This is a genomic window from Chitinophaga sp. (assembly GCF_017745275.1).
Taxonomy (GTDB): domain Bacteria; phylum Bacteroidota; class Bacteroidia; order Chitinophagales; family Chitinophagaceae; genus Chitinophaga.
This window is the reverse complement of sequence record NZ_JAGHZS010000008.1, coordinates 115343-173013: the sequence shown is the minus strand read 5'-3', so window position 1 is coordinate 173013 and position 57671 is coordinate 115343. Positions and strand designations below refer to the sequence as shown.

Sequence of the window (57671 nt, the reverse complement as noted above, 5' to 3'; positions counted from 1 at the left end):
TATCCCCAAAGTAACTACTATAATATTGGTCTGTTGAGGAGAATTCTACAGCGATTTTATAAAAGAGATGACTACACCAGTTTATTGAACCTTATTAATACTACATTTGGCAGTTGCCCTGGCCTCGATAATCAGTATTTAAATAACCTTATTAATGGCTTTAAATTTGATTATGGTTTTTATAAGCGGATTATAAAGAGAAAGCAGGTAAAAGCCATATTTATAACACAGAATGGTATACAGAAAGGGCTATTTGCAGCGGGAAGAGATCTTGGAGTTCCAGTAATAGAATATCAGCACGGGCTAATAGAAAGAGCACATATTGCTTACAGTTATAACGAGCGCATTAGTTATCCGGCATTGTCCATTTGCCTGCCGGCTTATTTTTTTAGTTTTTCAGAATATTGGACAAAGCTATTATTTTACCCGGTTGGAACAATAATGCCGATCGGTAACACCAGCTTCTATAAAAGCTTGTTGATGCAAGCAGTAGAGGGGAAGCAACCTGAAGGCTTAACAGTGGTAAGTGCCAACATTTATGGTGAACAGCTAAAAGAATTTATTTTGGCGTTTCTGAAGTTAGACAATCATACCATGGTTTATTTCAAATTACATCCCAATCAATGGAATGAAGCAGCTTTCTATGCAGCGGCTTTTGAGTCGTTTGATACCGTCAGCGTTATTACCAATGAAATGAGTATGGGGCAGCTGGTTCAGCAAACGAAAGCAACCCTGGTGATTAAATCTACGGCAATCTACGAGGCATTGCAGGCACAAAGAACAGGTATTGTTTACAACGTAGAAGGGGCAATGACCCCGGATGACGCAGAAGGTCTGGTGAATTTACATTTTGTATCAGATGCCATGCAACTGAAACAGATACTCGATGATAATGTGGTAACAGAAAAGTATGAGGAAGGATTCTTTTTTAAGAATTTTGATGCCGCCATGTTTTCTGATTTTATGGAAAAAAATAATATTTAAGCCAGTGAACTTACAGGGTAGAAAAGTATTAGGTGCGACTGTATTTTACTCTTTGGGAGAAATTATACCGCGTGTACTTGCCTTTTTTCTTTTGCCAATATTAACCAGGTATCTGTCAACCAGTGAATATGGGATAAACAGTTATATCAATGCGGTAATGGCCTTTGTGTATGTAATTGCTTCTCTTTCACTGAACAGTTATGTACTCAGGCACTACTATCTGGAACCGGACGAGAAGGAGAAAAAGCGGTTGGTGGGAGACATCTTTCTAATTATCTGTGCCTTTAATGTAGTCCTGCTGGGGTTACAGATTTTGATTGTACCATATCTCCTGTCTGCATTTAATATTAAGATACCGTTCTATCCTTACTTTTTTCTGGGTATAATCAATAACTTCTTTGACGTAATATCTATTATCCCCTTGGTTCTTTATAGGGTGAAAGGTAATACCAAAGCCTTTTTTAATTTAAGCGTTTCAAGAATTATCTTTCAATATGCAGCCACCTACGTATTGGTAGTAATATTGCATTTGGGGTTGTTAGGAACATTTTATGCGAGATTGCTGATCAATATCCCTTTCGGGATTATCTATTATCTGATAATATCACAATACGCTCCCATCCGATTTAATTTTAAGCGACTTAAAGAGGCGTTGACATTTTCCCTTCCGCTGATTCCCGGAGGGCTCTCGTACCTTATTATTACAATCAGTGACAGGATCATACTGGAGCGGTTTGTAGGCCTCAACGAAATAGGCATTTACTCCGTTGCTGTTACTATTTCTATTGCATTAAATGTAGTTATCCAGGCCTTGTATAAAACAATAGAACCTATTTTATTCAAGGCGTATGCTACTGATGACTTTGCAAGTTTGAGTGCCCGCTTATATAAATACTATTTATTGTTTGTTTATATCGGTGGGTTTGGTATTGCTATTATTGCAAAGGAAGTTTTCAGATTTATGGGATCCAAAGCATTTCAGGCCGGTTATGTGATTGTACCCGGGATGATATTAGCAGTTATCTTATCAGGAGTAAACCTCTATTTGAATACCATTCTCATCGCAGAGAAAAAACAAAAGATCATTTCTCTTTCTATTATTCTCTCAGCTGTTGTATCAATTACGTTGAACTTTATACTCATACCACATTATGGCTATTACGGCGCTATTGTGGCGGCTTTCAGTGCCAGCCTTGTTGGCAACATCATTAGCCAGTGTTACGCCAGGGTAAATGGTAAAATGTTAATTCAACAACTAGTATTGCTGGTGCTTGTTTTAAGTGTACCATTATTATTTGATCTTTTTTCTAATTTTAGTAATCTTTTAGTTATTTTATTGATAAAAGCGTTAATGGTACTCATTTTTTCAGGGTTAACCTTTGTTTTATTAGGATGTAACCTCAAAAAAGATTGGAATTTTCTGTTGTTTTCCAGGAAAACAGCGTAACCGCTTAAAACGAATGTAATGGCATTGTACAACTTTTTTTTTAAGCAATCTTTATTCAATCAGGTAGTCATACTTCGCACTTTTTTTTATCGTACAAAAACTGCCTGGTGGTATGGACTTTTCACAAGAAAATTGGGAAAAGGATGTATTATCATAAAACCCATAAAACTAACACCAGAATTTATGACACTTGGTGATAGTGTACATATAGGACATCATGGTAGAGTAGAAGGAGTAGCCGCTTATATGGGAATAAAGTATTCACCTGCTATTTTGCTGGAAGATCGGGTTACCATTCAGCAGAACCTGCATCTTACCTGTGCAGGAAGCATCGAAGTAGGGAAAGATACAGCCATTGCCGCAAATGTTAGTATTACAGATATTGATCATCCATATAAAGACATTCAGGTTGCTCCGGAATACCAGACATTAGTGGTAACGCCAGTAGTAATAGGAGCTGCCTGTAAAATTTATAATAACGTTGTCATATTACCGGGAGTTAAATTAGGCAAGCATTGTGTAGTTGGTGCCAATGCCGTAGTCAGAAAAGGCGATTACCCGGATTATTCTATCATCACCGGAAGCCCGGCCATCATCGTAAAAAGATTTGATTTCAACAGCAATAGCTGGAAAGCAACTAATCCTGATGGAACTTTTACTGTATTCAATTAATTATTAACTATGAAAAATAAAAACATCTTAATAACTGGCGGAGCCGGATTTATAGGGTCTAATTTATCGTTAAAACTTATTGAGAAAGGGTATACTATCACGGTATTGGATAAACTTTCTGCCCAGATTCACGGAGATGATCCTGAACAGAGTTCTCCGTTATATAAGTCTATCAAAAACAAGGTTAACTTCATCAGAGGATCTGTTGTTTCCCGCCAGGATTGGCTACAGGCACTTCATGGACAGGATGTGATCGTGCATCTGGCTGCCGAAACCGGTACGGGCCAGTCTATGTATGAAATTGAGCGGTATACAAATGAAAATATTGGCGCAACCGCCTTGATGCTGGATATTCTGACTAATACCAGGCATACCATAAAGAAGGTGGTTATCGCTTCCTCTCGTGCAATTTACGGGGAGGGTAAGTATTTTGGGGAAAATAATGAACTGGTGTATCCTGAGGCTCGCAAAGAAGAGGATATGTTGAAAGGGGATTTCGAAGTCAAACACCCTGTTACCAGAGCCGCACTTACATTAACAGGAACAGACGAAACATCAAAGATACACCCCACTTCTGTTTATGGAATTACCAAGCAGGTACAGGAGCAATTAGTGATGACAGTCTGTAAAGCGATTGGTATTGATGCTGTGGCCTTCCGCTATCAGAATGTATATGGCCCTGGGCAATCTCTCACGAATCCATACACCGGTATTTTATCTATATTTTCTTCGCTGATAAAGAATGGTAAGTCTATTAACATTTTTGAAGATGGTAAAGAAAGCAGGGATTTTGTTTTCATTGATGATGTGGTAGACGCTACCATTTTGGGTATTGAGAAAGAAGAAGCGGGTAATGAAGTTTTTAACGTTGGTACCGGAGTGCCGATTGACGTTATTACAGTAGTAGAAAATCTGATGGCTTGTTATAACACAACTGTTGATTTCAATGTGTCAGGAAACTTTCGATTGGGAGACATACGGCATAATTACGCTTCCCTGGAAAAAATAAAAGATATGCTCGGATTTGTACCGAAAGTTAGATTTGAAGAAGGGTTAAAGCGATTTACAGATTGGGTGAATACACAACAGGTAAATACAGCTAGCAGCTATGATCAGTCAATAGCTGAAATGAAAGCTAAAGGATTATATAAATGATCGGTGAAGGAAATATACTGGCAGGAAAGAAAATCCTGTTCATGGGCCAGGTCTTCTATGATTACCATCTGAAGATTATACACGAATTGGAGCGTCAGGGTGCTGAGGTTACTTTTTTTGAAAACAAATTTTTCCCGGAAGACAATGGAACTTCCAGGCCGGGATTGGTTCGTTCGCTCCGTAGGCTATTCCTGGGAGATAGGAAGAAAAAGTACACGCAACAAATCATGGTAGCCATCGGCAGTAAGAAGTTCGATTATTTTTTTAGTATAGGAGGTTTTTCTATTACTCAGACATTGCTTGATTTTCTAAAGTTGAATAATGAGAAGCTGATTAGCATTGTGTATTTTTGGGATTCTTTTTCCGTTTGGAATTATGCTGATTTGATTCCCCTGTTTAACCGTGTCTACTCCTTTGATCCGGTGGACTGTGAAGCCAATACAGGAGTACAATATTTACCATTATTTTATACGAAGGAATATGAAGGCGCAGCCGGTGCTGCAAACCAGGATATAGACTTTTTATATGTGGGATCCGTAGGTATTCCGTCTCAAAATCGATGTGATCTTTTACTCGACCTGGACCGCTTTTCCAGGAAAAACGGCTACAATGCTTTTCTCTGGCTGTATTATGCAGCTGATGATCAATCAGCCATGAAGAGAATAAAGAACAAAATGAAGCTGCTGTTCCTTCCATCTTATCGGAAATTCATGGAGAAGATAAATGAAAGCAAATTGAAAGCGGATTTTATAAAAGATAAGGTAATTGACCGCGCAGAAGTTGCTGATCTGATGAGTCGTGCAAAATGTATCATAGATATACCGGTACCCGGACAGGCAGGATTAACAATCAGAACCATTGAAACACTTGCTGCAGGAAAAAAGATAATAACAACAAATAAATATGTAAAGCGAGGCGATTTTTATGATCCGTCATACATAAAAGTAGTAGATCATTCTGTAGATGAGATAAATGAAGATTTTGTAAGAACAACGCCATTGCATAGAATCGATCTGAGTCCCCTTCGGCTATCTGAATGGATAAGTACATTTTTTAAATAGTTATAATATATATGCAACCTGATGTTGATCGAAGGACTTTAAAAAATACTATCCTCTTATGGTTAGTTGGCAGCTTCTTTCTATTTATGACAAGACAGGTGCCGTTTAATGTGTTGTCATCACTCATGAATGTTAGTTTGTTTGGTATATATATCATCGCCTTTCGTACAATAGCCACACAGGTAAGCATTGCACCTGTACCATTGAAATTGCTTACAATATTATTAACAGGCCTGCTGTTCTTCGATATTTTTTATAGTCTTATGCAGCAAAATGAGTTGGGGGCTATTCTGCGCTTCTTTGTTATTCTTATTTTGCTCGTATATTCTTTCTATCTGGTACTACCCAGTAAAGCCATTAATATATTCCTGGTAATAATGTGCCTGCAGGCAGTAATAATTACCCTATTTTCTATATACCTCACCCTTTTCTTTACTGAAACCTCCTATTTACCAGTGAGATTTTATTTTCAGGAAATGGAATGGGGAGATGTATATACCTATAATAGCTTCTTCTATGTAGTTCAGATACGAGGCAATGCCCTGTTGCCATTTGCGTTATTTGTTGCACATTTTTATACAACGAAAAGAAACCTGCTTTACAGGATTATTCTGTTTATAGGAAGCGTGGTGGCTGGTAACTTTGCCTACATTATTGCTATGGCAGTATTTTATTTTATTTATTTTTTAAGGTCGAACACTGCCTCCAGGTTATTCCATAAAATCATTATACTCAGTATAATGATTATTTTATTGTGTGTGCCGGTGTATATATATTATGTACAACCGATATTGGAACGAAAACAGCAGGGATCATTAGATACACGTTCAGATCAGGCTAAAGTATTGATGACTGATTTGACCACATCACCTGCCAACATGATTTTTGGAAGTGGCCTGGGACATACTATTGAAAAGGTAACTTATTCAAGAGATTATAGAGGTAGGTTATATTACGAATTACAACCGTTGTATATCTTAAATCAGTTAGGCATTTTAGGATTTGCACTGATGTCTTTGTTTTTATTTGTATTAATGCCATTATACAGATTTAGAAATAAGTGGATTTTATTCATTTATTTTTGTTACATACTTTATTCAAGTACGAATCCCTATATTTTTGATTCGAATCATATAGGTGTAATACTGATTTTAATTGCACTACAGCAGGCTATTCAAAAGAAGGATGCCATGCTTCAAATTGCCGAAACCCATAAAATATAATAAAAAGACAGTAGCAGATGAGTGTTGGTATAATGATAACATATTACAATCCGGATGCCGGAGCTGTAAAGCAACTGGAAGCTATCTTTGACAAGGTAGATAAGATATGCATTGTTGATAATTCTTCTCCAGCTGTATCAGAGAAGAATAGGAAAATGATAGCCCCTTTTGAGAATATTGAGTATATACCATTGCATGAAAACAGGGGGATTGGAGCTGCCCAGAATATTGGTGCTGCATATTTGTTTCAGACAGTAGATCATCTGATTTTTCTGGATCAGGATAGCTTGCCTGCGCCGGATATGATCAGTCAGTTAATATCTTCTTTAAACGTTTTGCAAAAAGCAGGGGTGAAGGTTGGGGGAATTGGCCCACAGGCAATTAACAAGTGGACCAAGGAGCCATATAAAGCAAAAATTAAGAAGGGGAATTATGTATTGCCAGATGAGAAGATACTGGAGGTTTCGGAGATCATAAGCTCGGGAACACTTGTATCAAAGCCGATATGGGAAGAAGTAGGCGGAATTGATGAGTGGTTGTTTATTGATGGCGTTGACCATGAATGGTGCTGGCGTGCAACGGCCAAAGGTGGTTATCGTTTCTTTATTAATGAAAATGCGCACCTGGAGCATTCCCTGGGAGAAGGCGACAAAAAGATCATGGGTGTTTTTTCTCTGAAAGTTCCCAGCCCTATCAGATGTTATTACCAATATCGTAACTACTTCATTTTATGCAGAAGAAAGTATGTTCCACTTTATTGGAAATGCATGAATGGAATTAAGTATAGTTTTAAAATGATTTGTTACCCACTTCTCCTTTCGGAAAAAAAGGCATATTTAAAGTACATAGTAAAAGGGATAAAAGAAGGAATTAAGGGTCGATAGCTCTTAATTTTTCTTAAGCATGGATTTGGATTGCAGGTCCGTCATTTTGTTTTTCCACTGCATATAGAACTGAGACATTGGGATGTTATTTTGACTATGGATCAGCCGTTTAATATTATTATCTTTTACAGAAGAAAGGAATTCCTGCATGTAACCATTGAATTTTGCTGATTTCTGAGGATTGGAAAAAAACTGGTTACCATCCTTCTCAGCATCTTTCAGGTAGAATTGGATGGCTGAATAATCAAGTGATATCTTTTCTTTTTTTACTCTTTTCAGCAAAGCCGGTTGATTCTGGACACTTTGCATGGCCTGGTTAAATAATCCCGTGTAAGTGGTAATCATATCATCCGTTAATTTATCCGGACCACCTGTCAACTGCTGAGAAGTAAGTTGAATATATTTTTTAAGTGCCGGGGCTGCTGCTCCGTAGTAGCCCTGCAGAAAATCACTAATAATGGCATCATCGTTGGCATCAGGATTCCACGTTAATTTTGATAACAGGTAGGCCCTGAGTTCAGCGAACTCACCATCGGGAAAAATATTTCCTTCTGCAAAATAGCCGGTAGCACCTTTCCGGATGAAGTATTGCAGGTTAGGTTTTAAGTTATATAAGTTCGGATAGATAGATTGCAAGGCCTTAAAGTCAATAACATAATCCCATACAAAAATATTATTGGTAAGATTAAACCAGCCATCTACCTGCTTTCTCATATCTGCATAATCAGGGCTATTATAACCCGCTACATACTCCTTAAAATAAGGACAATACATAATATTCAGGTTAGGTGCTAGTTTAATGTTTGATGGCGGATTACGCGTGAACGAGTATGCGAGCGCTGAAATGGTTTCTTTAGGGAAAGCTTGGGCCATTTTGTTAGCAAAAACAATCGCGGGGCCACCTGGGCTATTGGTAGCGGCAATTACTTTTTGGCAGTTGTCGCATTGACAATATGTACCATTATCTTCAATAGAAACCGACCAGTAATCATACTGTGGCTGATTTTTCATTTTAGCATTTAGCCAGCCCTGCATGATCGTGAATACATCTTTATTGGTGGGATCCAGTTGGGAGGGCTGACGGGTGCCATTGATCAGCGAATAATATTCCGGATGGCTTTTAAAATATTGACTGGGAGGCATTACCTGAAAGCCGGAGTGTGCAAAAAGACCAAATAGCGAATAGGTGCTACGGGCATGTACCAGTTTATGCCAATCGGCGTATACCGAGTCCATTGCTCCAAGATAAAATACATCTCTCAGGATAAGCCGGGGAACCTCAGTGAGGTTAATGCTTTTCAGGGTAAGGGTTTTGAGCTGAGGTAGTTTTACAACATCTGTTGAGTACATCCGGCAGCCGAAATAATTCTCCAGTAATGTATAAACTCCAAATAATGCACCTCGGCCACTTCCGCCTGCAATAATTAAGTCATTTCCTTTAGAAAGAATCGTATAGCCATCGGCATTTAGTTTTGCAGTGTTTATGCCGGACGCATACTGGTTGATAAATTTGTCCTGACCTATTATTATCTGACTTCCCGAATTTCTGGATGTTACAATGGGGATATCAATATTGATAGTTTTTTTTATATAATTTTGCAACTCGTTTGCTGCTTTTTGACATGCCTGGGAGGCATCCGGAGCAATCAAAATTGAAGTGTTTTTGACAGTTTGTTTACTCAACACCATTGATTGGGAAAAACCTATCAGCGCTGAGGTAAGTAAAAAACAAAACCAGACAAACATTTTAATCGGCTTCATAGCAGTGGTTTTAGACGTAAATGTAATTAACAATATTTAGACCGAAATATTTATATAATTTCGCTATTCCTTAATTACATCTAGCCATGTAAATGGATTTTTAAGCAGAAATTAATCTTTTATGGAAAGCATAAGTAGGATAATTTTTAAATGTGTTTTCCAACTATCTAATTTAAAAAATATCCTAACTAACTTGTTTTCAATTGAATTGATTCTATTTTTATATATAAATAAGACCTAATATAATATGTTGGATTTTTCTGTTTTAATGCCTGTCTACATAAAAGAAAATCCTGAATACTTAAAACTAGCTATTCAAAGCTTACTTGAACAAACGGTATTACCTTCTGAAATTGTAATTGTAGAGGATGGTCCATTAACACCAGCATTACATGAAGTAATTAACACTTTTGCTTTGGCTCATCCGGGAAAGTTCAATATCATACAGCTTTCTGATAATCATGGAATGGGTTATGCAATGGATACAGGCCTACAACAATGTAAATGTGATTATGTTGCAAGAATGGATTCTGATGATATTGCCAGGAAAGACAGATTTGAAATACAAACTGCATTTCTGAAGAAGCACCCTGAAATTGATTTATTAGGCAGTTATATAGAAGAGTTTTCGACTAATCCAGGAGATTTGAACAGGTTCAGAAAAGTACCTGTTACCCATGATGATATTCTCGCCTTTGCCAGATATAGGAATCCTATAAACCATATGACGGTAATGTTTAAGAAGAAGAAAGCACTTGAAGTGGGAAGTTATTGGCATAAAAGAGTGTTGGAAGATTATAACCTCTGGTATAAAATGCTGAAGAATGGCTGTAAGATGCATAACCTTCCTGATATATTGATGTATGCACGTGTTGGAAATAATATGGTGGGCCGGAGAAGGGGTATAAAATACATAAAAGAGGAATTACATTTTTTTGGTACAATGGCAGATGACAAGTTTATAACCAGAAGAGAATACTATACGCATTCTGCTGCAAGAATTGCCATGAAAATGTTGCCGACTTCTGTACTGAATTTCCTTTATTCTAAATTACTAAGAAGATAAACTTTTACAGACCTTGCGTCTTATTTATTAAATAAAGCTTTATGAAGATTACTATTATTGGAGGATCAGGGTTTATTGGCTCTAATTTAATGAAGAAATTAAAAGAAGGAAACTATTCTTTTGATAATCTGGATAAAGTAACTTCTGCTTTATTCCCCTCTGAAACAAAAATCGCAGATGTTCGTGATGAAGCATCCCTAAGCGCTGTATTACAACCAGGCGATTGGACGGTATTGCTGGCTGCAGAACATAAGGATGATGTGAGCCCGGTTTCACTTTATTATGATGTCAATGTTGAGGGTACCCGGAAAGTATTGGCTGAAATGGATCGGAAAGGTATTAATAAAATAATTTTTACCAGTTCTGTAGCTATCTATGGATTGAATAAAGAAAACCCGGATGAAACTCATCCGGCAGATCCTTTCAACCACTATGGAAAAAGTAAATGGGGCGCTGAAGAGGTTTTAAGAGAATGGTTTAATAAAGATGCCCCAAACAGGACCGTAGTTATTATCAGACCTACTGTAGTTTTTGGCCCAGGTAATCGTGGTAATGTTTACAATCTGCTAAAGCAAATCGCATTTGGTAATTTTATGATGATTGGCAACGGACAGAACAAAAAGTCCATGGCATATGTTGAGAATATTTCTTCGTTTATAAAATATTGCATGGACCAGCAGCTTTCGGGATATCATGTATTCAATTATGCGGATAAGCCAGATCTCAGTGTAACTGAATTGGTAACGCAGGCTGGGATAACGCTCAATAAGAAAATTGCTCCTTTGAAAATACCTTATGCCATTGGATATTCTGGTGGTTTATTTTTGGACGTGGTGGCGAAGGTGCTGAACAGGAAATTTCCTATTAGTGCAGTGAGAGTAAAAAAATTCTGTGCTACCACTCAATTCTCGGCAGATAAGATAAGAACTATTGGTTTTCATGCTCCTTATACACTTGCAGAAGGGCTTGACACTACCATTAAGAATATCATGAAGGAAAACTAATTTAGATAGTATAATGTAAGCTCCTAAATACAAAGGTTAAATGAAAATTGCTCTTATTACAGGTGTAACCGGTCAGGATGGTGCTTATTTAGCGCAATTGCTGTTAAAAAAAGGCTACAAAGTTCATGGTATTAAAAGAAGAAGTTCTCTTTTTAATACAGACAGAATTGATCATTTATACCAGGATCCACATGAGACAAATGTTCAATTCAAGCTTCATTATGGAGATTTAACGGATAGCACGAACCTGATTCGTATTATCCAGGAGGTACAACCAGATGAAATATACAATTTGGGAGCCATGAGCCACGTACAAGTGAGCTTTGAAGCACCTGAATACACTGCAGATGTAGATGGTATTGGTACATTGCGTATACTTGAAGCTGTTAGATTGCTCGGACTTACAAAGAAAACAAAAATTTATCAGGCATCTACTTCTGAGTTGTACGGTTTAGTGCAGGAAGTACCACAATCAGAAAGGACTCCTTTCTATCCAAGATCTCCTTATGCAGTGGCTAAAATGTATGCTTACTGGATCACGGTAAATTATAGAGAAGCATATAATATGTTTGCCTGTAATGGTATCCTCTTTAATCATGAAAGCCCGTTGCGTGGTGAAACTTTTGTAACAAGAAAGATCACCCGGGCAGTGGCAAAACTCTCTCTGGGTATGCAGGATAAACTGTTCATGGGGAATCTGGATGCTAAAAGAGACTGGGGACACGCCAAAGATTATGTGGAAGCAATGTGGTTAATTCTGCAACAGGACAAGCCAGAGGATTATGTAATTGCCACTGGTATTACCACCACTGTGAGAGATTTTATTACAATGGCTTTTGCGGAAGTAGGTGTAGAAGTAGAGTTCAAGGGAACCGGCGCAGAAGAAAAAGGATATGTGAAGGCATTAAAGGATAGTAGCTCACCACTTCAAATTGGACAGGAAATTGTAGCAATTGATCCGAGATACTTCCGGCCTACTGAAGTTGACTTGCTGATAGGAGACCCAACCAAGTCAAAGAAACAATTAGGATGGGAGCCGCAGTATGATTTACCTGCACTTGTAAAAGAGATGGTAGCAGCTGACGTGGAGCTTTTTCAGCGCGAAAAACTGTTGAAAGATGCAGGTTACAAAGTATTAAATCAATTCGAATAAATATGAATGTCCAGGATAAGATATACGTTGCAGGTCACAGAGGAATGGTTGGTTCAGCTATTGTAAGGCGTCTGCAGAAGGAAGGGCTTAATAACATTATAACGAGAACGTCTGCAGAACTTGATTTGCGCGATCAGGCGGCTGTTGCAACATTCTTTGAACAAATACAACCTGACTACGTTTTCCTGGCAGCAGCGAAGGTTGGAGGTATTATGGCTAATAATACTTATCGGGGACAATTTATTTATGAAAATCTGATGATTCAGAACAATGTTATTCATCATGCGCATGTGCAAAAAGTGAAGAAACTGATGTTTCTGGGGTCATCGTGTATCTATCCTAAATTAGCTCCACAGCCCCTGAAGGAGGAATATTTATTGACCGGACCATTGGAGCCAACGAATGAGCCCTACGCAATTGCCAAGATTGCAGGAATAGAAATGTGTGATGCTTACAGAGCGCAATATGGAAGTAATTTCATTTCCGTAATGCCTACTAATTTATATGGTCCTAACGATAATTATGACCTGAATAATTCTCATGTATTGCCCGCAATGCTCCGTAAAATGCACGAAGCAAAATTAAATAAAGCACCAGAGGTTGTAATTTGGGGAACGGGTACGCCCAAACGGGAATTCCTCCACGCTGATGATATGGCAGATGCCTGTTTCTATCTCATGCAAAATTATAATGAGAAAGGACTCGTAAATATCGGCGTTGGTGAAGATATCAGTATCGGGGATCTTGCTGTATTAATAAAGAAGATTGTTGGTTTTGAAGGTACACTGGTTTTTGATACCAGTAAACCTGATGGCACCCCAAGAAAGCTAATGGATGTAAGTAAATTACACAGTTATGGTTGGAAGGCCAAACGCACTCTGGAAGAAGGTATTACCAGTGTTTATGAAGAAGTGAAACAGAAGAACTGGAAATAAAAATGCTACGACCTCCTGTGGCCGTAACGTTTATTTTCGCATTAATCCCCCACTGTCACCTCGATTTACGGAAAGTATTATCTTTATGCCTTGGCAGGCTTATTGTTATATATTAAAGAATGCAAGAGTCTGTTGACGTGTTTGTGATGCCTGATCCTGTGTAATTTTTAAGCACTCAAAAAAGAATTAATGAAACATCTCATTTGGATGGTAGCAATGGTATTGCTATTAGGTACAGTAAATGCACAGGAGAAATTACCTGTTATCATGCCTTACAATTCCCAGGATATCAGGGAACTATACATTGATAGTAGTAATCATCATACGGCATTTAAACCCATGTTGCATGAAGATACCAGTGCTATGTATACCCGGCCGGATACAACGAAACGTAGTTTGTTCCACAGAAAACTTTTTAATGAGCATTTGCTGGAGTTCAGAAATAGTGATTACAATGTATTCATTGATTTTTTACCCGACTTCCAGATAGGTAAAAGCAGAGATGGTAGCAGAACTACCTGGTTGAATACACGGGGAGCAAGTGTCCAGGCCAATATTGGGAAGAAGTTTTATTTCGAATCTTATTTTTTTGAGAACCAGGGAAAATTTCCGGGGTATCTGGACCAGTACATCCGGAAAAATCAAATCGTCCCCGGACAAGGTAGTATAAAAGACTATAGCGAAGGTAAAGCATTTGATTATAACTATGCCAGCGCTTTGTTGTCTTATACGCCTAATAAGTATCTGAATATTACAGCCGGATATGGTACAAACTTTATCGGAGACGGCTATCGCTCTCTTATCTTATCAGATATCCAGTTTAGTTATCCATATCTTAAGTTAACCGGAAACCTTGGAAATGTACAGTATACCGCTATGTGGGCTCAGTTTATGGATAAACACAGTAAGGACTTTGCAGCGGCTTATGATGATTTGGGCTACTATAAGAAATGGGGCGTTTTCCATTTTCTGGATTGGAATGTTAGCAAACGATTGACAATTGGGCTCTTTGATGCTGTAATATGGCCCGACGCAGATTCTTCGGGCCGTAAAAGAGGTTTTGATTGGAGTTATATGAATCCTATTATATTTCTCCGCTCTGCAGAGTTTTCCGAAGGTTCTTCAGATAATGCCCTGGTAGGAATGAACGCCAAGTTTAAGTTATTTCCCAAAACAACTATATATGGACAGCTGGTGCTGGATGAATTCAAGCTCAAAGAAGTATTTAAAGGGAGAGGCTGGTGGGCCAATAAACAGTCGGCACAATTAGGTTTCCGTTCCTTTGATCTGTTTAAAGTCAATAAGCTGGATTTGCAGGGAGAGCTTAATGTAGTGCGTCCATATACTTATTCGTACAAGAGTACCCTGATTAATTATGAGCATTATAATCAGTCTTTGGCGCACCCGTTAGGGGCAAATTTCTGGGAGGTGTTGGGAATAGCCACCTACCGTATTAAACGCTGGTATGGGAGAGGACAAATCATGTACTCTAAGTACGGTGATGACCCGGATACTAAAACCAACTACGGACATGATATATCTAAGCCATATACAACGCATCCGAACGAATATGGTAACTGGATCGGACAGGGAATTAAAACTAACCTCCTCTACGCCCAGGGAACTATTGCCTATGTGGTGAATCCAAAGTACAATCTTCGTCTTGAAGCATCCCTTGCTGCAAGAAAAGTAAGCAACGATTTATCGAAAAGTACAGACCTTATTTTCAGTTTCGGATTGCGTAGTACTTTCCGTCAATTCTATTATGATTTTTAACCAAGAAACAATATATACACAAGCCCTTCCGCTTTTCAGCGCAAGGGCTTTTTTATTTCTTAAACGCAAAGAGGGGGAGGATAATAATGGACAAAGGGCCGAAATGCTGTATATAAACAAAAAGTTGTGAGGTACAGGAAAATCCCAGTTATCCTATATGAATATACGGAAAAAGTCATAATATAAAATACATAATCTTTGGTTTCCTTCCAGTATTGCCGATAATTTATACCTTCGCAGTATGCATTACGTTACAGTAGAAGGACTTACCAAATCATTTGGGACCAAGCCATTGTTCAGAGATATTTCTTTTCATATTGAAGAAGGAGATAAAATAGCACTCGTTGCACTTAATGGTACAGGAAAATCCACATTATTGAGGATTTTATGCGGAAAGGATGTGCCCGACAGTGGTAAGGTGTGGATTCATAAGGATGTTACTGTAGTGATGCTGGCCCAGCAATCAGATTTTGATTTCTCCAAAACAGTGATTGAGAATATTTTTAATCACGACAATCCGGTATTAAATGCTATCAAAGAGTATGAACTGCTGACAGAAGAAGGGCATGGAGACCCCGATCTTGATAAATTAACGGATGCCATTGCTAAAATGGATGAGCTTAATGCCTGGCATTTTGATGCCAAAGTAAAGCAAATATTAGGAAAATTAAATATACATAATTTAGACCAACCCGTTGGGTCATTATCCGGCGGCCAGCAAAAAAGGGTTGCCCTGGCGAAAGTATTGATAGAAATCGGCTTTGAACATAAACACGTTTTGTTAATCATGGACGAGCCTACCAACCACCTGGATGTTTCCATGATTGAGTGGTTGGAAAATTATTTGGATCAGGAAAAGGTGACATTGTTGTTAGTAACGCATGATCGCTATTTTCTTGATAGTGTTTGTAACGAAATAATGGAACTGGACCAGGAACAGTTATTCATTTATAAAGGCAATTATGAAAATTACCTGGAGAAGAAAGCAGCCCGGGAGGAAATGGATAAGTCCAGTGTAGACAAAGCCCGTAATCTTTACCGCAAAGAATTGGAATGGATGCGTAAACAGCCAAAAGCTCGTACCACCAAATCGAAATCCCGACAAGATGCTTTTTATGAAGTGAAGGAGAAAGCCAGTACCCGGGTGGCCGACCAACAGCTGGAGTTGAATGTGAAAATGACCAGATTGGGTGGAAAAGTTCTTGAACTGAAGAAGGTATATAAGTCGTTTGGGGATCTAAAAATCCTGAAAGGAATGGATTACACCTTTAAAAGAGGTGAGCGTGTCGGTATTGTTGGCAAAAATGGAGTGGGTAAATCCACTTTTCTCAATATGTTGCTGGGTAGTGAGCAGCCCGACTCAGGTAAAATCAATGTCGGAGAAACTATTGTATTTGGTAACTACTCCCAAACAGGGTTAGTGGTGAAAGAAGACATGCGTGTAATTGAGTTTGTTAAAAATATTGCTGAGAATTTCCCGTTGGCAGATGGCACCAAAGTAAGTGCTGCGCAATTTTTGGAGTTGTTCCTCTTTCCTGCAGAAAAACAATATACTTATATATCTAAGCTGAGTGGTGGAGAAAAAAGAAGATTACACTTGTTGTCTATTTTATTCCGTAATCCCAATTTCTTGGTATTAGATGAACCAACTAATGATCTGGATTTACCAACACTGAGTATTTTAGAATCTTTTTTACAGGAGTTTCAGGGCTGTGTTATGATTGTTAGCCATGACCGTTATTTCATGGATAAATTGGTAGAACACCTCTTCGTTTTTGAAGGGGATGGGGAAATACGCGATTACCCAGGTAACTATACACAATACCGTGAATGGCAAAAGGAGGAGGACAGGAAAAAAACACTGCCACCAAAAAAAGAAGCTATCCCGGAACCATCAATAAAAACTCCCACTATCGTGGAAAATAAAACACGAAAGATGTCTTTTAAAGAGAAACGGGAGCTGGAAATATTGGAGAAGGAAATTGAACAACTGGAAACAGAAAAGAAAACGATTGAAGCGGCACTGTCAGGAGGAGAACTAGCCTTTGATAAAATGGAGCCCCTGAGTCACAGAATCGGTGAAATAATTCAGTTGTTGGATGAAAAGGGAATGCGCTGGTTGGAACTTAGCGAAATGACTGCCTAGCATATCCGGTGATCTTAAATGTTTATCTCTCTTAAGATCACCGGAATTTTTTTAGTTATATATCCATCCAAGACTTAAGCGGGTAACATTTAATATCGATAGTCCGGTTCCTTTGGACATACGACCTGCCGAGTGAGCCAGTAACACGTGATCTCCAATAAAGTGTATAGATGTATAACAATATACACCATCCTCATTCGTTTCAATTGCTTTGAAGGTACTCCAGGTTTGTCCTTCATCCTTTGATACAGCAAGGGTATATGGTGTACGATATTCTTTGGTGCGCTCATTTTGTCCATTATTATTGTTCCATACAACTAACAGATCATTGGTTGACGGAATTCTGGCAATGGAGGCCGGAGACACAGGTGACATTAAGGTACTGCTCTTAATAGTGCTCCAGGTTTGCCCCTGATCCCTGGAATAGGAAAGATATTGATAACGTTGATTGGTTCGGATAATCATTAAAACCTCCCCATTCTTTAATTCAATGACGCCTGGTTCCTGTGTAAGTATTTTCTTGGGATTAGGTACTACTTCACTCCTTTGCCACGTAACACCATTATCATCTGAATAATAGCTGTACAGCCGCCCAACATAACTCCAAGTTGTTTCTCCCTCAAGTTTATGTAATGAAACGGGAAGGATAATTCGCCCGGTTCTCAATTGTATTACGCGGTTGTTGTTCATAGCATAATAGCCAACCCTGTCTGTAATACACAATCTTGGGGCACTCCACGTTTCTCCTTCATCATTAGAGATTCTCAGGTAAGGACGGGAATCTTCCAGGGAGTTTTTTATAAGGTAAAATAAGGCAATGGAGCCATTTTGTAAACGAAGTAAGGATACTGACATAATATTCAGTTTACCTTCGTTAGGCACAATTATTCTTTCCTCATTTAACCAGGTTTTGCCGCTATCTAAAGACGTACGACCGGCAAGATAGGCAGGAGAGTTATCGTGGTCCACATTGCCTGTAAAGTGAGAATAGACAAATAGCAGCTTACCGTTTTTTAACGAAATGAAATCTCCTTCACTGTTCCTGGGATTATTTCTACCCGGGTTAAGTACTAAAACAACATCTTTCTCCTCATTAATAATTCTGGGTCCATCGTTCGATTTCCTACAACTAAGGCTAATCAATACTAAAGGCAGAAAAAAAAGAAAATTTTTCGATTTCATAAATTTGTCTAATTGCAAATATGCTTAATCTGGCATGGCATACACAACAAATACCACGGCCTATATTTAATAAGCGTCAAGGGAAATAATACTGATTGTGCCGGGAAAGAAATACTAGCATAAAATGTATGCATCTACGGTATAGAATATTTATTACGGCAAGATAATTTTATCTAAAGTAATTAACTTTTAAAATCAGTGGCATAAGCAAAAGTTAATAGTTAGTTATTTTTGATCCCATTACCCTATTGGTTTAATTCTCTAATATTCAATTCCTATCGCTATTGCGCTTATTTACCTAGTAACGTATATTTCCTGCTTCCCCCCTATCAATTCGACTCCCAGGTGGATTAAAAGTTTAAAATCCCATCATTCCAGGAAGAGTGCTAAAACAGAGGAATGAATTACGCATGGTGAAAAATTTGTATTTAATTATTCTGGTCGCAGAAAGATAAACCAGAATCCTTAGATGAGATATGTTTTATGTTCCCTCTATAGCTCAGGAAAGAGCTAGGATTGGAGTAGCCATCTGCCATTAGTTACTACGCCATGAACAATTGAATAGTTATTTTCCTTTTTTCTCCTGCCGCATTTTCCATTCTTCCAGCGCAGCTATCTTTTTATTCTGCTCAATCAGGTACAGCGTTAACTCTTCTATTTTTGCCAGCAGTTTTTTATTCATTTCTCCTACATCAACACCATCTTTTTCAACTTCTGCTGCAGAAGGGATACCCTCCAGATGCTGGTGAGTATTCACATATTTTTCAACTTCGGCTAAAGTAGGTAGCTGATAGTCTTTATGGAATATGTAGTCAGCCCAGCCGGTTTGTGTTACTTTAACCTGCCTGGCGGTAATCAGGCCATTCACTGACAGTGCCGTCTGCGGATTCACGGCGGTGTTGCCTGGCGCAATAGTGGCCCCTTTCTCATTAAGGAGAAGTACTGTCTGGTTGGTACTGGTAGTGCCTCCAGCAAGTTGTAATGGAATATACTTTGTTGCGCCGGTTGTTCTGTCGAAGCCAATCAATGAGGCGATGTTGGCTGCTGTTACTCCAAGTTCCGCCGCCATGCCGGTTCCATTCGCAGTGTACCATCCTTTAAAGCGGCCTTGTCCTCCAAGATCCAATGCACCAAAGCCATCTAATCTGCCTACCTGCGAAATGCCCGCATAAAATTTAAAACCCTGGGTATTGAGTGGGGCAGGAACACCAAACCAAATATGGCTGTCTTCCATACCAATGTCCCAGCCAGCAGTGGTGGCGTTAACAGGAGCATTCCATAAAGTAATCTTGCTTCCGGCGCTTCTGGTCGTAAAGGTAGGAGCCGCTAACCCCACCGGGTTAAAATTTAGCCAGGTCGATGTCAGGTTTCCAACCGTTACATTACCGGTGGCTCTTTCAATGGCAAGCCCAAATCCAAGAAAGGTACCAGTATTAGAGTACCTAAATAATCTAAAGTCGGATCCAGCATTGTTTGCTCCTTCCTCGCTGATAAAGGCTTGCGTCCATCTTAGATTAGCAGCTACGTTTCCGTCACCATTATACAGATGGAAGTGGGCGGTTCCTGTAGCGCTGGTACCGGCAAAAGTTTTCAATGTGTTTGACTGTGCGGTTCCGGCAATGTTGAAATTTGCGCCCGCCTGTAAGGTGGTCGAATTATTAATGTAACTCTGCGCCAGGCTCTGTTGGGCTATGCCAACTAGAGCGAACATACATATTGGTGTCCATTTCATGAAGAATATTTTTAGGGATATTAAATAAGCAGATTTTATGTGCATGGCGGGGGTTAGCTAATTGCCATTTTTTGTCGTTTTATTGCGGCGATTACTATTTGTTTAATTATTTTCCTTTTTTCTCCTGCTGCATTTTCCACTCTTCCAATGCCGCTATTTTCTTTTGTTGTTCTGTTATTTCCTTATTTTGCTCAATCAGGTACAGTGTTAACTCTTCTATTTTTGCCAGCAGTTTTTTATTCATTTCTCCTACATCAACACCATCTTTTTCAACTTCTGCTGCAGAAGGGATACCCTCCAGATGCTGGTGAGTATTCACATATTTTTCAACTTCGGCTAAAGTAGGTAGCTGATAGTCTTTATGGAATATGTAGTCAGCCCAGCCGGTTTGTGTTACTTTAACCCTTTGAGCTGTAATAGTACCTTTTACAGAAAATTCGGATTGCGGAGCTGTTGTTCCAATACCTACGTTCCCTGCATTGGTGATGTTGAGAATACCAGCGGCTGGAGGAGTACTCCCCCCTGTGCCGCCTATTTTGAGTACATTATTTCCTTCATTAATCCAGAATCGGCTATCTCCACCGGATTGAAATGTCATCGATGCATTTCCAACAATCGGATCATAGATACTAAGTTTACCATAATATACAGAAGCCCCGATACCAACATTTCCTGCTGCATTAATGCGCATTCTTTCCGGTTGAACGGCCCCACTTCCTCCTATTCCTGTATGAAATGACATTTCTCCGGGAGTTTGATTGTAAGTACCTCCTCTCATCGCTATTTCTGCCCCACGATAGCTGTCTACAGCCGTGGCACCTCCATAAATGTTTAGTATTCCCTGGGAGTTATTGCTGTTAATAGACGTAGTGGACAGGCTGTTAACAGTTACATTACCGGTGGCTCTTTCAATGGCAAGCCCAAATCCAAGGAAGGTACCGGTATTAGAGTACCTAAATAATCTAAAGTCGGAACCAGCATTGTTTGCTCCTTCCTCGCTGATAAAAGACTGTGTCCATCTTAGGTTAGCCTGCAGATTTCCGTCACCATTATACAGATAAAAGTGATGACTTCCGTTAGCGCTGGTGCCTGCCGTAGTTTTCAATGCGGCGGATTGCGCAACTCCGGCGATGTTAAAATTTGCATTTGGCTGCAAGGTAGTCTGATTGTTAATGTAGGATTGTGCTTTGCCTTGTTGGGTTAAACAAAGTAGGGTAAACACACATACGAATGTCCATTTCATCGAAAAGGTTTTTAGGGACGTTAAATAAATATAGGTTACAATATGGGTTAAAAAAACCTTCAATCACATATAATATGCGCATTGAAGGTTTTAGTTAGTAGCCTCGTCAAGAATCGAACTTGAATCTGGAGCTTCGGAAACTCTTATACTATCCATTGTACTACGAGGCCGGAAAGAACGCAAAACTACATTTTCTAAAGTATAATCCCAAATCAGGTTAAAGATTAATATTACTCTTAAATATTTTAACTGCTATTGCCAGCAGGATAACCCCGAAAAATTTACGCAAAACCATCAACCCGGCCTTGCCCAGCATACGTTCTATGTAATTTAACGAACGCAATACGATATATACAATGACCAGGTTCAGGCAGATGCCTGCCAATATATTATACTGATCAAAGTTCGCTTTTAACGACATAATAGTAGTCAGCGTACCGGAGCCGGCTACCAGTGGAAAGGCAATAGGAACCACACTGCCGGCTTTGGCATCCTGGTCAGTTTTGAAGAATTCCAGTCCTAGTATCATTTCCAGCCCAATAACAAAAATTACAATGGAACCCGCTACCGCAAAGGAATGCACGTCTACACTCAATAATTTAAGGAAGGGCTCCCCCACAAACAGGAACAGGATCATCAGAAAACCGGATGCCAGCGTGGCTTTGCCGGCGTCTATATGTCCCAGTTTTTCTTTCAGGGAAACAAGTATCGGGATAGAACCTACAATATCAATGACCGCAAATAACGTAAAGGTAATAGCCAGAATTTGGTCGATACTGAACATGAATGCTAATTTGCGTAAATATAGGTAGAATGCAGAACGTTTTATACTAGTAGCTTTCTGCTTATATTTGTTTCAATACTACTTATATATGACCGAGGATATTATCATTCAGATCAGTAATAAGATCAAGGAGAAGAGAAAGGGGAAAGGCATTACTATCCAGGAATTGGCAGACCGGGCACAGGTGAGCAAAGGGCTGATATCCCAGATTGAAAACAACAGAACGGTTCCTTCTTTGCTGGTATTGATCAATATTATCAAGGCCCTGCAGCTGGATATGAATGAGTTTTTCAATGAAATTGATCAGCAAACGCAGAGCGCTAAGGTGATTATTAAACAAAAAGCCAACTACCAGGAGTTTGAGAAAGAGCCGGCTAAAGGATTTCTATATAAAAGGGTACTCACTAAAAATGTAAAAAATTTCCCGGTAGATATTGTACTGCTGGAACTTAAGAAGGGCGCCAGCCGCACCCAAACCGTGAAAACTGATGCCTATGAATATAAATATATTATCAAAGGCACAGTAGAATACCTGATAGATAACGAAAAATATGTACTCGAAGAAGGCGACTCCTTGTTCTTCGACGGCCGCTTAGGTCATAAACCCAGTAACATCGGCGCAGAAAATGCCCTCATCCTCGTCGTATATTTCTTCCTGGAGAACGAAAAATAAGCATTTACAAATACTTAACAATAAATTTAGTATAGGTTAACATTCCGATCACATTGGACCCCAAACTTTGCATGTAAATAAACAATACCCAAACCTACATTTACATGCAATCAAATCTACGTCGGGCGCTCAAAAGGCAGCTATGCGCCTTCTTTTTGCTGCTATTTGCCACCACCTCTCTTTTTGCACAACAGGCCATTACGGGAAAAGTCATCTCAGGTGACGACCACCAGCCTGTTATCGGAGCCACCATCAAGGTGAAAGGCGCTTCCCGCGGTGCTATAACAGATGCCGCCGGAAACTTTGCTATCTCCGCAGCCAACACAGACGTACTTCAAATCAGTTTCATCGGCTTTTTGCCACAGTTATATCCCCTGAAAGGTGCTACAGATGTCACCATCACCTTACAGCCAGATAAAAAAGCACTGGATGAGGTAGTAGTAACGGCACTGGGTATACGTAAAGAAGTAAAACGTGTAGGCTACTCCGTACAGGAAGTAAAAGGAGCCGACCTGGTGAAAGCTCGTGAACCTAACCCGATCAACGGCCTGGTAGGTAAAGTGGCTGGTCTCACCGTAGGCGCCTCCGCTGAACTGCTGGCTGCTCCACTGGTATTACTGCGCGGTAATAATATAGGTCTTTATGTGGTAGATGGCGTGCCCATCAACTCTGATACCTGGAATATTGCCCCCGATGATATTGAAAGCTACACCGTACTGAAAGGTGTAACCGCTTCTGCCCTGTATGGTTCCCGTGGCCTGAATGGTGCTATCATGATCACCACCAAAAAAGGAACAAAAGATAAACGCGGCCTGGCAATTGATTTTAACTCCAGCACCATGTTCGAAAAAGGATTCAATGCCATCCCTAAAGTACAGGATGAATACGGCCCTGGCGACCACGGTAAATATGCTTTCGTAGATGGTAAAGGTGGTGGTACAAATGATGGCGACTATGACGTATGGGGCCCTAAATTTGAAGGCCAGCTGATTCCTCAATACGATAGCCCCGTTGATCCTGCAACAGGTAAACGTAGCGGCACTCCCTGGATTGCCCGTGGTAAAAACAACCTGCAGCGTTTTCTGCAAACCGGTATGCTGAGTACCAATAACATCGCAGTAGCATCACATACAGATAAAGCCGATCTGCGCTTCTCCCTGTCGCATTCCTATCAGAAAGGTATTGTGCCAAATACTTCCCTGAATATTACCAACTTCAATATCTCTGCAGGATACAATTTCTCTTCCCGCCTGCGCCTGGATGCCTATATGAATTACAACCGCCAGTATTCCAATAACTTCCCGGATGTAACCTATGGCCCCAACAGTTTGATTTATAACACCCTGATCTGGGCTGGCGCCGACTGGAGTATGGACGATATGCGCAATTACTGGCAGCCTGGTAAAGAAGGCATTCAGTCTATTTATGCAGAATACCAACGTTATCATAACCCGTGGTTCATGACCTATGAATGGTTACGTGGCCACTATAAAACAGATATCAACGGCTACGCTAAGCTGAACTATAAAATCAACGATAAACTGGAGCTGCTGGCACGTACCCAAATTACCAGCTACGATATGATGCGGAATGAAAAAGTACCTTACTCTGCACACCCTTATGGCCGCGAAGAAGGTAAAGGTGACTACCGGGAAGACAAACGCTCTATGTTTGAAAACAACACGGATGTGCTGTTGTCCTACACCAATGTATTCCCGCACAAAATAGGCGTACACGCGTCTATCGGTGGAAATGCACGTTCTTATAAGTATAACTCCAGCTACGTTTCTACTAACTATTTGAACGCACCGGGATGGTATGGATTTGCCAATACCCGTGATCCTTTGTTCGCTACCAATTATTCGGCGCCTATGCTGGTGTTGAGTACTTATGGTTATGTAGATATTGATCTGGGAAAATATGCTACAATATCCCTTACAGATCGTATAGACAAGGCCTCCAACCTGCCTATCCGCACCAACGTATATTCTTATCCGTCAGTAGCGGTAAGTACAGTAATATCAGATTATGTAGACCTGCCAACAGCTATCTCCTTCCTGAAGCTCAGAGGTTCGTATGCTAACGTGAAAGGTGGATTTACTGCCAAAACAATTGGTGCTACACCGCTGGCCACCTATCCGCTGGGATATGGCGCAGAGTATCAGTCGGCTTATGATGGTCCTATTTATAATACTCCATTTTATAACGTAACGCCGGTATACCAGAACCAGGCAGGTGCTTATATTTCACAAACCATTGCCAACCCGGATCTGAAACCTTTCGCCACCAAAGTATTTGAGGTAGGTGCGGATGTTCGTTTCCTTAAAAATCGTATAGGCATCGACGGTACTTACTTTACCAGCCAGAATGGTCCGCAGATTTATGATGTGATTATTTCCAGTGCTACTGGTTATGCTAAGAACCGTATCAATGGGGTAAATACAAAGAAAACAGGTTATGAGTTTACACTGACCGGTACGCCGCTCAGAAACCCTAATGGCCTTAACTGGAATATTACTGCCAACTGGTCTACATTCACTGAGAAATACGTAAGCATCTACGGTGATGAAACCAAGCTGAATGCGTTTGTAGGAGTAGGAGACAGGGTAGATAAATTCTATGGTACTACTTTCGCCAAAACAAGCGATGGAAAAATTATTAATGGCCCGGATGGTCGTCCTATTGTAACGCCTACACAACAATTCCTTGGATATGCCAGCCCTGATTGGGTTTGGGGCGTGAATAACAGCTTCAACTACAAAGGAATCAGCCTGAGCTTCCAGTTCGATGGCCGTGTAGGTGGCAGCATGATCGATTATATTCAACAACAAACTTTCCGCGGTGGACGTAACATCCTCACTACGCAGGGAGCAATGGGAGAAGCCCGCTACCAGGATTATAAAGGCGTGAAATCTTACCAGGGAGAAGGCGTACAGGTGAGCAACGGTGTGCCTATTCAGTATGATAACAACGGTAACATCACCAACTACGATAAACTGCAGTTCTCACCTAATAACACCAAGTCGTTCCTGCAGGACTATATCAGCGTTTACTATAAAAACAACGAAGCGAACCTGATCAGCAAAACCTTTGCGAAGCTCAGGGAAGTAACGATTGGTTATGCATTGCCGGCCAACCTGCTGAAAGGTACTTTCATCAGAAGCGCCAATGTTTCTTTTGTAGGCAGGAACCTGCTTTATTTCGCGAAGAATAAAGATGTGGACCTGGATCAGTATCCGGGCGCAGACCAGGGATCATCTACCCTGCAAACACCTACTACCAAAAGATATGGCTTTAACCTGAACATTTCCTTCTGATCCGTTTCACTTATTAAACATGCTTTGTATGAAATCATTTAAAATATTTACCATCATCGCTTTAGCAGGTGCTGTACTCAGCAGTTGCAACAAGAAGTATGAGGAGTATGCTATCAATACCAACAAACCTGAAAAGGTGCCACCAAGCCTGGTTTTAGGCGGTGTGCTGGCCGATATGAACTCCGATAAACCCTGGAGCAATGTAATGCGTTGGAACCAGTTCGACTGCTGCAACTATAACTATTATGGCGACCAACGCTACGACTGGGGCGGCGCTGACTTCGGCAGCTATTATTCCCTGATGAACGTAGTGCAGATGGAAGGCGAGGCTACTCGTCTCGGTGGACAAGCCGTGAATCCGTATAATGCACTTGGTAAGTTTTTCCGTGCCTGGTTCTTTTATCGCATGACTAACCTGGTGGGGGACCTGCCAATGAAAGAAGCACTGAAAGGTAAGCTGGGCCTGACTCCTAAATATGATGATCAGAAAGCAGTTTTTATCCAAATCCTGCAGTGGCTGGAAGATGCCAATACCCAGCTGGGACAGCAGATTGCTAACCCGGATAAAAGTGCTACTGCGGAAGGGCAGGTGCTAAAAGGCGATTTTTACTACGGCAATGACCTGTTGAAATGGCAACGTGCAGTGAACACCTTCCATTTACGTGTACTCATTACGTTGAGTCAGAAAACTTCTGATAACGAATTAAACGTAGCGCAGCAGTTTAAAGCTATTGTAAGTGATCCGGTAAAATATCCGCTGATTGAATCTATGGATGGTAACCTGCAATTCATCTACAATAACATCAACAAGTATCCATCTAACCCGGATAACCTGGGCTTTGATGCTACCCGTTACAACATGTCGGCTACTTACCTGAATACATTGGTAAGCCTGAATGACCCACGCGCGTTTGTGACGGCTGAACCAGCCACACAGCAGCTGAATACATTTCACAAAACACCGGCACAGATCTCCGCTTATGTAGGTGCGGAACCAGGTATCAGCCAGAGCGATATGTCTTCTAATATGTCAAACGTGGATACGGCGGTATACTCTGTTCGCAGCCGTAGCCGCTATTACAGCAACTATGCTGCAGAACCGGGTGTAATGCTGGGTTATCCTGAGCTGTGCTTTAACATGGCAGAAGCTATTAACCGTAATTGGATTCCTGGTGATGCAGAAGCCTGGTACAAAAAAGGCATTATGGCTTCGCTGACTTTCTACGGTGTACCGGTAGACAAAGCAGGAACATTTGTAAAAACGTATGGTGGTAAACGTTATGATATACCTTTTGATTTTGAAGGGGTGTATTACCAGCAGGCGAACGTGAAATACAAAGGAAACAATGCCCAGGGCCTTGCGCAGATCCTGACTCAAAAGTACCTGGCCTTCTTTGAAAACTCCGGTTGGGAAGCTTATATCAACTGGAGAAGAACAGGCGTACCTACTTTCAGTGTAGGTGCTGGTACAGGCAACAGCGGTATTATTCCTAAACGTTTCAAATATCCGGATTCAGAACGTTCTTCCAATGCTATTAACTGGACAGCTTCATTGAAAAGCCAGTTTAATGGTACTACAGATGATATTAATGGCGCTATGTGGTTGCTGAAATAAGCATCAGCCATTAGCTTTTAGATTTTAGAAAATGCAGCGGAGATCTTCTTCGCTGCATTTTTGCTAAAAGCTAATGGCTAAAAGTTAATAGCTGTTAAGTTATACTTAACAATTAGTTCAGTTATTGTTAACAATGCGTTTGCATTGGACCCGCACCTTTGTCCCAAACCATTTGTTACAATATGCTAAATATTCCCTGGTTACAGCAGCGGTTGCAGCGGGCGCATCATTTTACCTTTTCTTTGTATGCCGCCCTGGTGGCCTTTGGTACTTATTCCTGCATGTATGCTTTTCGTAAGCCTTTTACGGCCGGCATTTTCGAAGGGGTTACTTTCCTGGGAATCGATTATAAAATATGGTTGGTGATTACGCAAACAATCGGGTATGCGTGCAGCAAGTTTTACGGTATCCGCTTTATTGCTGAAATGAAGGGGAATAAACGGGCGCAAAGCATCATCCTGCTCATTGCTATTGCCTGGGTATCGTTGTTGTGTTTCGCCATTGTACCGGCGCCTTACAATATTCCTTTTCTTTTTTTGAATGGGTTTCCGCTGGGCATGATATGGGGATTGGTATTTAGTTACCTGGAAGGCAGACGTAGTACGGAGTTCATGGGAGCTGTATTGTCTGTAAGCTTTATCTTTTCTTCGGGGTTTGTGAAGTCGGTAGGAAAAATGACGGTAGTAGACTGGCACGTCACAGAATACTGGATGCCTTTTGTAACGGGGTTGGTATTTGCTGTACCCATGCTGATTTGTGTGTTATTACTGGAACAGATACCGCCGCCTTCGGCAGAAGATGAACGGCTTCGCACGAGGAGAGCTCCGATGAATAAGCAGGAGCGTAAGGATTTTCTGCAGGCTTTTTTGCCAGGGTTGGTATTATTGATTGCCAGCTATGTGCTGCTCACGGTATTAAGAGATATGCGGGATAATTTCGCGGCAGATATTTGGAAGGACCTGGGCTTTGGCGCACAGGCGGGTATTTTTACACAAACAGAAATACCGGTGTCACTGGCCATCATTTTGATTATGGGGTTGCTGGTATTTGTAAAGAATAACTTTCATGCTTTTATGCTCAACCATGCAATGGTGATCATGGGCTTTGGTATCGCTTTTACCAGCACGGTATTATTTAAGCAACATCGCCTGGATCCGGTATGGTGGATGACTTTAACAGGATTAGGGCTGTACATGGGATACATCCCTTTTAACTGTATTTTTTTCGAACGATTGATCGCGGTATTCAAATATGTAAGCAACGTAGGCTTTATCATTTATGTGGCAGATTCTTTCGGTTACCTGGGAAGTGTACTGGTGATGTTGGTGAAGAATTTTGGCGGGATGTCCTTATCATGGAGCCAGTTTTTTATGGATGCTGTTTTGGGAGCGTCTCTGACCGGCATTGTGATGATGGTACTATCTGCGTGGTATTTTAAAAAAAGAGTGACTTCCCTGAACGGTAATAACATGGCAACAGACATGCGATTGGCAGCCTGATAGAGGGGGTTAACGGGCATTAAAAAAGGCAAATCATCCATTTGGAGTGATTTGCCTTTTAAGTTTTATAAAGCGGAATTCAATTAGCTTTTTGCGTCAGCATCAGCAGCGTTGCTTCCTTTCTTTGATGGCTCATCTTTGGCATCTTTAAATTCACGTATGCCGCTACCCAAACCACGCATCAGTTCAGGTATCTTCTTACCACCAAACAATAACAATACTACTAATGCAATCAGCAGTAATTCTTTGATACCTATTTCCTGCAAAAATAACAGCGGGATATTCAGAAAAGATGTTGTCATTATATCAGATTTAATTGTGTTCTTTTTATAAGGTATATGCAAACATAAAGTTAGCACGATTTACCAGTTTTTTTGTTTTTTAGCCAGATATTTAAAAATTTTAACATAATTGTTTTAATGGCAATTAGTTACAAATTAGAAAATATCACTTTAAACTCCTCATTTTCCACCTGTAGATGTGAAATCCGGCCATAATCCACCTGGATATCGAATGCATCCACCAGCGCGGTATCAGTCACATGCGCTAAAATACACCGGATCACGCCGCCATGAGTTACCAGTACGGCATCGTTTCCTTTGGCCATTACTTCCTCCAGTAAGGTGATGCTGCGGGTATATAGCTCCTCATAGCTTTCCCCGCCTGGAATGTGCTCAAAAACGACGTTATCGGCCCATTTGCGGAGCGCATTACGGCTGATATTATCCCAGGGCAGCATTTCCCAGGAACCGAAATTCATTTCCTTCAGCCGGTCGTCGGTGGTGTATTGGCTACCAAACAAAGCGGCAGCCAGTTTTTCACAACGTTGCAACGGGCTGGTATATACATCCATTGTTTTGGCCGGAAGCAGGGGTTTTATCCGTGCTACTTCTGTTTCAAAGCTGGCAGCAACATCCACATCAGATGCACCATAACAAACACCACTTTCTATCGCCGGTGTGGTATGCCGGATCAGGTATATTTCCATGTGAGAATACAAAAGCATAAATAAATAACTGTTTCAGATACCTGTTGTACTGCTCCGAGGCAGTCGCCGGTATAGCCGCCAATCCATTTCTGCATGAGCCGCACCAGGTACCAACGGGCCAGCAATAAAGCGGGGATCGTTAGTAGCAGGGTATAGTTATGCAGGTAAAGGATAACGGCTACAAACGGGAGGCATCCAAATGCTGCGGCCATCCCCAGGTCGGATAAGCTAATCCCCTGCGCAATAGGTTTGGCTTTGGCGTCGTCGTTTTCACGTACGTAACGGTGCGTATAGATCACGGTAACCGCTAAAAAACGGCTCAGTGGCTGCGCAACAGCAATGGTCAGCATTACCATGAACAGCGGAAGTTCCCGCAGTGCCAGGAACTTCATGGCCATAATCAGTAACAGTCCTAACATACCATAAGTGCCAATGCGGCTGTCTTTCATAATATCCAGGATTTTTTCTTTGGACCAGCCACCGCCGAAGCCGTCGCACATGTCGGCAAATCCATCTTCATGAAAAGCACCGGTTACCCAGATACCCATGATAATAGCTAACAGGATGCTGATCATAGGAGGCGCTATGGTACCCAGTATGTACAGGATAGCAATCATAAAACCACCCGTTATCCATCCAATCAGGGGAAGATAGCGGGTGGCTTTACCCAGCATTTCCGGTGTATAGGGAATGCTAACGGGAACGTGTATACGAGTATAGAACAGTATAGCGGTTAGCAATAACTGCCATTGTTTTTTCATATAGTACGATTTGATACCTGGGCACTGTTAAAGCTGGCCATTTCCTGCAGAAATGCTACGGCACTCTGTATCAGGGGGATGGCAAGTGCTGCGCCGGTACCTTCTCCCAGGCGCATATCCATTTGTAACAAAGGCGCCGCGTTGAGGTGTTGCAGCATCGCTTTATGTCCTTGTTCCTCGGAGCAATGCGCAAAAACGCAGTAGTCTTTTACGGCAGGCTGCATGGCTACGGCAGCCAGTAGCGCGGCGGTCACAATAAATCCATCTATTACCACCAGCATTTGAAGCGCAGCTGCCTGTTGGATGGCGCCACAGATCATGGCAATTTCAAAACCACCGAAGGTTGCCAATGCCTGCTCCGCTGATGCCGGCGACGCGTGTTTCGCCATCACTTGCTGCAGGATAGCCCGCTTTTGTGCCAGTTGCTGCACATTACTGCCAGTGCCGGTTCCCGTGCAGGAAGCTACTGGTATTTTGGTAAAGTGGCTCATCAATAAAGCCGCGGCAGAGGTATTGCCAATACCCATTTCTCCAAAGCCAATGGTATTACAGCCCTGGGCATGTAATAGCTTCACTTCTTCTGCACCTGCCTGCATGGCCAGTCTGCATTGATCGAGCGACATGGCCGGCATATGCAGGAAATTCTGTGTACCCATTCCCATCTTCCGGTCTTTCAACAACGGATGGGGAGGAAATTCATGATTCACACCGGCATCTACTACGGTAAGTGATAGCTGATGCTGCCGGCAAAATACGTTGATGGCGGCACCGCCCTGTAGAAAGTTATATACCATCTGCGCGGTGACTGCCTGGGGGAATGGATTCACCTGCCCATCTGCGGCGATGCCATGATCCCCTGCAAATACAATAATGGAAGGATGACTGATAACCGGAGTCAGTGTATTTTGTACCAGGCCTGCCTGTAAGGCAATAGCCTCCAGCTTCCCCAGTGAGCCGGGAGGCTTGGTTTTCTGATCTATTTTATCCTGTAATGCTGCTTTTAATGCAGTGGATACAGGTGTTATGCGGAGGTTGTTTATCATGCGGGTGAATTTATTGCGCTTCCTTTTTTATGATAACCGGTATGCCAGATACCATCAGTACTACGGTGTCGGCTACACGTGCAATGTATTGATTTACCCAGCCTTGTAAGTCCGTAAAACGGCGGCCAATGGCTGTTTCAGCGTGTACACCCATTCCTATTTCGTTCGTCACTATAATAAATGTACCTGCCATTGCTTGTAGTGCCTTGATTTCCGTTTTAATGGCTTCCAGGGTAAGATCCATATCATATGCCTGTTGCTCGAAGAAGTTGGTTAGCCACAGTGTTACACAATCAATGACTACCGTATGACCGGCCAGTGGTAAACGGCTTACATACAACTCTTCTTCATAGTTGGTCCACATGGCGCCCCGTTCTGTTTTGTGCCGCTGTATCCGTTGTGCAAAATCATCGTCCCATACTTTGGCGGTTGCCACATATACGGGATGTGTACTTTGTGATAGCGCCATTTCCTGCGCATACCTGCTTTTCCCCGACCTTGCGCCTCCCGTAATCAAATGAAGCATATTGACAGATTTAGCTATTAACAATTAGCCGTTAGCTATTAGCAAAAGCCGATCTTCTCGCATTTGCTAATAGCTAACGGCTAACTGCTAAAAGCTGCTTAGTTAAATACTGGTATGGATGGGAAGAAGAAACCAGTGTAGGATACACTTTTCTTTAATCCACCGCTGCTGGCATCGTAGATGTAAAGCGCGTTGTCTTTTGAATTCTGGCCATAGCCGGATTTCATATCTGTGATCACCAGGGTATTATTACCAGGATTATATCTTACACCGGCACCATAGAAACCGCGGCCGGTAGGGATCGTAATAAATGGTGTTTGCAGGGAAGCAGGATTACCTGCGGTATATTTGTATACTTCTCTGCCGCTGTTGCCCCATTCATTATCTGCTTTACCAATGAATACGGCATTTTCTAAAGTTGAAGCAGTGATCATACCTGCATTCCAGGCTCCCCAGGAACCATAAATGTCGAACGGACTTGCAATGGTATCTGCTTTCAGGGTTTGCGGATGGATCGCGAACAGGTATTTGGCCTGACCAGCCCAGATGGTGCCATCCGGCGTCATTGCAAAGCCTGCATCTGCTGCTACCAGTTTCTTCGCCACGCTGAAATCACTGCTGTTTAAGGCTACTACGCCGTCTGTTTGTGACATCACAAACACATAGGCATCTGCCTTTATCATATTACCAATCTGGCCACTCACACCGGCAATTTTAGGACCTACCGTCAGTGTTTGCAGGTTCACCGGGTAAACACCATCAACAGTACCTATCAAGCCGGTATTGGGATTTACGCCTACAAAGGAGTTTCCACTTGCCGGCAACTGATCAATGCGACCGGTTTCTTTCATGGTACCGGCATCCGCTACTACGAGGCCAGCTCCCTGTTTGGATACGAAATAAAATTTATTGTTGAAGATAGCACCAAAGTCGGTAGTGGTACCTAATGTTTTGCCTGGGTTGTTGCGTTGAAATACGTATTGGTAAACAGAATCTTCTCCATTGCGGTAGAAATTCACATCACCTGGTTCATGACCAAACCAGCCTTCATTTACCAGGAAAAATCCATTTTCAAATTTACCTAGCACTTTCACCTGGTAGTAGTAGTTAGCCAGGGCATTACCGGAAATAATTTTATAGGAGATGGTATAGTCACCTCTTTCTGTTGGCTTAAAAGTAAAGGTAGAATCTGTACCGGCCAGCACACCATTTACCAGCCATTGAAAGGTAGGGTTCTTAATATTTGCCAGTTGAGGGCTTAATACTCTGCTGTCGCCGATATAGATAGTGTCTTTGCCATCTTTTAAACCCGGAGCTACAATCTGCGGAACAATTACTTCTGCCTGGTTGTCCTTGGAACAGGAGGCCAACCCTGCGATAGAAATGGCTGCTACAAGAAAGGAAAGTTGAAATTTGCGTGAAATACTGCGCATGTTAGTTATTTGTTTACGTATGTCTTGTTTTCGTATGGTTTTTACCGTTAGTGAACCCGTACAGAATGCTGATGCAGAAGAGGGATACCCCCTATAATAATTTAGAGATTTGAGGTCAGACAAATGTACTCATCTGCCCAATACCCAAATCTCTAAAAAACAAATGCAGGATATTATTGTGCAAAACGCAGTCTGCGTTTTACTAATTCAAAGCTGCCAAAGAAAATAGTGCAGTAAATCAGGTTACCTATCAGTGTATACCGCATGTAAGGAATGGCTTGTGCATAGCAGCTGGTAAGGCCGGCCAGGTCTTTGGTGAAAGGCTTTCCGGTCAGGAAATCGGTAGAACCGCTGATCCATACGCCAAAGTCAGATACCAGGAAGTGAATCAGCGCAGCACCTATAGCTCCTATTACGATGTTAGCAACCGTAGCTTTTTTGATCAATAGCTGTCCCAGTAATACGATCAGCGCAAAGCTGGCGTAGTTCCAGATCCAACCTTTATACAACAGGCCTGAAGCGTATTCTTTATGGAAGAACTGCATTAAGATAATGTCACTGAGAAACAAGGCCAGTAAAGGGAAAGCGTATGATTTCCATTTTTCAGAGAAGGAAGCCCCGCCAAATAAGGCCATAGCGCCAACAGGCGTAAACATGGCTATAGGCGACATGTTTGAATCAGCTCCCAATACAACGCGTATTATACCTGCTGCTAAGATGAAAAGCAGCAATACACCAAACCGCGGATTAAGATTTTTTAAAGACATTATGTTGGTTTTAATGTTTACAAATTAACAAAAACGCCGGTGGTAAAGTTAAACCTCCGTGAATTAAAGCCCGATATATCAAAATACTTATAATCTGTAATATTCCTAAATCCGGCAAAAATTTTAAGCAAGTTACCAAATTTATACTCACCATATAAATCCAGTGTATAATAATCCCCCATAGGAACATTCTTCTTGCTTAAAAAGTCGTACTCATACCGCTGACCGGTATATTTACCACTGGCCGATACATAAAGGGCAGGTGTAGCCTGGTAGCCTAAAGTGGCATTCACAGCATGTTTAGGGATTCTATAGAGGTTGTAGTAAGAAGTATCTTTTTTATCCTGTAAGATGGTAACACGGCCATCTGCATAAGTATAATTGGCGGTTAATACCAGTCCCTTTGTAATCTGCCAACTACCTTCTACTTCCACGCCATAGGCCTTTTGCTTATTGGCATTACGAAACTGGCTCGCATACGTAGTCATATCAGTATAGAAGATAATCAGATCACGGGTATCTCTCCAGAAACCGGTTACCCGGAAATCTACCTGGTTATGTGCCACATTGGCCTGGTAGCCGGCTTCGTAGCTGGTAGTAGTTTCGGGCTTCAGGCCGGTATTGCCATATCCATTTGTATATAACTGGTACAGGGAAGGAACACTGTAGGCAGAAGATATATTAACAAATACTTTATGATGTTCATTGATCAGGTAAGACGGATTAAGGGAAATGGTTTGGTTGTTCCCATACAGGTTATGGTAGTTAAAACGTCCACCCACTTCCAGGTTAAAGCCGTCCATGTTATGCAGCAAGAGAGAGGCGTACAGGCTGGTTTGGCTGGTATGTGAGCTGTCGGGCGACAGTATAGTCGTTTCCGGTGCAGGGCTGTAGAACGACTGCAGGTAGTCTTTCTGCTGCATATTGGAACGACTGTAAGCCGCACCACCAATCAGCCTGATCTGGTGGGTCACATCCCAGTTTACATAGGTTTCTACCTGGTGGGTATTGGCGGTAAACAGCGTACTGTCAAACTTCGCATAGGCACCGGGTACCTGGAAGGCGGAATCATTAACGATGGTCCGGTTGGTACGTTGGTAGCTGTACAACACATGCCAGGAGCCATTCTTAAAGCGGTATTCGCTTCCGAAGCCATTGAGCAGGTATTTTGATTTACCGGTATAGTCTTTATCGTCCTGGAAAGCGCCTTCGTCAAGGTCGTGGCGATAGTTGTTCCAGTTCAGCAGGTACTGGAAATTCCAGTGTTTGCCCGCGCTGAGACCCAGTTTGGCGAAAACCGCATCCTGACGGAAGCCATCTTTGTCAAAATTCGCTTTGCCAGTCGGGTCATAGGCATCAGAAAAACCATTGGCCTTTTCGTGTTGATAGCTTAACAGGTAAGAGAAGCGCTGCACATTGCCATGAATATTTGCACCACCCTGGAAGTCGCGGTAGCTGCCATAGCTGCCATTGAGCCCTACGCCGAATTTTTTATTGCCGCTTTTACGGGTAATGATATTGATAACACCGGCTACGGCGTTGGAGCCATATAAGGTAGACTGGCTACCACGAAGTATTTCAATTCTTTCTACCTGGTCGGGGGTAATGAAATTAAGGTCGAAGCTATTATTGGATTGGGAGGCATCTGTTACCGGCAGACCGTCTACCAGTACAAGGGCGTTGCCGCTGGCGGCGCCCCGCATAATGATAGAAGGAGTAGTGCCCCGGTTGTTTTCCGCTCCAATCAGCACCAGGCCGGTTTGTTGATTCAGGATGCCGGCAATGCTCTTGCCACTGTTTTGTTGCAGGTATTCACGGGTGAGGATCGTCACTACTTTACCGGTTTCGCTGGCCTTCAGGGGGCCTTTATTGGCGGTGACGGTAATCTCATTTAACTGGCTTATCCGGCTGGAATCCTGTGCTACAACGGTGAAGCAAGGCAAGGCCAGTAGTGCAGTGGTGTAAAATTTTAATTGCATCTCGAAATTTTGGTATCTGTAAAAACTAAAAATGCAGCGAAGATAAAAGTTTGCTACTTCATCCACGCTGCATTTCTAAAAAGCTAAGAGCCGAAACTTATCCCGGCATTCTGGAAATATATTTGTCCATTTCTTTAATCTGGTTCACAATCTGTGCGGTGGTAGGCTTTTGTGCCTTGGCTCTGCGGAAGTATTCCTTGGCAGATTTGAAGTCGCGACGGCTCATGGCAATAGATGCCAGGGTCAACAGGGCAGCAGCCGTGTTTTCCTTGTCAGGCAACCCTTTACGCATAGCGATTTTCAGGTTCTGGTCAGCCGTTTTTAAGTCGTTTTTCTGATAGGCAATGGTGCCCAGCTGAAAGTACTGCATACCTTCATATTCCTTCATCGGGCTACCGGAGTTGATACTCTGACGGATAGTCGATTCTGCTTTATCAAGGTCGTTGGAATACATCGCCATGTTGCTTTGCATAAAATAATATACAGAGCGGATAGGTTTGTATAACAGCTTAGGGAATTTTACCTGGTTCATCAGCGCGCTGGCCCTTTCAATATCACCTGCTTCCACGGCTTCCTGTACCATTCTCATGGGACCAAACATCACGTGTGTAACCAAACATACCAGTGCCAGTACCAGCACAATAGTCGCTTCCCACCAGCCTACAGTAAAGCCGAGTGCAATACCGCCTGCTAATAATACGATACCTATTGGGAGGCGATATAGAATAAAAAAATTAAATGCTTTCATGAAAAAACAGTTCGTAAATCACTAATAGAGGGTGCAAAGATAGATAAAAAAAACACCTTATGGGTTTTCATTTACGACCTTTCAGGTTGGCCATGGCAATAGCACTTAATATAATCACCACACCCACTATCTGTAAGGGAGTTACCGTTTCATGCAGGAAAATGGTAGCTGCCAGCATGGCTACCGGCAATTCCGCCGTACTGAGGATAGCGCCCAGTGATACCCCCGTTTGCGGTATTCCCTTGGCAAAGAGGAAAGGCGTTAATATGGTACCAAAAAGGGAGAGGGGGATCCCCCAGATCCACAGGTTAGTGCCGGTAAAGCGACCGTTTACCAGGTACAGCGGCGGGAAAATCAGGGAAACAATCACAAAGGCGCCCGTAACAATCCAGGCGCTTTTCAGTACCGGCCCCAATGAAGCGCCTATCCGGCCGCTTACCACCATGAATACGGTGTAACACAAGGCCGCCAGTAAACCAAAGCCTATTCCTTTCCAGTTAAGGGAATTGGTGTTGGTATTAAATAAGCCCCCTGCCAGCAAAGTGCCTGTTAATATAAAAAATACCGCGATCCACTGTATCCGGGAAGGCCGTTTTTTATAAATGATCCATTCTGCCAACATACTCATCCAGGTAAACTGCATCAGCAATATAATGGCAATACTGGCCGGAATATAGTGTACACTCTGATAATAAGTAATGCTCACCAGGCCTGTGGAACTACCCAGTACAAAACAGGTTCGTGCATCCTTATTCAGCAGGCCCCGGGTTTTTCGTCCTGATAAAAAATGAATGATCCATAATGCCAGCATCCCAAATCCCGCCTGCACACTCACAAATTCTCCCAATGTATATCCTTCACGGTATCCTGATTTAACAATAGTTGATAATACCCCGAAGCAACAGGCGCCAATGAGTACCAGCAATATGCCTTTCCACATAACAAGTTGATTTAAATGCAAAAGTATTTTGTTTGGAGCATAAAGCAGAAGGCATAAAGCAAAAAGCCATTATAGCGAATGATTCTAGCGCATAAGAAGTTTATTTACCAGCGCTAATCATTCGCTATAATGGCTTTTTGCTTTATGCTTTATGCTTTCCGCTTCTCCAGGTTAGGTAGGAATGCCGTGAGGACTCCTATTAACGGGAGGTACGCACATACCTCATAAACGTACGCAATGCTGGTAGCATCTGCCAGCCGGCCCAGGATGGCGGAACCTACGCCCGCCATGCCGAAAGCCAAACCAAAGAATAAACCGGCAATCATGCCCACTTTTCCAGGCACCAGTTCCTGGGCATACACCAGGATGGCAGAGAAGGCGGAGGAGAGAATAACACCAATGAATACACTTAATACGGCTGTCCACATCAACGACGCATGTGGTAACAGCAACGAAAACGGCGCTACACCCAGGATGGAAATCCAGATCACATACTTACGGCCAATCCGGTCGCCAACAGGGCCGCCAATGAAAGTACCGGCGGCTACGGCAAACAGGAAAATGAACAGGTATACCTGCGCACTCTGTACAGACACGTGGAAGCGATCTATCAGGTAAAAAGTATAGTAGCTGGTCATGCTGGCCATGTAGAAATATTTAGAGAAAATCAGCACCAGCAGGATACCCAATGAAAACACGATTCGTGTATTCGACAACGTAGGCTGATCCAGTTTTTGTACTGCTTTCTTAGGCTTAATACGGTGAGTATTGCTCAGGTACCATTTGCTGATGTTCAGCATTACCACTATGGCTATTAACGCGGCAATGGAAAACCAGATCACATGAAACTGGCCAAAGGGAACAATTACCATAGCAGCCAGCAAAGGTCCCAGGGAACTGCCGGCGTTACCACCAACCTGGAATAAAGACTGTGCCATACCATGTTTGCCGCCGGAGGCCATATAAGCCAGCCGGGAAGCTTCCGGATGAAAAACAGCGGAGCCTATGCCTACGAATCCTACGGATACCAATACCATGGGGAAGTTATGCGCCATAGATAAGCTTACCAACCCTATCAGCGTAAAACCCATGCCTATGGCCAGGGAGTAGGGCTGCGGCTTTTTATCGGTGTACAGGCCTACCAGTGGCTGCAACAGGGAGGCAGACATCTGGAAAGTGAGCGTAATCAGCCCTACCTGTGTAAAGTTTAATTTAAGGGAACCCTTGAGTACCGGGTACATCGCCGGAATGAGCGACTGCATTGTGTCGTTCAGGAAATGGGTAAAGCTGAGGGCCAAAAGGATAGACAGCACCGTTTGCTGGGCCACTTGTTGGGCAGCGGCTTTGGGCTGATCAGTAAGCGTTGTTTCCATTTTTGTTCTTTTGAGATCAGATCATCTGATGTTTAAGGGTAAAAAATTATATCGTTATTATTAATCATTCAGATGTGATACACCGGGATGGTTAAAAAAAAGCAAAACCAATGGCTGTTTGATAAAATGTGCTTCCAGCTATCCCGTGGTAGTTTACCTTGGCGCATTACTGATTTTCGTTGCCCATATCAGCGCTTTCTTCGGGTCTTTATCAACGATACTTTGCAGCAGCGCATCATGGTAATGCTGAGATTCTATAAAGCTATTGGTGTTGCTGTAACGCAGCAGGAATGAATTTTTCAGATGCTCAGCCACCGTCTTGTACAGGTCCCGCAAAATTTCATTCTTACCTGCTTCCGCAATCGCATTATGAAAATTAATATCAGCTTGTATACAAGGTTCCAACTGTTGATTAGTGGCATATTCGAAGCGTTTCTTCAAAAAGCCTTTCATTTTCTCTATGTCCTTGTTATTGCGATGCATGGCCGCTTTCTCGGCGATTTTTACTTCAATTAAAAAACGCACTTCATTCAGATCTTCAAAATCCGCCCGCTGCAACCGCTGCGATAACGCTTCTCCGGGACCCGACTGCGACAATACAAAGGTGCCAAGTCCCTGTTGTACACGAATCAACCCTCTGTGCGCCAGTATCTTTATCGCCTCCCGGATGCTGGAACGCCCAACAGAAAACTGAGCCATTAATTCCGGTTCTGTAGGCAGCTGTTGCCCTACTACATACTTACCGGAGGCAATTAATTCCTGTAGCCGGTTGGCCACTTCCTCAGCTAAGCTGAGCCGCTTTAAGGGAGAAATGTTTAAACTCGTCATATCATCTGATGATTGCAAAGGTAATTGCTTTTTCCAATTTTTTAAGAATTTTTTGGGAGATTGTTTACCGAAACAGATGGATATACTACTCAATATATTACGAGACCTGCCTTCCTGGCTGCTTTGGCTATTATTCGGGATGGAAAATGCGGGTATTCTGCTGGCGGTGCTGGTATGGGGAGATCACCTGCAAAGGAAATACGGTCCGCCACAAATAGCCGCCCGTCGCCATCCACTTGCCTATAATGCCCGGCAGTGGCGGATAGCACTGCTAACTACCCTGCTCAATACGGCTATTACATATGCCGGCTACTGGTTGTGGATACAAGGTGCTATCCGCATTACTACCACCATCAATGCCCGGATAGCAACGGATGCCCTGTTCCTCTTTTTCGCCATGGACCTACTGATGTATCTTTTCCATTACTTCATCCATAAAACCCCGTTATACCGGTGGCTGCATGCCCTGCATCATGAAGCAACAGATCCGGAACCAATAGATCTTTTTATTTTACATCCCGTAGAAACGCTTTGTTTTGGCGCTCTGTGGCTGTTTTTATTGTTGTGGTTTCCACTGAATATATATGGGATACTCCTTTACCTGGTGATCAATGTCATATTCGGTATGACCGGCCACCTGGGCATGGAGCCATTGCCTGAAAAGGTGCGGCAGTGGCCCGTATTGAAATACCTGGGCACTTCCTCTTTTCACCACACGCATCACCGTCATGAGCAGTATAATTTTGGATTTTATACCAGCATATGGGATCGTATCTTCCGCACATTTAATTACTAATAGCCAGGCATTCATCACTTTCTGCTTTGTAACCTGTGGCAATAAGTTTATTTTGCCAGATTGCTTTTAAATACCAAACGCTATATGAGAAAACTGATTTTATCATTATCCTTATTCATTACGTTTCGTGCCTATGCCCAGGATGCACTGAAATATCAAACGCCTCCCGCCGGTATCCTGGAACTGGCCATGGCAGCGCCTCCTGCGGTAACTGATTTTAGCAGCAACGGCAACATGATGTTGATCATGGAACGTACCAGTTTCCCGTCTATCGAAGAATTATCACAGCCAGAATATCGTTTGGCAGGTCTTCGTATTAACCCGGCTAACTTTGGACCCAGCCGCGCCGCTTATGTAAAAGCGATTCGCATTAAAGATATTAAAGGAAGTAAGGAATACCCGGTAACCGGGCTACCCGCCGATGCCCGCATCAGCAATGTAAAATGGTCGCCTTCACAAAAAAGTATTGCCTTCACCGTTAGTGATAACAACAGTATTCGCTTATGGAAAGCAGATGTAGCCACAGGCACAGCTTCCCAGGTAAGCAACCGTCGTCTGAATGATATTCCCGGAACTGTGTTTACCTGGCTGGATGATAACCGCATCCTCGCAATGGCAGTACCTGCCGGCCTTGGTAAAGCACCGGAAAAGCCACTGGCCCCGGAAGGTCCTACTGTTCAGCAAACCAGCGGAAAGGCCGCACCCGCCGCTACTTTCCAGGATATGCTGAAAAACCCGTTCGATGAGCAGTTGTTCGATTATTATTTTCAATCCGAACCAGTCATCATCAGCAATAGCGGAGAACAGGTAATTGGTCAGCCAGCCATTTATGTGACTGCTGCACCATCACCTGATAATCAATACCTGTTGATAGAAACCCTGCATCGTCCGTACTCCTACCTGGTAGGCGCCAGCCGCTTTCCAACGGATATAGCTATTTGGACTATGAATGGCGAACAGGTGAAGCAATTAGCCAGCAATCCCTTGGATGAAGTAAGACCCAAAGGATTTGATGCTACCAGCAATTATCCACGTCAGTACTCCTGGCGTAATGATGCTCCGGCTTCCATCTGGTGGGTACAAGCCCTCGATGGTGGCGATCCTAAAAAGAAGGTACCTTTCCGCGATGAAGTAAGTTTGCTGGCCGCACCATTTACTGGTACACCTACACCACTCGTGAAAACTGTGAATCGTTTTGCCGGTATCAAATGGGCCAATAATCAACTGGCGCTGGTATATGATGGCAACAGCGCACAACAGAAAGTGACAGTAAGCCGCATCGATCCATCTCACCCGGATCAGGCGCCTGTTACCCTGATAGACCGTTCGGAGAATGACCGGTATAATGATCCGGGAGATCCGGTATTGATGAAGAACCAGTATCATCAGCCCGTGTTGTACGTTTCTCCCAAACATGAATTGCTGATGACGGCGCCCGGCGCATCGCCGGAAGGAGATCGTCCTTTCCTCTCCGCTTTCAGCCTGGACAACGGCAAACAACGCATCCTGTGGCGCTCCCAGGCTCCTTATTATGAGCAGGTAGCGGACGTGATAGATCCGGCCAAACTCGTAGTAGTGGTAAGACGTGAGTCTGTGTCATCTCCCGGAAATTATTACCTGCAGGACCTGAAGAAAAAAACAACAGTAGCCCTTACCGCATTTCCTCATCCTCAGCCACTCATGGAAGGCGTGCAAAAACAACTGTTAAAATACAAGCGCAAAGATGGTGTAGACCTGACCGCTATGCTGTACCTGCCTAAAGGCTATGATCCTGCTAAAGACGGTCGTTTGCCGGTACTGATGTGGGCATATCCGCGTGAGTACAAATCTGCCAGCGACGCTGCTCAGGTACGAGGCTCCGCTTATAGATTTACCCGTGTAGGTTACGGCTCCGCTATCTTCTGGGTTACCCGCGGTTTTGCTGTAATGGACGCCACCGAAATGCCAATAGTAGGTGAAGGCGACAAAGAGCCCAATGATACCTTCATCGATCAGCTGGTGATGAATGCAGAAGCTGCGGTTAATAAAATCACGGAAATGGGTATCGGAGATAAAGACCGCATCGCAGTTGGTGGCCACTCTTACGGTGCTTTCATGACCGCTAACCTGCTGGCACATACGAACCTGTTTAAGGCCGGTATTTCCCGTAGTGGTGCTTATAACCGTACTTTAACGCCTTTCGGATTCCAGAACGAAGAACGTACCTACTGGCAGGCGCCAGAAGTTTATTATAAAATGTCTCCCTTCTCTTATGCAGATAAACTCAAAGCACCCATCCTGCTGATCCATGGAGAAGCTGATAATAATTCCGGTACTTTCCCTGTTCAGAGCGAAAGATTATACAACGCCCTGAAAGGTAATGGAGGCAACGCACGCCTCGTATTCCTGCCACAGGAAAGCCATGGCTATGCTGCAAAAGAAAGCATTTTGCATATGCTGTGGGAAATGGATGAATGGCTGATGCGATACGTAAAGTAAGCAGAAAGCAAAAAGCAGAAAGCAAAAAGCTATTGTCGCGAATGACCAGTAAGTATAATTACCCGCTATGGTCATTCGCAACAATAGCTTTTTGCTTTCTGCTTTTTGCTTTCTGCTCTCAAAACATATCAATAAGTAAAAAGTACCATTAAAGCCCCCAATACCACAACCCCCTTCGGAACTTCCTTTGTACCTTTGTTGCATCATGCAGAAGGCACTCATTCCTACATACGATATATGTTCTCTGGCTATGGGAAAGCCGGCATCTGAAGATATCCTCGTAGCCCGTTTTTCGGAATACCTGGCGGCTCATAAGGATATTCATTTTCCGCATCGGCATTCATTTTACCATTTGGCGTTTTTTACTGCCGGTGGTGGAAGTCATACCATCGACTTTGAACGTTTCCCTGTAAAGCCAGGACAGTTGTACTTTATGGTACCCGGACAAGTGCATAGCTGGTTTTTTGAAGGAAAGACAGAAGGGTATGTCATGAATGTATCTGCCGGTTTCTTTAACGCCTTTTTACAGGATTCGGCCTATGTGGAACGGTTTCCTTTTTTTAGCGGTGTCAGCGCAGAAGGCGTGGTACAACTGCCCAAAGCTGCCGTGCCGGTTGTTACCGGACTGTTTGAAGCCATGTTAAAGGAAATGGATGGTACACAGGCCTATAGCCAGGATATGTTGCGCTTACTGGTACTGGAAATGTTTATTGCCGTAAGCAGGGCCAGCAGGCAGGAACAATCCAAACAGGAGCCGCCACACAATTATGTGCTGCTACGCAACTTCCGTAAACTGGTGGAACAGCATTATATGCAGTTGCGGTTACCCAAGGAATACGCCGCCCTGCTGTATGTAACACCTAATTACCTCAATGCTTTTTGCCGGCATATGCTGGGGAAATCAGCCGGAGAAATTATCCGGGACCGGGTATTGCTGGAAGCAAAAAGATTGTTGATTAATGCAGATATGAGTATTGCTACTATTGCGTATCAGCTCAATTTTGCCGATAACTCTTACTTCACCAAGTTTTTTAAAAAATACGCAGGAGTAACACCGGAAGAATTCCGGAAAAATATATCCTGATAAATCTTAAATATATGTGTGCAGATAAAAACCATGAAAAGCCCAACCTGCTGAAAAGCCTGTTGGGGAACAAGTGTGCCCGTTGCAGACGTGGATCTATTTATACCACCTCAAATGCGTACGACTTTAAAAACTTCATGAAAATGCCGGAAAAATGTCCTGTATGCGGACAGCAGGTAGAAGTGGAAGTAGGTTTTTACTACGGTACCGGCTACGTGAGTTATGCTTTATCAATAGCCGTTTGCGTAGCCAGCCTGATTGCATGGTGGCTGTTCATCGGGTTCTCTATCTATGACAACCGTATTTTCTGGTGGCTGGGTGTAAATGCGGCGCTGCTATTGATATTACAACCATTGCTGATGCGCTGGTCCCGTACAATCTGGATGGCCTTCTTTGTGTATTATGATGAAGATTGGCACCAGGGACCACCCGCGGGTACAGGCAGGTCTAACGCCACCTTTAAGAATGCGATATAATTAATGTGGAGATACTTTTAACAAATTGCGGATTTGCCGGTTATATAGGTAGATCCGCAATTTTTTTTAGTAATCCTCCGGGTATGAATCAGCGAAAAGTTGCCTTCCTGTTAGGGTGCCATACAGACAGGCTGTTCGGTTACTATAACTTCGACAGGCGCACGAAAATGAAAGGCGTAGAACTGCCATTGATGTATGAAGACGAATAATTCGTTATATTGTATTACTATTTAGCCCCTTATTCCTTCGGTAGCTTTTACTAACATCAATGCTTAAACGATGATGTTATACAGACAGCCAGGTATCTTTATTTTCTTCCTCTTTTTCCTTTTAACCGGGCCGCTGGTCAGGGCACAGGACAGCAGTTTTGCGAACCTGCCCACTAAATGGACCCTGCAACAATGCTTTGACTATGCAGGAAAGAACAACATCCAGTTAAACAGTTTACGACTGAGTCGTCTGAGTACAGAACAGGATTTGCTGTTGTCCAAAGCGGCAAAGCTGCCTAATCTTACCGGTACTGCCTCGCAGAATCTCAATGGTGGTAAAAGTATCAATGCCGCTACTGGCAACAGCTCCTATGAGGTATATACGTCTGGCAATTATGGGGTAAATTCCAACGTCACCCTTTTCCAGGGAGGATATCTCAACTATGATATCCGGCAGAAGAACCTTTTAACGCAGGTGGCCCAGTTAAATATCGCACAGCAGATCAATGATATCACCGTACTTATTACACAAGCCTACCTGAATATTTTACTGGCAAGAGAAAATATTGTGTATGTAAAAGATGTGGTGGCCACCTCTGAAGCCCAGGTGAAGCAGGGGCAACAACAGTACGATGTGGGCAGCATTGCGCTCATTGGCCTGGTGCAGTTACAGGCGCAGTTGTCGAACGATCGCTACCTGCTCATTACTGCCGAAAATCAACACCGGCAAAATAAACTTGTATTGAAACAATTACTGCAGCTGCCCAGTGGTTATGATTTTGATATAACGGAACCGGATACACTGATTTCAAATAGGCACTTATATGCCTTACAGGAAGCACAGGACTCCGCTCTTGCCAACAGGCCGGAAATTAAAAGCAGCCAGTTAGGGATTGATGTTGCTAACCTTGACCTCGCAAAGGCTAAAACGGGCTATTTGCCTACGTTGTCGGCCGGTGGCGGGTTGGGAACTTCCTATAATGGAGGTGGTAATAATAACGCCTATTTTAAGCAACTGGATAATAATTTTTACCAGCAGATAGGACTCACATTGTCAGTGCCTATCTTCACCCGTCGCGTCGTGAAAACCAATGTGGAGAAAGCAAAGCTGGAAGTAGATCAATCGAAGCTGACCTTGCAGGACACCAAAACCAATCTTTCTCAAACCATAGAACAGGCATACATCAACGTACAGAATGCACAATCACAATATGACGCCGCAGTAGAACAACTCAGGTATTCGCAGGAAGGCTATCGGATTGCGAGCGAACAACTGAAAGTAGGCGCGGCCAACATCGTGGTGTTTTTACAGCAGAAGAATTTATATATACAGGCATTACAATCTTATGTACAGGCTAAATACAATGCTGCCCTGACGATCAGGATCTATGATTTTTACAGGGGCATACCGGTAACTCTATAAATGCTAATGAGGTATGAGAAAATATAAAGGTGTAATCATCACTATTGTGATCATACTGCTGGCGCTGGCCATCTGGTATTTCTTTATCAGGAAGAAACCAGTGCCCATTTCCTTTGAAACCGCCCGGCCTGCCTATGGTCATATAGCCACCACCGTTACTGCCACCGGTACCATCCAGCCGGTAGATACCGTAGCTGTTGGTACACAGGTTTCCGGCACTCTCAAATACCTGTATGTAGATTTTAATAGCCAGGTGAAAAAAGGACAACTCCTCGGGGAGCTGGACAAAGATTTGTTCCAGGCACAGGTAGATCAGCTCAGGGCAAATGTACAGGTAGCACAATCGAATCTGACTTACCAGCAAAATAATTTCCAGCGACAGGAACTGTTGTATAAAACCGGCGCTATCAGCAAAGCAGATTATGATATCGCGAAGAACCAGATTGATCAGGCCAAAGCCAATGTAGCCAGCGTAAGTGCACAACTGTCGTCAGCCTTAAAAAACTTTTCCTTTACAGAAATACATTCACCGATTGATGGCGTGGTATTAAACAGGAATGTAAGCGTAGGGCAAACCGTTGCAGCCAGTTTCAATACACCGACCCTGTTTGTGATTGCGAAAGATATCACCAAAATGCAGGTAGAAGCCAGTGTAGATGAAGCCGATATTGGTAATGTAACCGACTCACAGCGTGTAACCTTTACCGTAGATGCTTACCTGGAAGATGTGTTTATAGGGCGGGTACAGGAAATCAGGCTGCAACCCTCGGTTTCGTCCAATGTGGTAACCTACAACACCATCATCAACGCACCCAACGATAACAAAAAGCTAAAGCCTGGGATGACTGCCAATGTCACCATTTATACGGCTGAAAAAGACTCCGCATTGTTACTGCCGGTAAAGGCACTGAAGTTCAGGCCAGACTCTGTACAACTAAAGAAATATGTGATACAAAGCGCCGTACGCAAAACGCCGGCAGAACGAAAAGATACGACCGGCAAAACATTTAAAAGTACCGCGCGCATTGGATCGTCCAACTATGTATGGCTGCTGCGTGGAGATACACTGCAACAAAAGCATATCAGAACAGGGTTGAATGATAATACGCATATAGAAGTACTGGGTGGACTCACCGAAAATGATATCGTGATAACAGGCGTGAGTGCAGGCGGAGCAGTGCAGGCAGCCGGTGGTACCGGTAGTCCGTTTTTACCAAAAATGGGTGGAGGGCGCAGACGATGAGCAACGGGAAAATATTAGAGCTACAGCAAATCAAGCGTGAATTTGTGATGGGTACAGAAATAGTACGCGCCCTGAAAGGCGTGAGCTTCGACGTATCCGCGGGCGAATTTGTAACAATTATGGGTAGCAGTGGCTCCGGTAAAACCACGCTGTTAAACATCCTGGGATGCCTGGATAAACCTACTTCGGGTAACTACCTGCTGGATGGCATCAATGTTAGCAGCTTGTCGCGCAATGACCTTGCGCGTTTACGTAATCACAAAATAGGGTTTGTATTTCAGGCATATAACCTGCTGCCGCGTACATCAGCCCTGGAGAATGTGGAACTGCCTTTGTTCTACAACCCGGAGCTATCCACGCGGGAGCGCCGCGATCGCGCCCTCGGTGCGCTGGAAGCCGTGAAGCTGGCAGATCGCGAAGGACATACACCCAGTCAGCTATCGGGCGGGCAGCAGCAAAGAGTTGCGATTGCCAGGGCGTTGGTAAATCAGCCGGTGATGATCCTGGCAGATGAGGCCACCGGCAATCTCGATACCCGCACTTCTTACGAAATCATGGCCCTTATGCAGGAGCTGAATCAACAGGAGGGAAAAACAATTGTATTTGTAACACATGAACCGGACATCGCCGCGTTTAGCAGCAGAACAGTGATGCTGCGGGATGGCAAAGTGGTAAAGGATAGCAGGAATGAAAATGTGCGCTCGGCAAAAGAAGCGCTGGCAGCATTGCCGCCGGCAGAAGATTATTAATCTAACCCACAAGGATGAGTGCTATTAATCTCATATTAATTGCTTTGAGGGCCCTGGAGCGGAATAAGCTCCGGGCGTTCCTGACTATGCTCGGTATCATTATCGGCGTGGCGGCGGTGATTGCGATGGTAGCCATAGGAGAGGGCTCCAAGCAAAGTATTCAGTCGCAGCTGGGCAATATGGGCTCCAATATGATTACTATTATGCCTGCCAGCAATGTAACCGGTGGCGTACGGGTAAGTGGCAGCAGCTTTCAATCTTTAACAATTGCAGATGTGCTGGCCATACAAAAGAATGCCACCTATGTAAGCGGCGTATCACCCGTGTCCTCTACCAAAGGGCAGGCTATTTATGGTGCATTGAACTGGAATACTTCCCTGCAAGGGGTAGCGCCTTCTTACCTGGATATTCGCAAGCTCACGGTGAATGATGGTATCAGCTTTTCAGATGCTGATGTTGCTACAGCGGCCAAAGTATGTTTATTAGGGCAAACGGTGATCAACAATCTTTTCCCCAGCGGAGAAAGCCCCGTGGGCAAAGTGATCCGGCTGAATTCCATTCCTTTGCAGGTGATTGGTACCTTGGCGCCTAAAGGTCAGAGCTCTTTTGGACAAGACCAGGACGATATTATTCTCACACCGTATACTACCGTGCAAAAACGCATCCTGGCCACTATTTATTTCCAGAGTATTTATGCATCGGCAGTAAGTGAAGGCGTTTCAGATAAGGCTACGGATGAAATAACAGAGATCCTGAGAACCACACACCGGCTACGTCCCAGCGATGAAAATAACTTCCAGGTGAGGACGATGGAAGAGCTGATTAAAACCCTGAGTTCCACCAGTAGCCTGCTGACTATCCTGTTAACCGCCATTGCAGGTATTTCATTGGTGATTGGTGGTATTGGTATTATGAATATCATGTACGTATCTGTAACGGAGCGTACGCGGGAAATAGGTTTGCGTATGTCTATCGGTGCAAGGGGTATTGACATCTTACTGCAATTCCTTGTAGAGGCAGTGATTATCAGTGTAACGGGTGGGTTAATAGGTGTGGTACTGGGTATTACTTCTGCCAAAGTAATAACGCTGACATTAGGTTGGCCTACGATGGTTTCTGAATCTTCTATTATACTTTCCTTCGTAGTATGTGCTTTTACGGGAGTATTCTTCGGGTATTATCCCGCGCAGGCAGCTTCCCGGCTGGATCCTATAGAGGCATTGCGGTATGAGTAAATATTATTGCGGGCAGTTGCAGGGTGTAGCAATGCCTGCAGCAATCCATTGAAGAAAGGCACTTTCCTTTTCAAATGAACGGAGGTTGAGCGCTTTCCCTGTAATGTCATCTACTTCAGCACCATCGGCATGTGCTTCAACTGCTTGCCTGGTGGCGGCTTCCTGCCCAGCAGTGGTTGCACCCAGTATTTTCCTGAATTCAAATACAACGCTGTCGGAGGTGTCATTGGCGTGAATGAGTAACACAATAAATTCGTAGGGGCCAAAGCGTTGCAATGATGGAATATTGTGTGCATTTATCCGGTAGCAGGTGCCTGGTGTAAGTTGCATAAACGGGGCATTTGATGACGATATGAATATACGTAACAATTGTTATCTTGTAATAATACAGCCCCGGTATAAATGGGTTAGCACACATGGAACTCACTACTTCCCGGATGTTATTCCATCCGGTTACCACCACAGATATTCCTGCTATACACCGGCTGCATAGTATGCCGGAAACAGATGAATACAATACGCTGGGTATTCCGGCGTCTGTTTCTGTAACTGCAGATGTGGTGGAGGGATGGTTAAAAGATCCTGATCATAAAGTATGGCGTATAACGTTGAAGAACACACGTGCATTTATTGGGTTGATAGGCATGGTGTTTAAAACACCCCGTTTTAGTAGTGCGGAGATATGGTATAAGTTGGATGTAGCCTGGTGGGGACAAGGCCTGGCAACGGAGGCGGTGAGTAGCATATTGCAATATGCTTTTGAGGAATTGCAATTGCATCGGATAGAGGCAGGATGTGCGGTGGATAATACAGGATCTGCCAGGGTATTGGAAAAATGCGGCATGCGGCAGGAGGGGCGTAAGCGAAAGGTATTGCCAATACGCGGTAGTTGGTCAGACAACTTTATGTATGCCATCCTGGAGGAAGATTATCAACAGGAAAAGCGAGGTAGATAATTTGGTGAAAAATAAAAAGGCCGTCACGCGTTACGCGTGGCGGCCTTTTCTATGTTCAGATGGAAAAATCAGCTTTTCTTCTTGTTATGTATCTGTGATTTTTTCAGGTATACTTTCTTCCCTTTATCATCTACAATGTATTTCTGGTCTTTCCTGTTGATGTAAACGGTTTCGCCGTTGGGTCCTTCTTTGCCTTTATATATTTTGTCGGCCACGGCAGAGGCGCCTTTTACGGCGATGGAAGCGGTTTTATGACCAATTTTCTTTGCGGTGCTGTCGATGCCTTGTGCGTAGGAAGCGGAGCCTGCGGCTATTGACATTACTACGCCCAGGGTAGCAGCAAACAAGATCTGTTTTGGCGTTTTCATATTTGTTATGTTTAATGTTAAGAAAATAATCTCTACCTGGGATAATTTCAACAATAATGCCATATCAATTGTTATATGAAGGCCAGTCTTTTACAGATATGTTTTTGCTGTATGGAGTAGGTATACCGGGGATTTTCCCCTCTTTGAGTTCGTTTTATTTCGTATATTCATATCCGGTAACCCGTACCTATGAAGTCAACGATTAAAGGTCTGTATCTATCTGTTCCTACACCTTGCAACGAGGATTGGAATCAAATGACCCGCACTGCGGCAGGGATGCACTGTAGTAGCTGTAACAAAACGGTAGTTGATTTCTCCTTATTATCTGATGCTGAAATTTTTACCGTTGTCGCTAACGGTAGGGGAAGTATTTGCGGTCGCTTCATGGACACGCAGTTACACCGGGCACTGATGCCGCCGGTGCCTCCACGGCATCAGCGCATGCCTGCCATGGTGATCGCGGCGGGATTAGCCATTGGCACGGTGACCGCTACGAAATTCCTGTTTTTCTAAATAAATACTGTTAAAAATAAAACGCCTTCCGGACGGCCCGTTGTCCGGAAGGCGTTTCCCGTATTAAGTTTCATTAGTTTCCCCAGAAAGTGTTTTCCTGTTGGATATCTGCGGCATATATTTTAGCAGCGATTATCTGACCGTCTTTCACCGTATACACGTCTACGTTATCCGTGTGTAATTCGGCGCCTGGTCTGCTGGCTTTCCAGGTGAGCACTACAGAAGCCTGATCACCATTTACGGCAATGGTTTTAATGTCAGACAGCGACATCGTATTTTGTGATACTTCAAACATACCGCCTACCATCTGGAATACTTCGCCACTGGAGTTCTTAGTACCGGAGAAACGATTGGTGCCCGGCTGCTCCCAACTGATATCAGGGTGTAATAATGCACCAATTTTTTCGAGATTTACCTGCTGTACGGCATTTACGAATTCGGTGACTACTTGTAAGGTTTGCTGTTCCATATGTTTATCTTTTTAGGTTTGTTGATGAATTGATAATGCAAAGCTACTTTCCATGGCAGTTTAATCATTTACCTTTACGCGACAATTACTTACCATTTGACGCCAGGTTGTTTTTTGTGAACAGGGAGATGAATACCTTTATAGTATGAATAAGTTAGTATTAAGTATGATCGCTTATGCTGTGCAGCGTGATGTGGATGCGGCACAGTTGTGTAAGCTGGCGGGTATTGATCTGGCATTGCTAAAAAAGGAAAATTCACCATCGGTGACGGCGCAGCAATTGCAGGATTTGTGGTTAAATGCCAGCCGGTTAACGAATGATCCGCTCTTTGGCCTTCATTTCGGAGAGTCACTGCAGCCGGCTGCATTAGGAACGGTAGGACAAATTATACAAAGCAGTGCTACAGTAGGAGAAGCATTGACACATGCTGCGGCGCTTACCCACCATGTTACAGATCAGTGCCGGATAGAAATACATCGTAGTACTAAAACCTTTCATGTAGCGCTGATACCCACCATTGATCAGGGGCCTACGCCTCCTTATGCTTTCCGGCAATTAATAGATGTACTGATGGTAGTAATTATTCACGAACTGGATGGACTACTGTTGGAAAAAATAGTGCCCCAGGCAGTATACCTGGCTTACCGGGTTCCGGATCCTGTAGCGTATGAGCGTGTTTTTCGTTGTAAGCCGGCAAAACGCGCAGGAGAGTATGAGCTGGTGTTTGATATCAAATATTGGGATGAACCGCTACTAACGGCCAATTATGAGCTACAGAGCCTATTACTGCAAAAGGTCAGCAGTATGCCTCAGCCGGAGGCACAGCCACATACGTTAAAGAACAGGATTTATAACTACCTGCTGGCAAATTCATACCTGGGAGTTTCGTCTCTGAATGATATGGCTGCCAACTTCAATATCAGCCCGCGCAGTTTGCAACGGAAACTAAAAGAGGAAGGTGTAAAGTACCAGGATATTGCAGATGAGGTAAGACGTTCACTGGCGGTGTATTACATTTCTTCAGGTAATTATCCTTTGAAAGATATTTCATGGATGTTAGGCTATAATGAGTTGAGTGCTTTCACGAGAGCCTTTAAACGGTGGACAGGTAGTACGCCGGTCAATTATCAATCGTTGTAGTTCAGGAAAGTATCTTTATGTACAATGCCCCATTTCTTCACAAAAATGTATTCTCCTTTTTCGAGGTCACTGATATACTGCTGCAGCCAGGCTTCGAAGGAGGGGGCTTCAATGGCGCGGTGACCATCATCGTGCCATAAGCTGATCACTTGTCCGCGTGTGCCATGGGGTGCAGGATCCAGGTCTATACAGAGGTGGTTGCCAAAGCCATCACTGGTAAAAGGGATCCAGAGCGGATTCCACCAGTCGTTTTTAATGCCCGTATCAGGTGTAGCGAGGATGGGTGTATCATGCCAGGTGAAATTGCCGGCATCCAACTGATCTTTCCAGTGCTGCCACTGCGAAATAATATCTTCCATGCTCAGTAACTGATCTGCATCTACCAGGCCTGCCCTGGCTTTTTGTTGCCCGTTATGAATAGCATAAAATGCTTTGAAAGAGGCCGGCAACGCGGTTCCTATTAGTTTTTCAAGTGACTCCACCACTTCAAAGGTGACGCCGGGATGAAGGATGTTAAGCAGTCGTGGGGCCTGCTGCTGCATCCAATATTCCCATCTGATCCAATATTCTTGCATATGGTATGGGTTTTAACGACTATAAAGATGTGAAATTTTCTCTATAAATTTATTCATTCTTCGTGTATGTTTTTTGTAAGGTAATTTATCAATAGCTTTGTAATTCTTAAACGCGAACAACATCATAAAAAGTAAATAACTCCTTATGGCACAGTTACCTAAATTTCTGATTGCAGATGATCCTGTAACAGATCCGGAAAATGAATATATTTTTCATACGGAAAAACCCCGCTTCTTTGCTAAACGTGTAGAAGAAGATGAAGAAACTGCCTACATCGATATCGTTCATGAAATTGATAATGTAGAAGAATTCTACAAAAATGCACCAGAAAAGAAACAGGAACTGCTGGAGCAGCTGGAAGACTGGTACTACTCTTACATGGAGTGGCTGGAAGATGATGGAGAAGACGAAGAAGATGAAGAATAGTATTTATGATCTCTTTTAAAAAGCGCCCCACTGTGAAGCGGGGCGCTTTTTTTATTTATGCTTTAATTAGCGGTTGCCTGTAATTCTTTTCTATAGGCAGATGGATTTACTCCTTTATACTTTTTAAACATCCTGTTAAGATGGCTTTCGTCTGTAAAGCCCAGTTCATCAGCAATTTCTCCTACCCGCATACTGCTGTACTGCAATCGCGCTTCCACCAGCTTTAATTTATATTGGGTAATATATTGCTGTAAGCTATCGCCATTATTTCGCTTAAAATATTCACTTAGATAAGTAGGTGAAATATTAAAATTCGCTGCAATCTGCTCTGCGCGCAGCTTCTCCGGAGAATAAATATTTTCATGTATATAATGTAGTATATTCAGGGAAGCATCCTGCTTTGCAGGATGTTTGGGTTGCTCCGGCATCTGCAGTATAATGTTCCTCGCAATAATCATGATCATGGTATTCACGATTTGTTGCGCCATCTCCCGGTGATAGGGCTGCTGGTTCACCAGCTCCCGGATCAGCGCCTCCACCAACGCTTTTACCAGGGGTTTGTCGTTTTTGTTTTTTAAAATACAGCCTGGCATATGATTGGTGTGCTGGAAAATGAATTCCAGTTGCTGTATCCATTCTTTATGATGTTGAAGGTAAATGTTGTTGAAACGGATGAAGAAGAACTTGGTACTCTCCTTTACATCAAATGAATGACAGTCCTGCGGCATTACCAGGAACAGTTTACCCGGACTGTAAGGCAATTGGTTTTTGTTAACACACTGTATGCCGCTGCCTTCTACAATGTATACCAGTTCAAAGAAATTGTGCTTATGAGGATCTATCGGGCATTCACTGCATTCCCGGTATTCGATCTCAAAAGGCTGATATAAGTTTTCTTGTATCATACCTGCAAAAATACAGAATGATCCTAAAAATGTACAGTTTTATTTGTACAATTCACCTCGATCTTTGTAATGCAAAAAACAGACAAAATGGAAAATAACGCAATTGTATTCTTATTGCTCCGGCTATCAGTAGCTGCCAGCATGTTCGGCCACGGTTTGGTAAGGCTCCCTAAATTAAATGGCTTCAGTGCCTGGATGGTAAAGAGCTTTGAAAAATCCATGTTGCCCGCACCTTTGGTTGTTCCCTTCAGTTATGCCTTACCGGTAGCGGAATTTATTATCGGCGCGTTACTGCTGCTCGGACTATTTACCCGTGTTTCCCTGATCGGTGGAGGTATCGTTATGCTGCTATTGATTTTCGGTACCACCCTGATAGAAAATTGGGAGGCACTCCCTTCACAGCTCATTCATGCCGTTTTTTTTGCCGGGCTACTGGCTTTTATTCAATACAACACCCTTGCAGTTGATCATCTCATAAAAAAATAATGGCTACAAGAAAAGAATTCCTGAAAACAGCCGGCCTGGTTGGATTGGCCGGTATGGTAAGCCCGGCTAAGGTAATGGCTCAATCGGCGCCACAGCCCTCTCCGGCATCGGGCCGGCACTGGGCCGATGGTTCCCGCCTCATCGTATCTGTATCCATGCAGTTTGAAGCCGGCGGCCAGCCAGATGATAATCCCGAAAGTCCTTTTCCGCGAAATATGCCCCGGGGATATAGAGACCTGCCTGCCGCCACCTGGTACGAGTACGGCTACAAAGAGGGCATTCCCCGCATGCTGGATAACTGGGATAAACACGGCATTAAAGTTACTTCCCATATGGTGGGCAGCGCGGTAGAAAAACACCCGGCGCTGGCAAGGGAGATTGTACAACGCGGCCATGAAGCCGCTGCCCATGGCCGCGACTGGGCTTCACAATACATGCTGCCCTATGAAGATGAAAAACGATTTATACTGGATGGAATGGAAGCAGTAAGAAAGGCTACCGGCGTAACGCCCGTAGGCTACAACGCCAACTGGATGCGCCGTGGAGAAAACACACTGAACATATTGCAGGAGTTGGGATTCCTCTATCACATCGATGATTTGAGCCGCGATGAACCGTTTATAACCAAAGTGAATAACGTTGATTTTGTGGTAGTACCATATACGCTGCGCTGTAATGATATCCAGCTGGTAGCGGGGCAATGGTTTTCGTCCGACCAGTTCCTGCAACAGGTAAAGATGGAGTTTGATCAACTGTATGAAGAAGCTGCTCACCGGCGCCGTATGATGTCGATTAGTTTCCATGATCGTATAGGCGGTACTCCGCAACTGGTGAAAGCGACGAGCGAACTGCTAACCTATATGAAACAGCATCCGGGTGTGGTGTTTAAGCGAAAAGATGATATCGCAAAGATGGCGCTGGCGGATAAAAGCACGATCAGAGAATAAATAAAAAGGCAGGCCTGTCCTGTCTTTTTTGCTTCCTTTGCAAGGAATATTATATTATTTTGTTGCTACTATGGAGGTATTTAAAACACAACAGGAAGGCTTTGCCGTTATCAGGAAACAAACACTTACCCGGTTTGTACCAGCGATGTTGTTCGGCCTGATCGTGGTACTGGTAGTAAATTACGGCGATGGATCTGATGTTAGGACCGCTTTATTCGTTTTGCCGGTGATGTTGGCCGCAGTGGGTATCAGCATTTATCGTGGGTTGAGAAACCGGAAAAGATTATACGACAGTTTTACAATTGAAATAGATGAAGATACTGTTGTCAGAAAACAGGATGATACACCGGATCTATCGTTGAACCGCCTTGAAATTTCTGCTATCAGTAAAGATGCCACGGGTGTTATTACTATTCGTGGTATGTCGGCAGAGGATATCATTCAAATACCTGCCGGAATGGAACGGATGGCAGAACTGGAGGCAAAACTTTTA

General features: G+C 43.1%; 55 protein-coding genes, 1 tRNA gene and 1 pseudogene (2 of these 57 running past the window's edge). 33 read left to right on the top strand and 24 right to left on the bottom strand.

The genetic code is table 11. The annotated features are described in order from the left end of the window. From J7623_RS24000 to J7623_RS23970, 7 genes are all read left to right on the top strand, one after another. A protein-coding gene (locus J7623_RS24000; RefSeq protein ID WP_291925179.1) for a hypothetical protein crosses the window boundary here: on the top strand, window positions 1–984 show its 3' portion. The gene continues 132 nt to the left of window position 1, outside the view; 984 of the gene's 1116 nt are visible here — the last part of the coding sequence; its start codon lies beyond the left edge, outside the window; its stop codon occupies window positions 982–984. Beyond that, the gene (locus J7623_RS23995) at window positions 911–2431 is read left to right on the top strand and encodes an oligosaccharide flippase family protein (protein ID WP_291925177.1); all 1521 of its coding nucleotides are present in this window, start codon (window positions 911–913) and stop codon (window positions 2429–2431) included. The genes J7623_RS24000 and J7623_RS23995 overlap by 74 nt, the downstream gene beginning before the upstream one ends. 183 nt (window positions 2432–2614) lie before the next feature. Then, window positions 2615–3103 (top strand): DapH/DapD/GlmU-related protein, encoded by a 489-nt coding sequence (locus J7623_RS23990; protein WP_291925175.1) that lies wholly within the window; start codon window positions 2615–2617, stop codon window positions 3101–3103. A gap of 9 nt (window positions 3104–3112) precedes the next feature. Beyond that, window positions 3113–4258, top strand: a complete 1146-nt coding sequence (locus J7623_RS23985) for an NAD(P)-dependent oxidoreductase (RefSeq protein ID WP_291925173.1) — start codon at window positions 3113–3115, stop codon at window positions 4256–4258. Continuing rightward, window positions 4255–5319: a hypothetical protein gene (locus J7623_RS23980; protein WP_291925171.1), complete on the top strand. Its 1065-nt coding sequence runs from the start codon at window positions 4255–4257 to the stop codon at window positions 5317–5319. Before J7623_RS23985 ends, J7623_RS23980 begins: the two co-directional genes overlap by 4 nt. 11 nt (window positions 5320–5330) lie before the next feature. Beyond that, window positions 5331–6542 carry a hypothetical protein gene (locus J7623_RS23975; RefSeq protein WP_291925169.1) on the top strand — a complete coding sequence of 404 codons (1212 nt, stop codon included), beginning with the start codon at window positions 5331–5333 and terminating at the stop codon, window positions 6540–6542. 17 nt (window positions 6543–6559) lie between these two features. After that, window positions 6560–7426 (top strand): glycosyltransferase family 2 protein, encoded by an 867-nt coding sequence (locus tag J7623_RS23970; protein WP_291925167.1) that lies wholly within the window; start codon window positions 6560–6562, stop codon window positions 7424–7426. Between the two features lie 3 nt (window positions 7427–7429). On the opposite strand, the gene J7623_RS23965 is transcribed toward J7623_RS23970, so the two are convergent. Together J7623_RS23965 and J7623_RS31785 are read right to left on the bottom strand one after the other, a co-directional pair. Then, window positions 7430–8776, bottom strand: coding sequence for a DUF4838 domain-containing protein (locus tag J7623_RS23965; RefSeq protein WP_291925165.1), 1347 nt, complete (start codon window positions 8774–8776; stop codon window positions 7430–7432). Window positions 8777–8809: 33 nt separating this feature from the next. Continuing rightward, window positions 8810–9115, bottom strand: a pseudogene (locus J7623_RS31785) (alpha-glucuronidase family glycosyl hydrolase); the annotation flags it as partial. A 319-nt stretch (window positions 9116–9434) separates the two neighbouring features. Between J7623_RS31785 and J7623_RS23960 the strand changes: the two are divergent. The 6 genes from J7623_RS23960 (at window position 9435) to J7623_RS23935 (ending at window position 17267) form a co-directional block, all read left to right on the top strand. Then, complete coding sequence (locus J7623_RS23960; protein ID WP_291925163.1) at window positions 9435–10253, top strand: glycosyltransferase; 819 nt, start codon at window positions 9435–9437, stop codon at window positions 10251–10253. 41 nt (window positions 10254–10294) lie between these two features. Then, window positions 10295–11257: an NAD-dependent epimerase/dehydratase family protein gene (locus J7623_RS23955; RefSeq protein ID WP_291925161.1), complete on the top strand. Its 963-nt coding sequence runs from the start codon at window positions 10295–10297 to the stop codon at window positions 11255–11257. Window positions 11258–11297: 40 nt separating this feature from the next. Next, window positions 11298–12410 carry a GDP-mannose 4,6-dehydratase gene (gmd, locus tag J7623_RS23950; protein ID WP_291925159.1) on the top strand — a complete coding sequence of 371 codons (1113 nt, stop codon included), beginning with the start codon at window positions 11298–11300 and terminating at the stop codon, window positions 12408–12410. A gap of 2 nt (window positions 12411–12412) precedes the next feature. Continuing rightward, a complete protein-coding gene (locus J7623_RS23945) occupies window positions 12413–13345 on the top strand; it encodes a GDP-L-fucose synthase (RefSeq protein WP_291925157.1) in 933 nt (310 codons plus the stop codon). A 189-nt stretch (window positions 13346–13534) separates the two neighbouring features. Beyond that, window positions 13535–15121 carry a hypothetical protein gene (locus J7623_RS23940; protein WP_291925155.1) on the top strand — a complete coding sequence of 529 codons (1587 nt, stop codon included), beginning with the start codon at window positions 13535–13537 and terminating at the stop codon, window positions 15119–15121. A 241-nt stretch (window positions 15122–15362) separates the two neighbouring features. After that, the gene (locus J7623_RS23935) at window positions 15363–17267 is read left to right on the top strand and encodes an ABC-F family ATP-binding cassette domain-containing protein (RefSeq protein ID WP_291925152.1); all 1905 of its coding nucleotides are present in this window, start codon (window positions 15363–15365) and stop codon (window positions 17265–17267) included. A 51-nt stretch (window positions 17268–17318) separates the two neighbouring features. On the opposite strand, the gene J7623_RS23930 is transcribed toward J7623_RS23935, so the two are convergent. From J7623_RS23930 to J7623_RS23910, 5 genes are all read right to left on the bottom strand, one after another. Continuing rightward, entirely contained in the window at window positions 17319–18449 is a 1131-nt protein-coding gene (locus tag J7623_RS23930; protein WP_291925150.1) for a sialidase family protein, read from the bottom strand. Window positions 18450–19014: 565 nt separating this feature from the next. Beyond that, window positions 19015–20160 (bottom strand): hypothetical protein, encoded by a 1146-nt coding sequence (locus J7623_RS23925; RefSeq protein ID WP_291925148.1) that lies wholly within the window; start codon window positions 20158–20160, stop codon window positions 19015–19017. Window positions 20161–20287: 127 nt separating this feature from the next. Continuing rightward, window positions 20288–21424: a hypothetical protein gene (locus J7623_RS23920; RefSeq protein WP_291925146.1), complete on the bottom strand. Its 1137-nt coding sequence runs from the start codon at window positions 21422–21424 to the stop codon at window positions 20288–20290. Window positions 21425–21522: 98 nt separating this feature from the next. After that, window positions 21523–21594: transfer RNA gene (locus tag J7623_RS23915), tRNA-Arg, on the bottom strand. Between the two features lie 47 nt (window positions 21595–21641). After that, window positions 21642–22208, bottom strand: a complete 567-nt coding sequence (locus tag J7623_RS23910) for a MarC family protein (RefSeq protein WP_291925143.1) — start codon at window positions 22206–22208, stop codon at window positions 21642–21644. An 88-nt stretch (window positions 22209–22296) separates the two neighbouring features. Between J7623_RS23910 and J7623_RS23905 the strand changes: the two genes are divergently transcribed. From J7623_RS23905 to J7623_RS23890, 4 genes are all read left to right on the top strand, one after another. After that, window positions 22297–22881 carry an XRE family transcriptional regulator gene (locus tag J7623_RS23905; RefSeq protein WP_291925141.1) on the top strand — a complete coding sequence of 195 codons (585 nt, stop codon included), beginning with the start codon at window positions 22297–22299 and terminating at the stop codon, window positions 22879–22881. Window positions 22882–22985: 104 nt separating this feature from the next. Continuing rightward, the gene (locus tag J7623_RS23900) at window positions 22986–26198 is read left to right on the top strand and encodes a SusC/RagA family TonB-linked outer membrane protein (protein ID WP_291925140.1); all 3213 of its coding nucleotides are present in this window, start codon (window positions 22986–22988) and stop codon (window positions 26196–26198) included. A 28-nt stretch (window positions 26199–26226) separates the two neighbouring features. Next, window positions 26227–27813, top strand: a complete 1587-nt coding sequence (locus tag J7623_RS23895) for a SusD/RagB family nutrient-binding outer membrane lipoprotein (RefSeq protein WP_291925139.1) — start codon at window positions 26227–26229, stop codon at window positions 27811–27813. A gap of 182 nt (window positions 27814–27995) precedes the next feature. Beyond that, window positions 27996–29312, top strand: a complete 1317-nt coding sequence (locus J7623_RS23890; RefSeq protein WP_291925138.1) for a DUF5690 family protein — start codon at window positions 27996–27998, stop codon at window positions 29310–29312. Window positions 29313–29395: 83 nt separating this feature from the next. On the opposite strand, the gene tatA is transcribed toward J7623_RS23890, so the two are convergent. The 12 genes from tatA to J7623_RS23830 form a co-directional block, all read right to left on the bottom strand. Then, the gene (gene tatA, locus J7623_RS23885) at window positions 29396–29614 is read right to left on the bottom strand and encodes a twin-arginine translocase TatA/TatE family subunit (RefSeq protein ID WP_291925136.1); all 219 of its coding nucleotides are present in this window, start codon (window positions 29612–29614) and stop codon (window positions 29396–29398) included. A 128-nt stretch (window positions 29615–29742) separates the two neighbouring features. Next, window positions 29743–30318: an alpha-ribazole phosphatase gene (cobC, locus tag J7623_RS23880; RefSeq protein WP_291925134.1), complete on the bottom strand. Its 576-nt coding sequence runs from the start codon at window positions 30316–30318 to the stop codon at window positions 29743–29745. After that, complete coding sequence (locus J7623_RS23875; protein WP_291925132.1) at window positions 30285–31061, bottom strand: adenosylcobinamide-GDP ribazoletransferase; 777 nt, start codon at window positions 31059–31061, stop codon at window positions 30285–30287. The genes cobC and J7623_RS23875 overlap by 34 nt, the downstream gene beginning before the upstream one ends. After that, a complete protein-coding gene (gene cobT, locus J7623_RS23870; protein WP_291925131.1) occupies window positions 31058–32104 on the bottom strand; it encodes a nicotinate-nucleotide--dimethylbenzimidazole phosphoribosyltransferase in 1047 nt (348 codons plus the stop codon). The genes J7623_RS23875 and cobT overlap by 4 nt, the downstream gene beginning before the upstream one ends. 10 nt (window positions 32105–32114) lie before the next feature. Further along, window positions 32115–32630: a bifunctional adenosylcobinamide kinase/adenosylcobinamide-phosphate guanylyltransferase gene (cobU, locus tag J7623_RS23865; protein WP_291925129.1), complete on the bottom strand. Its 516-nt coding sequence runs from the start codon at window positions 32628–32630 to the stop codon at window positions 32115–32117. Between the two features lie 98 nt (window positions 32631–32728). Further along, window positions 32729–34063, bottom strand: a complete 1335-nt coding sequence (locus J7623_RS23860; protein ID WP_291925127.1) for a DUF5074 domain-containing protein — start codon at window positions 34061–34063, stop codon at window positions 32729–32731. Between the two features lie 173 nt (window positions 34064–34236). After that, entirely contained in the window at window positions 34237–34830 is a 594-nt protein-coding gene (locus tag J7623_RS23855; protein ID WP_291925125.1) for a DUF6580 family putative transport protein, read from the bottom strand. Between the two features lie 17 nt (window positions 34831–34847). Beyond that, entirely contained in the window at window positions 34848–36809 is a 1962-nt protein-coding gene (locus tag J7623_RS23850; protein WP_291925123.1) for a TonB-dependent receptor, read from the bottom strand. Window positions 36810–36906: 97 nt separating this feature from the next. After that, entirely contained in the window at window positions 36907–37557 is a 651-nt protein-coding gene (locus J7623_RS23845; RefSeq protein ID WP_291925121.1) for a hypothetical protein, read from the bottom strand. Window positions 37558–37624: 67 nt separating this feature from the next. Continuing rightward, complete coding sequence (locus J7623_RS23840; protein ID WP_291925119.1) at window positions 37625–38497, bottom strand: DMT family transporter; 873 nt, start codon at window positions 38495–38497, stop codon at window positions 37625–37627. 149 nt (window positions 38498–38646) lie between these two features. Beyond that, complete coding sequence (locus J7623_RS23835; RefSeq protein ID WP_291925117.1) at window positions 38647–39870, bottom strand: MFS transporter; 1224 nt, start codon at window positions 39868–39870, stop codon at window positions 38647–38649. A gap of 153 nt (window positions 39871–40023) precedes the next feature. Beyond that, complete coding sequence (locus J7623_RS23830; RefSeq protein WP_291925116.1) at window positions 40024–40698, bottom strand: FadR/GntR family transcriptional regulator; 675 nt, start codon at window positions 40696–40698, stop codon at window positions 40024–40026. A 76-nt stretch (window positions 40699–40774) separates the two neighbouring features. On the opposite strand from J7623_RS23830, the gene J7623_RS23825 reads away from it, so the two are divergent. The 9 genes from J7623_RS23825 to J7623_RS23785 all read left to right on the top strand — a co-directional run bounded on the left by J7623_RS23825 (window position 40775) and on the right by J7623_RS23785 (window position 50391). Further along, window positions 40775–41494 carry a sterol desaturase family protein gene (locus J7623_RS23825; protein ID WP_291925114.1) on the top strand — a complete coding sequence of 240 codons (720 nt, stop codon included), beginning with the start codon at window positions 40775–40777 and terminating at the stop codon, window positions 41492–41494. Between the two features lie 84 nt (window positions 41495–41578). Further along, the gene (locus J7623_RS23820; protein WP_291925112.1) at window positions 41579–43972 is read left to right on the top strand and encodes a prolyl oligopeptidase family serine peptidase; all 2394 of its coding nucleotides are present in this window, start codon (window positions 41579–41581) and stop codon (window positions 43970–43972) included. A 250-nt stretch (window positions 43973–44222) separates the two neighbouring features. After that, window positions 44223–45056 (top strand): AraC family transcriptional regulator, encoded by an 834-nt coding sequence (locus J7623_RS23815; RefSeq protein WP_291925110.1) that lies wholly within the window; start codon window positions 44223–44225, stop codon window positions 45054–45056. A 14-nt stretch (window positions 45057–45070) separates the two neighbouring features. Then, on the top strand, window positions 45071–45532 hold the full coding sequence (locus tag J7623_RS23810; protein WP_291925108.1) for a DUF983 domain-containing protein: 462 nt from the start codon (window positions 45071–45073) through the stop codon (window positions 45530–45532). Window positions 45533–45615: 83 nt separating this feature from the next. Further along, window positions 45616–45741, top strand: coding sequence for a hypothetical protein (locus J7623_RS23805; protein ID WP_291925106.1), 126 nt, complete (start codon window positions 45616–45618; stop codon window positions 45739–45741). A gap of 70 nt (window positions 45742–45811) precedes the next feature. After that, window positions 45812–47164, top strand: coding sequence for a TolC family protein (locus J7623_RS23800; protein ID WP_291925104.1), 1353 nt, complete (start codon window positions 45812–45814; stop codon window positions 47162–47164). Between the two features lie 13 nt (window positions 47165–47177). After that, a complete protein-coding gene (locus tag J7623_RS23795; protein ID WP_291925102.1) occupies window positions 47178–48407 on the top strand; it encodes an efflux RND transporter periplasmic adaptor subunit in 1230 nt (409 codons plus the stop codon). Window positions 48408–48454: 47 nt separating this feature from the next. Beyond that, a complete protein-coding gene (locus J7623_RS23790) occupies window positions 48455–49156 on the top strand; it encodes an ABC transporter ATP-binding protein (protein WP_291925100.1) in 702 nt (233 codons plus the stop codon). Between the two features lie 14 nt (window positions 49157–49170). Continuing rightward, window positions 49171–50391, top strand: coding sequence for an ABC transporter permease (locus J7623_RS23785; protein ID WP_291925098.1), 1221 nt, complete (start codon window positions 49171–49173; stop codon window positions 50389–50391). A 3-nt stretch (window positions 50392–50394) separates the two neighbouring features. On the opposite strand, the gene J7623_RS23780 is transcribed toward J7623_RS23785, so the two are convergent. Next, on the bottom strand, window positions 50395–50721 hold the full coding sequence (locus J7623_RS23780) for a hypothetical protein (RefSeq protein ID WP_291925096.1): 327 nt from the start codon (window positions 50719–50721) through the stop codon (window positions 50395–50397). Between the two features lie 86 nt (window positions 50722–50807). Here J7623_RS23780 and J7623_RS23775 point away from each other — a divergent pair, with 86 nt between their 5' ends. Continuing rightward, on the top strand, window positions 50808–51347 hold the full coding sequence (locus J7623_RS23775) for a GNAT family protein (RefSeq protein ID WP_291925094.1): 540 nt from the start codon (window positions 50808–50810) through the stop codon (window positions 51345–51347). A gap of 68 nt (window positions 51348–51415) precedes the next feature. Here J7623_RS23775 and J7623_RS23770 read toward each other — a convergent pair whose 3' ends face one another. Next, a complete protein-coding gene (locus J7623_RS23770; RefSeq protein ID WP_291925092.1) occupies window positions 51416–51715 on the bottom strand; it encodes a hypothetical protein in 300 nt (99 codons plus the stop codon). 189 nt (window positions 51716–51904) lie between these two features. Between J7623_RS23770 and J7623_RS23765 the strand changes: the two genes are divergently transcribed. Next, window positions 51905–52228, top strand: coding sequence for a hypothetical protein (locus J7623_RS23765; protein ID WP_291925091.1), 324 nt, complete (start codon window positions 51905–51907; stop codon window positions 52226–52228). Window positions 52229–52301: 73 nt separating this feature from the next. Here the strand turns inward: J7623_RS23765 and J7623_RS23760 are convergent, their stop codons facing one another. Beyond that, complete coding sequence (locus J7623_RS23760) at window positions 52302–52697, bottom strand: nuclear transport factor 2 family protein (RefSeq protein WP_291925089.1); 396 nt, start codon at window positions 52695–52697, stop codon at window positions 52302–52304. 145 nt (window positions 52698–52842) lie between these two features. Between J7623_RS23760 and J7623_RS23755 the strand changes: the two genes are divergently transcribed. Continuing rightward, complete coding sequence (locus J7623_RS23755; RefSeq protein WP_291925087.1) at window positions 52843–53838, top strand: AraC family transcriptional regulator; 996 nt, start codon at window positions 52843–52845, stop codon at window positions 53836–53838. On the opposite strand, the gene J7623_RS23750 is transcribed toward J7623_RS23755, so the two are convergent. Further along, window positions 53826–54413, bottom strand: a complete 588-nt coding sequence (locus J7623_RS23750; protein ID WP_291925085.1) for an SMI1/KNR4 family protein — start codon at window positions 54411–54413, stop codon at window positions 53826–53828. The two genes, J7623_RS23755 and J7623_RS23750, sit on opposite strands and share 13 nt — an antisense overlap. A 145-nt stretch (window positions 54414–54558) precedes the next feature. Here J7623_RS23750 and J7623_RS23745 point away from each other — a divergent pair, with 145 nt between their 5' ends. Beyond that, the gene (locus J7623_RS23745) at window positions 54559–54840 is read left to right on the top strand and encodes a hypothetical protein (RefSeq protein WP_291925083.1); all 282 of its coding nucleotides are present in this window, start codon (window positions 54559–54561) and stop codon (window positions 54838–54840) included. Between the two features lie 62 nt (window positions 54841–54902). On the opposite strand, the gene J7623_RS23740 is transcribed toward J7623_RS23745, so the two are convergent. Then, window positions 54903–55745, bottom strand: coding sequence for an AraC family transcriptional regulator (locus J7623_RS23740; RefSeq protein WP_291925081.1), 843 nt, complete (start codon window positions 55743–55745; stop codon window positions 54903–54905). 87 nt (window positions 55746–55832) lie between these two features. On the opposite strand from J7623_RS23740, the gene J7623_RS23735 reads away from it, so the two are divergent. The 3 genes from J7623_RS23735 to J7623_RS23725 all read left to right on the top strand — a co-directional run. After that, window positions 55833–56231: a DoxX family membrane protein gene (locus J7623_RS23735; RefSeq protein ID WP_291925079.1), complete on the top strand. Its 399-nt coding sequence runs from the start codon at window positions 55833–55835 to the stop codon at window positions 56229–56231. Beyond that, on the top strand, window positions 56231–57178 hold the full coding sequence (locus J7623_RS23730; RefSeq protein ID WP_291925077.1) for a polysaccharide deacetylase family protein: 948 nt from the start codon (window positions 56231–56233) through the stop codon (window positions 57176–57178). Before J7623_RS23735 ends, J7623_RS23730 begins: the two co-directional genes overlap by 1 nt. 70 nt (window positions 57179–57248) lie before the next feature. Further along, window positions 57249–57671 carry the 5' portion of a hypothetical protein gene (locus J7623_RS23725; protein ID WP_291925075.1) on the top strand. The gene runs 315 nt beyond the window's last position, so only the first 423 of its 738 coding nucleotides appear in the window; its start codon is at window positions 57249–57251; its stop codon lies off the right edge, out of view.

Bases quoted from the DNA above. Each gene is read 5' to 3' on its own strand.
- J7623_RS23795 (WP_291925102.1), top strand. From the start codon at position 47,178: ATGAGAAAATATAAAGGTGTAATCATCACTATTGTGATCATACTGCTG.
- J7623_RS23900 (WP_291925140.1), top strand. From the start codon at position 22,986: ATGCAATCAAATCTACGTCGGGCGCTCAAAAGGCAGCTATGCGCCTTC.
- J7623_RS23835 (WP_291925117.1), bottom strand. From the start codon at position 39,870: ATGGAAACAACGCTTACTGATCAGCCCAAAGCCGCTGCCCAACAAGTG.
- J7623_RS23750 (WP_291925085.1), bottom strand. From the start codon at position 54,413: ATGCAAGAATATTGGATCAGATGGGAATATTGGATGCAGCAGCAGGCC.
- J7623_RS23810 (WP_291925108.1), top strand. From the start codon at position 45,071: ATGTGTGCAGATAAAAACCATGAAAAGCCCAACCTGCTGAAAAGCCTG.
- J7623_RS23910 (WP_291925143.1), bottom strand. From the start codon at position 22,208: ATGTTCAGTATCGACCAAATTCTGGCTATTACCTTTACGTTATTTGCG.
- J7623_RS23830 (WP_291925116.1), bottom strand. From the start codon at position 40,698: ATGACGAGTTTAAACATTTCTCCCTTAAAGCGGCTCAGCTTAGCTGAG.
- J7623_RS23770 (WP_291925092.1), bottom strand. From the start codon at position 51,715: ATGAAAACGCCAAAACAGATCTTGTTTGCTGCTACCCTGGGCGTAGTA.
- J7623_RS23860 (WP_291925127.1), bottom strand. From the start codon at position 34,063: ATGCGCAGTATTTCACGCAAATTTCAACTTTCCTTTCTTGTAGCAGCC.
- J7623_RS23890 (WP_291925138.1), top strand. From the start codon at position 27,996: ATGCTAAATATTCCCTGGTTACAGCAGCGGTTGCAGCGGGCGCATCAT.
- J7623_RS23780 (WP_291925096.1), bottom strand. From the start codon at position 50,721: ATGCAACTTACACCAGGCACCTGCTACCGGATAAATGCACACAATATT.
- J7623_RS23840 (WP_291925119.1), bottom strand. From the start codon at position 38,497: ATGTGGAAAGGCATATTGCTGGTACTCATTGGCGCCTGTTGCTTCGGG.
- J7623_RS23995 (WP_291925177.1), top strand. From the start codon at position 911: ATGAGGAAGGATTCTTTTTTAAGAATTTTGATGCCGCCATGTTTTCTG.
- J7623_RS23735 (WP_291925079.1), top strand. From the start codon at position 55,833: ATGGAAAATAACGCAATTGTATTCTTATTGCTCCGGCTATCAGTAGCT.
- J7623_RS23755 (WP_291925087.1), top strand. From the start codon at position 52,843: ATGAATAAGTTAGTATTAAGTATGATCGCTTATGCTGTGCAGCGTGAT.
- J7623_RS23805 (WP_291925106.1), top strand. From the start codon at position 45,616: ATGAATCAGCGAAAAGTTGCCTTCCTGTTAGGGTGCCATACAGACAGG.
- J7623_RS23940 (WP_291925155.1), top strand. From the start codon at position 13,535: ATGAAACATCTCATTTGGATGGTAGCAATGGTATTGCTATTAGGTACA.
- J7623_RS23945 (WP_291925157.1), top strand. From the start codon at position 12,413: ATGAATGTCCAGGATAAGATATACGTTGCAGGTCACAGAGGAATGGTT.
- J7623_RS23955 (WP_291925161.1), top strand. From the start codon at position 10,295: ATGAAGATTACTATTATTGGAGGATCAGGGTTTATTGGCTCTAATTTA.
- J7623_RS23820 (WP_291925112.1), top strand. From the start codon at position 41,579: ATGAGAAAACTGATTTTATCATTATCCTTATTCATTACGTTTCGTGCC.
- J7623_RS23790 (WP_291925100.1), top strand. From the start codon at position 48,455: ATGGGTACAGAAATAGTACGCGCCCTGAAAGGCGTGAGCTTCGACGTA.
- J7623_RS23960 (WP_291925163.1), top strand. From the start codon at position 9,435: ATGTTGGATTTTTCTGTTTTAATGCCTGTCTACATAAAAGAAAATCCT.
- J7623_RS23965 (WP_291925165.1), bottom strand. From the start codon at position 8,776: ATGTACTCAACAGATGTTGTAAAACTACCTCAGCTCAAAACCCTTACC.
- J7623_RS23745 (WP_291925083.1), top strand. From the start codon at position 54,559: ATGGCACAGTTACCTAAATTTCTGATTGCAGATGATCCTGTAACAGAT.
- J7623_RS23740 (WP_291925081.1), bottom strand. From the start codon at position 55,745: ATGATACAAGAAAACTTATATCAGCCTTTTGAGATCGAATACCGGGAA.
- J7623_RS23895 (WP_291925139.1), top strand. From the start codon at position 26,227: ATGAAATCATTTAAAATATTTACCATCATCGCTTTAGCAGGTGCTGTA.
- J7623_RS23980 (WP_291925171.1), top strand. From the start codon at position 4,255: ATGATCGGTGAAGGAAATATACTGGCAGGAAAGAAAATCCTGTTCATG.
- J7623_RS23850 (WP_291925123.1), bottom strand. From the start codon at position 36,809: ATGCAATTAAAATTTTACACCACTGCACTACTGGCCTTGCCTTGCTTC.
- J7623_RS23845 (WP_291925121.1), bottom strand. From the start codon at position 37,557: ATGAAAGCATTTAATTTTTTTATTCTATATCGCCTCCCAATAGGTATC.
- J7623_RS23855 (WP_291925125.1), bottom strand. From the start codon at position 34,830: ATGTCTTTAAAAAATCTTAATCCGCGGTTTGGTGTATTGCTGCTTTTC.
- J7623_RS23935 (WP_291925152.1), top strand. From the start codon at position 15,363: ATGCATTACGTTACAGTAGAAGGACTTACCAAATCATTTGGGACCAAG.
- tatA (WP_291925136.1), bottom strand. From the start codon at position 29,614: ATGACAACATCTTTTCTGAATATCCCGCTGTTATTTTTGCAGGAAATA.
- J7623_RS23825 (WP_291925114.1), top strand. From the start codon at position 40,775: ATGGATATACTACTCAATATATTACGAGACCTGCCTTCCTGGCTGCTT.
- J7623_RS23905 (WP_291925141.1), top strand. From the start codon at position 22,297: ATGACCGAGGATATTATCATTCAGATCAGTAATAAGATCAAGGAGAAG.
- J7623_RS23730 (WP_291925077.1), top strand. From the start codon at position 56,231: ATGGCTACAAGAAAAGAATTCCTGAAAACAGCCGGCCTGGTTGGATTG.
- J7623_RS23765 (WP_291925091.1), top strand. From the start codon at position 51,905: ATGAAGTCAACGATTAAAGGTCTGTATCTATCTGTTCCTACACCTTGC.
- cobU (WP_291925129.1), bottom strand. From the start codon at position 32,630: ATGCTTCATTTGATTACGGGAGGCGCAAGGTCGGGGAAAAGCAGGTAT.
- cobT (WP_291925131.1), bottom strand. From the start codon at position 32,104: ATGATAAACAACCTCCGCATAACACCTGTATCCACTGCATTAAAAGCA.
- J7623_RS23925 (WP_291925148.1), bottom strand. From the start codon at position 20,160: ATGTTCGCTCTAGTTGGCATAGCCCAACAGAGCCTGGCGCAGAGTTAC.
- J7623_RS23990 (WP_291925175.1), top strand. From the start codon at position 2,615: ATGACACTTGGTGATAGTGTACATATAGGACATCATGGTAGAGTAGAA.
- J7623_RS23970 (WP_291925167.1), top strand. From the start codon at position 6,560: ATGAGTGTTGGTATAATGATAACATATTACAATCCGGATGCCGGAGCT.
- J7623_RS23975 (WP_291925169.1), top strand. From the start codon at position 5,331: ATGCAACCTGATGTTGATCGAAGGACTTTAAAAAATACTATCCTCTTA.
- J7623_RS23785 (WP_291925098.1), top strand. From the start codon at position 49,171: ATGAGTGCTATTAATCTCATATTAATTGCTTTGAGGGCCCTGGAGCGG.
- J7623_RS23800 (WP_291925104.1), top strand. From the start codon at position 45,812: ATGATGTTATACAGACAGCCAGGTATCTTTATTTTCTTCCTCTTTTTC.
- J7623_RS23760 (WP_291925089.1), bottom strand. From the start codon at position 52,697: ATGGAACAGCAAACCTTACAAGTAGTCACCGAATTCGTAAATGCCGTA.
- gmd (WP_291925159.1), top strand. From the start codon at position 11,298: ATGAAAATTGCTCTTATTACAGGTGTAACCGGTCAGGATGGTGCTTAT.
- J7623_RS23920 (WP_291925146.1), bottom strand. From the start codon at position 21,424: ATGAAATGGACATTCGTATGTGTGTTTACCCTACTTTGTTTAACCCAA.
- J7623_RS23875 (WP_291925132.1), bottom strand. From the start codon at position 31,061: ATGAAAAAACAATGGCAGTTATTGCTAACCGCTATACTGTTCTATACT.
- J7623_RS23815 (WP_291925110.1), top strand. From the start codon at position 44,223: ATGGGAAAGCCGGCATCTGAAGATATCCTCGTAGCCCGTTTTTCGGAA.
- J7623_RS23930 (WP_291925150.1), bottom strand. From the start codon at position 18,449: ATGAAATCGAAAAATTTTCTTTTTTTTCTGCCTTTAGTATTGATTAGC.
- J7623_RS23775 (WP_291925094.1), top strand. From the start codon at position 50,808: ATGGAACTCACTACTTCCCGGATGTTATTCCATCCGGTTACCACCACA.
- J7623_RS23985 (WP_291925173.1), top strand. From the start codon at position 3,113: ATGAAAAATAAAAACATCTTAATAACTGGCGGAGCCGGATTTATAGGG.
- cobC (WP_291925134.1), bottom strand. From the start codon at position 30,318: ATGCTTTTGTATTCTCACATGGAAATATACCTGATCCGGCATACCACA.